The sequence below is a fragment of the Rhizobium sp. BK251 genome (assembly GCF_004345245.1).
Classification (GTDB): Bacteria; Pseudomonadota; Alphaproteobacteria; order Rhizobiales; family Rhizobiaceae; genus Rhizobium.
In genome coordinates this window covers 113,526-158,657 of record NZ_SLUQ01000013.1, presented here as the reverse complement: position 1 = coordinate 158,657, position 45,132 = coordinate 113,526, and the positions used below count along the sequence as shown (strand labels likewise).

Below are 45,132 nucleotides of genomic sequence, written 5' to 3'. Positions count from 1 at the left end.
CGAGCTTGCCGCGACCAGGGGCCGCTATTCCCTCTCCACCATGTGCATCGGCGTCGGTCAGGGCATCGCCATCGCGATGGAGAGGGTCTGAGCGGAGAAGCGGCCGGTTCGACCCGCAATCCCTTCAAACGCTTGCAAGGGTGTGGGTCGACATTGTAGCGAAAGTGGAGTTAGCCTTCGGCATCGCCGGCCTCCGGCATGTCCGGAATCCTCTTTCGAAAGGAGCGCGCCGTGCTTGGTAGTGATAAGCCAGCGCCACGAGATCGTATCCTGCAGTCGGCCGAGCGCCTCTTCGCCGAGAAGGGGCTGCATGGCACGGGCCTGCGCGAGATCGCGCGGGATGCCGGCGTCAATGTCAATCTCATCGCCCATCACTTCGGATCGAAGGAGGGGCTGTATGTCGCCGTGACGGGCGGCTTCAGCAACGCCTTCAGCGACCAGTTCGATGCCCTGCTTGCCGAGGTGGAGCGGCAATATTCGCCGTCACCGCCGCCCGTCGCCGAGATCGTCCGCTGTTTCTACGAACCCGCCTTCCAGGCGCTGGCGCGCGACAAGGAGGGGTGGCACCACCTGACACTTTCCTATTTCCGGGAGATCGGCTCCACAGTCTGGCAGGGGCTGAACACCGGCATGGCGAAGCATGTGCAGCGCTTTGCGACCGCCCTCCATCGGGCGGTGCCGACAGCCAGCCGCGACGATCTGATCGTCGTCCTGCAACTCGCCTGTCTCTCTCCGGTCTTGCTCGCGAGTGACGTCGACCGTTCGCTGCGCGGGGAAAAGGCCGGATGGGCGAAGGATGTCGCCGAGCTGGAGGGCCAGCTTATCCGGATTATCAGCGAGGCCGCGCTGGCCTGCGCCTCCGTGATATGACTGTTTTCCTGGACCCCGATTGCAATGTCCGGCTTTTCGAGTCTTGGATAGATGGACAATTGTATAGCGACATATCAATCGGACCATCTCATGAATGACAAGCCGGCGGCGCTCGATCTCAAGAACATATCCAGACGGTTCGGCCGGACAAAGGCGCTGCATGATCTCTCCCTCACTATCCGCAAGGGCGAGATCGTCTGCCTGGTCGGCCATTCGGGATGCGGGAAGTCGACCCTGCTCAGGATCGTCGCCGGCATCGAAGCGCCGGATACGGGAACCGTTCGGATGCATGGCGAGGAAGTCGCGGGGCCCTCGGGTTTCGTACAGCCCGAGCATCGCAGGATCGGCTTCGTCTTCCAGGATTATGCGCTCTTTCCGCACCTTACGGTCGAAGAGAACATAGGATTCGGCCTGACGCGGTATGAGTTGCGCAAGGCCGGCCAGCGCATAGGCGAATTGATCGACCGGCTCGGACTGAAGGAGATGGTCGACCGCTATCCGCATACGCTTTCGGGCGGCGAGCAACAGCGAGTGGCGTTGGCCCGCGCCCTGGCGCGCGATCCCCGTGTGATGCTGCTCGACGAACCGTTTTCCAACCTGGACAGGGCTCTTCGCGAGAGGGTGCGGCGGGACACGCTCTCGCTTCTGAGGGAATTGCAAACGACTGCGATCATCGTCACTCACGATCCGGAGGAGGCGCTCTCGTCGGGCGACCGGGTGGTCCTGATGCGAGGCGGCGAGATCGTCCAGTCGGGTTCTGGCTATGAACTCTACGACTTTCCGAATTCGGCCTATGCCGCCGAGTTCTTTGCCGCCTACAACAAAGTGCCGGGAAAGGTACGATCTGGCCGCATCGAGACCGTGCTCGGCGACTTTCCACTTCGCATGCCGCTGCCGGATGGAGCGAGCGCCGTCGCCTATATCCGGCCGCAGGATATCGAACTTGGCGAGTCAAGCGGCCATCGCAGCGGCAAGTTGCTTGACCGTTCGCTCATGGGCGAAATCGAACAGGTCGCGATCGGCGTCGAAGGGTTGGCAGCGCCCTTGCAGGTGCGATCGACAAAGCGACTGGAAGCCGCCAACGATGACGTCACCTTCCGCTTTTCCGGATCCTCGGTCGTCGCCTTCGGTCTCGACGAATAGCGGCATGGACGATTGTTCAATTTAATGTGAACAAACGCACATTATCCTAGATATAAGTTGACTAGAATAGTCATGTCTGTTGCACATGCGGCGGCATTTCCATGATAAGGAGGGACATCGCAATGCTCAGACAACCTATCCTCGCCGTGACTGCTCTCTTGACCTCGGTTTCGGCGCTTCCGCTCAGCGCGACTGCGGCGGAAGTCAATATCTACACCACGCGCGAGCCGGGCCTCATCCAGCCGCTTCTCGACTCCTTCACGAAATCCACTGGCATCACGGTCAACACCGTTTTCTTGAAGGATGGGCTTGCGGAACGCGTGGCAAGCGAAGGGGAAAGCTCGCCTGCTGATGTCCTGATGGCGGTCGATGCCGGTAATCTGGTTGACCTCGTCGACAAGGGCGTGACCCAGCCGATCCAGTCAGAGGTGCTGAATGCCGCTGTTCCGGCGCAGCTTCGCGATGCCGATGGCAACTGGTTTGCGCTTTCTTCGCGCGCTCGCGTTCTCTACACCGCCAAGGATGTCGAACTCGCGAGCTTCAACTACGAGGATCTGGCCGACCCGAAGTGGAAGGGCAAGGTCTGCATCCGCTCCGGCCAGCACCCCTATAACACTGCTCTTTTTGCCGATCACATCGCATATTACGGCGCCGAAGAGACGGAGAAGTGGCTGGCAGGCGTCAAGGACAATCTCGCGCGCAAGGCCGGCGGCGGTGACCGCGACGGAGCGAAGGATATCCTTGGCGGCATCTGCGACATCGCGATCGGCAATTCCTACTATGTCGGCCTGATGCGCTCCGGCAAGGGTGGCGAAGACCAGGTCAAGTGGGGCGAGGCGATCAACGTGGTCCTGCCGACGTTCAAGAATGGCGGAACGCAGGTGAATATCAGCGGCGCGGCGGTTGCCAAGAACGCAAAGAACAAGGAGCAGGCGGTTCAGCTCCTTGAATACCTGGTCTCCGACGAAGCGCAGAAGATCTATGCCGAGGCGAACTACGAGTATCCGGTGAAGGCGGGCGTTGCGGCCGATCCGATCATCGCCTCGCTCGGCGAACTGACCATCGACAAGACGCCGCTCAGCGACGTCGTCAGCCACCGCAAACAGGCGAGCGAGCTGGTCGACAAGGTTGGCTTCGACAACTAAGGCTTTGTGGAGGGCGCCCCCGGCGCTCTCCGCTTACCATGTCGATAGGTCCGTCGCGCAGTACCGAGCTGCTTCCCCGCGCTCGCAGCAATGTCTCAGGCTGGACGAAAACGTCCTGCCTGATTGCCATTCTCATGGCCTTGCCCGTGCTGGGAATTGCCTCGCAGACGATCCTGCCTTCGGCAGGGCTCTGGACCCATCTCGTCGCCAATGTGCTGCCGACCGCTTTCATCGAGACGGCGATTCTTCTCTTTGGAGTCGCGGCCGTCAGCGGCATTCTCGGCACGGTGCTCGCATGGCTGGTCACGGCCTATGATTTCCGGGGCAGGGCGCTGCTCGAATGGGCGCTTCTCCTTCCCCTTGCCGTCCCGACCTACATCATCGCCTATGCCTATCTCGACATCCTGCACCCGATAGGTGCGCTCCAGGGTGCTATGCGCTGGGCGCTCGGCTATGCCAGCCCGAGGGAATTCCGGCTGCCGGACATCCGCTCGATGACAGGCTGCATCCTGCTGCTGGGCTTCGTGCTCTATCCCTATGTCTATCTTCCGACACGGGCGATGTTTCTCACCCAATCGGCGAACCTGCTCGAGGCGGCGCGTACCCTGGGGGTGGCGCGGCGCGCGCTCTTCTGGCGCGTTGCGCTACCGCTGGCGCGCCCGGCAATCGCCATCGGTCTCAGCCTCGCCCTGATGGAAGCCCTCAACGACGTCGGCGCATCGGAATTCCTCGGCGTACGCACGCTGACCGTCTCGATCTATTCGACCTGGGTTACACGCTCCGACCTTCCCGGCGCATCGCAGATCGCGCTGCTCCTTCTCTTCCTGGTGGTTGCGCTCGTCTCGCTGGAGCGATGGGCGCGAAGGAAGCAGCGTTACAGCACGGGAACGCAGCGATCCCAGCCGCTTGCGCCAATGCGGGTCGAGGGCCTGCGCTCGCTTGGGCTCTTTTGCCTTGGTGCCTTGCCGGTGCTCGTCGGCTTTGTCGTTCCCGCACTTTATCTCGCCGTCGAAGCATATAAGCGATGGAAGTTCGCGGGCATTTCCGACAGGCTTGCGGGGGAGGCGGTCAATACGCTGACCTTCGCCGCGATTGCGACAGTGGCGACGGTGGTTCTCGGCATGGTACTCGCCTATGCCGCGAGGTTGAGGCCGGGCGCCGTCTCCGCCTTGAGCTACAGGCTCTCGACGATGGGATATGCCGCGCCCGGCACGGTGATTGCCATCGGCTCCCTCATCATCCTCGCCTCCTTCGACAGGATCATCGACCAGGCGGCACAGCAATGGTTCGGCGTTTCGACCGGCCTGCTGCTCATCGGATCGGGCGCCGCGCTCGTCTATGCCTATGTCGTGCGCTTTCTCGCAATTTCGGCGGGCAGCATCGACGCTGGTCTCTCGCGGATACCGCTTTCACTCGACCACGCCTCGCGCACGCTCGGGGAGACCGCGAGCCGGACGCTTTTCAAGGTGCACCTGCCGCTCTCCAGGGCGGCGGTCGCGACCGGGGCCCTGCTGGTTTTCGTCGATTGTGTGAAGGAGCTTCCGGTCACCTTGTTGCTGCGACCACTGAACTTCGAGACCTTCGCCACGCATCTCTATGGCGAGGCGGCGCGCGGCACCTATGAGGAGGCGTCGCTCGCCGCGCTTGCCATCGTCGCGATCGGCATTCTTCCCGTCATCGTGCTTTCCAGGATCGGCAGGCGCCTGCCACCTCAAGGCCCCATCTCGCGCTGAGCAGGCGGGGGCTGTCGCCAAATCACCGTTGCAGAAGCTGTTCCATTTGAACGGAACGCGGGACGAAGCCCATGCGGCGATAGAATGCCTGGCCGACCTCGTTTGATGCGGCCACGCTCAGGCTGACCAGATCGACAGCCTCTTCCGACAGCCATTGTCTCATATGGTCGAAAAGAGCAGAGCCGTGGCCTTTGCGGCGTTCCGCCTCCTCGATGCCGAGGGTCATGACGAAACCCATCTTTCGATAGTGCAATTGCGCATGTTCGGGCAGGCTGACGATCCTGACCGCGTTGATTCCGACGAGTCTTCCGTCAACCTCCAGCACGAGCGTTCGACAATTCTCGATGACCTTCAACAGCTGTTCGTCGCTGGATCCGGCCCCATAAGCCGGGTCATCCGAGGTTGCGGCGACCTGCCTGAGCAGCCGCAATATTGCGGCCGTGTCATCGATACTGGCATCACGGATCAACATCGATTCAGGCCTCCGTTGGTCCGAAGAGTTGATTGATGTATGTGGAATTCTCCGTAGCGGCAGGTCCGGGCGTGGCCGGCCGGCTGCCAGTGTTTCACCGTTCGTGCCGCCGCGGGGGCGGCACGATCGTAGAGTTGGTCCGGTTGGCAATCCTTGCGACGCGATTTGTCGCGCAGTCGCCCCTAGCCCTTGATGAAGGCGAGGAGATCCGGATTGAGCACGTCGGCATGGGTGGTGAGCATCCCGTGCGGAAAGCCCTCGTAGATCTTCAGCGTGGCATTCTTCAGCAGCTTTATCTGAAGCAGGCTCGCGTCCTTGTAAGGCACGATCTGGTCGTCGTCGCCCTGTGTGACCAGGGTCGGCACGGTGATCGACTTCAGGTCCTCGGTCTGGTCGGTCTCCGAAAACGCCTTGATGCCCTCGTAATGCGCCTTGGCGCTGCCGATCATGCCTTGGCGCCACCAATTGTTGATCACGCCCTGCGAGACTTTAGCGCCCGGACGGTTGAAGCCGTAGAACGGGCCGGAGGCAACATCCACATAGAACTGCGCGCGGTTGGCGGCGAGTGCGGCGCGGAAGCCGTCGAACACCGCGATCGGCGTGCCGCCGGGGTTGCTGTCGGTCTTGACCATGAGGGGCGGCACCGAGCTCACCAGGACGGCCTTGGCGACGCGACCCTGCGGCTGGCCATACCTGGCGACATAGCGGGCGACTTCGCCGCCGCCGGTCGAATGGCCGATATGGATGGCGTTCTTCAGGTCGAGATGTTCGGCGACTGCCGAGGCGTCGGCAGCATAGTGGTCCATGTCGTGGCCGTCGCTCACCTGGGTGGACCGGCCGTGGCCGCGACGGTCATGGCCAACGACGCGATACCCCTTCGACAGGAAGAACAGCATCTGCGCGTCCCAGTCGTCGGAGCTCAGCGGCCAGCCATGGTGGAAGTGGATGGGCTGTGCGTCCTTCGGACCCCAATCCTTGTAGTAAATGTCGACGCCGTCTTTGGTAGTGACGATACCCATTGCATGCGCTCCTTTGGCTGGTGATAGGTTGTGGCGTAGCCCAGTCTGCCGCAGTTCCCTGAAGAGCTCGTGGCATGGCCGCATTGGCTGCGTCCGGCCTATGAGATGGGCCGTCGTCCAATTTCGGCAACTGCGCCGACCACATCGCTTTTCGGTTTTCTGCGGTAGAGTGGATGGAATATGGCCCAAACGGCCGTTCTTGGCTTGTTATTAATAGCTAAAATACGCAAAGAGCCGTTGTGGGCGGGGCGCGACGGCAATCCCGGTAAACTCCCCCAATGCATCGGCTATCAAGGCTGCTCTGCCTCCTTTCTCCCTGGGAAACACAGCGTTTCTCCGCAGCAGCAAAAGGAGCGAATATCTTGGCGAAACGCAAGAGCCGCGCAGAGAAAGCTTGGCGGAAATTGCTCCATTCCGATCGAGCCTGTAATTTATCGCGCGCAAGCATATGGTATTCTGAAAGGGTTCCTTCTCCGCTGGCCAGTCTTGCGGGCAGTGGACGCAAGTGAGCGGAGCGCTATTCTTCAAGACCCATCCGTCGCGCTCGTGATCTAGTCCGAAGGAGCTCAAACGGCGTTGCGGCTTTCGTTAGGGCATGCAACGAGCTTAACACTGCAAAATTCCTGCGCGCGGCTGAAAAGACCGCGCCATCTTTCGCCAGACCAAGCTTAAGTCCAGGAGAAGAATGTTGCATGGCTGAACCGTCCAAATCGTCGACAAGAACTGCATTCGGATCGCTGATTTCAATCGCTGTCGTGCTCGCCGCGGCCGGCGGCGCTTTCGGCTATACAGCGGGTTGGTTCTCGCCGGATCGCCTGACGCCGACCAAGCTCGTGGATGCGCTTGCTCCGCCCGGCGGGCCGGCCCTCGGCCATCGCCGGAACCATGCCAAGGGCATCTGTTTCACCGGCGTCTTCCAGTCGAACGGGAACGGCGCCTCTCTCTCCAAGGCTCAGGTCTTCACCCAGGGCGAATATCCGGTTCTCGGTCGTTTCAATCTCGGCACGCCCAATCCGGATGCGCCCGATTCGACAGTCCGGGTGCGCGGGATGGGGCTCCAGATTTCGACACCGAACGGCGCGGTATGGCGCGCGGCCATGATCAATGCGCCGGTATTTCCGGCATCGACGCCGGGGTCGTTCTACGACCTGCTCAAGGCATCCTCCGACAAGGACCCGGAGGCGATGAAGACGTACATCGCCGCGCATCCAGAATTTGCGGCCTTCGGCGAGTGGGCCACGAAAGGAGCCTGGACCGGAAGTTATGCGGAGGAGCCGTTCCACGGCCTGAACGCTTTCATCTTTACCGACGGCTCGGGCGCGGAGAACGCCGTGCGGTGGGTGCTTTTGCCGCAGGCGCAGGTCACGCCTATCACCGTTGAAGATCTCGCCAAGCTCGGCCCGAACTATCTCGAGCAGGAGATTGTGCAGCGGGTCGGCCAAGCGCCGCAGAAATGGACCATGACGCTGACTGTCGCGGATCCGGGCGATCAGACCAACGATCCCAGCAAGGCCTGGCCTCCGGGGCGGCGCACGGTCGACGCCGGCACGCTGGTCGTCGACAAGATCGAGGCGGAAGACGATGGTCCATGCCGCGATATCAACTTCGATCCGACGATCCTGCCCGACGGGATACACGTCTCCGACGATCCGTTCCCGGCGGCACGGTCCGCCGCCTACGCAAAGTCCTACGACCTGCGCACCGCGGAAGCGAAGGACTACCCGTATCACCCGCAAACGACGAGTACGCAGCCATGACGAGCGGACGCACCCATTTCAACATCGTGCAGCGCCTGCTGCACTGGCTCATGGCCATAGCCATTCTGGCGATGCTTTTCATCGGCGTCGGCATGCTTTCCACCACGATGCCCAAGTACGTGGCCCTGCTTGCGACCCACAAGACGCTCGGCATCGCCATTCTGGTGCTGGCGGTTATCCGCCTGATCGTCCGGTTCGTCTCCGGTGCGCCGGCACTCCCGGCGGACCTGCCCGAGCCGATGAAGCTCGCGGCGCATCTGTCGCACTACGCCCTCTACGCGCTGATGATCGGCATGCCGCTGATCGGCTGGGCGATGATGTCGGCCGGCGCCTATCCTGTCGTTCTCTATGGGGACATCCGGCTCCCGGCGATCCTGCCGCAGAACGATTGGACGCATACGCTGCTTTGGAACGCCCATTCCTATCTCGCGTTCTTGTTCTTCGCCCTCGTCCTGATGCATATCGCGGCTGCGCTGTTCCATGCGCTCGTCCGGCGTGACGGCGTGTTCGAGGCGATGGCGCAAGGTGGCGGACACGAAGGGATAGCTCCAGGCGAGTGACCAGCAAGCGCGGTCACCAGCATTTGCCGTCGTCACTCAGCGCTCAATGCATACAGCACCGGCCGCCCCTCGGGTCAGAGAGGCGGCCGGTGCTTCGTCGTTCGACGGCGGGTTTAGCACCTCACCGTCTTTTTTTATGCATTGTCTCCTTCGGTTGATGTTTTCTGAGGTTTGGCTGGTTTTGCGCCCCATCTCCAACCGGTGATTTCGGGCATGTCGTCGCCGTATTTCTCGATGTAGCGCCTGTGCTCGATGAGCTTGTCGTGGATCGCCTGCTTGAAGTAGGCGGCCTTGGCGCCGAGCTGCGGTAGCCGGTCGATGACGTCCTCGACGAGATGGAAGCGGTCGAGTTGGTTGAGGACGACCATGTCGAACGGCGTCGTCGTCGTGCCTTCCTCCTTGTATCCGCGCACATGCAGGTTGTGGTGGTTGGTGCGCCGGTAGGTCAGGCGGTGGATCAGCCAGGGATAGCCGTGGAAGGCGAAGATGATCGGCTTGTCGGTGGTGAACAGCGCGTCGAAGTCGCGGTCGTTCAGGCCGTGCGGATGCTCCTCGGCTGGCTGCAGCTTCATCAGGTTGACGACGTTGATGACGCGGACCTTCAGGTCGGGCAGGTGCTCGCGGATCATCTGCACCGCCGCCAGCGTCTCCAGCGTCGGCACGTCGCCGCAGCAAGCCATGACGACGTCGGGCTCATGGCCCCTGTCGCTGCTAGCCCATTCCCAGATGCCGAGCCCGGCGCTGCAGTGGCGGATCGCCTCCTCCATGGTCAGCCATTGCGGTGCCGGCTGCTTGCCGGCGACGACGACGTTGACGTAATTGCGGCTCCTGAGGCAGTGGTCGGTCACCGACAGCAGTGTGTTGGCATCCGGCGGCAGGTAGACGCGCACGACCTCCGCCTTCTTGTTGACGACGTGATCGATGAAGCCCGGGTCCTGGTGGCTGAAGCCGTTGTGGTCCTGGCGCCAGACATGCGAGCTCAGGAAGTAGTTCAGCGAGGCGACGGGCCGCCGCCAGGGGATCTCGTTGCACACCTTCAGCCACTTGGCGTGCTGGTTGAACATCGAATCGATGATGTGGATGAAGGCTTCGTAACAGGAGAAGAAGCCGTGGCGCCCGGTCAGCAGGTAGCCCTCCAGCCATCCCTGGCACTGGTGCTCGCTGAGGACCTCCATGATGCGGCCGTCCGGCGACAGATGGTCGTCCTCCGGATAGATCTCGGCCATATAGCAGCGGTCGGTGACCTCGAGCACGTCCTGCCAGCGGTTGGAGTTGTTCTCGTCCGGGCTGAACAGGCGGAAGTTCTTGCTGTCCAGGTTGTCCTTCATGACGTCGCGCAGGAACTTGCCCATGACGCGGGCCGATTCCGCCGTCGTGGCGCCCGGGCTCGGAACGGAGACCGCATAGTCCTCGAAGTCCGGCATCCTCAGGTCGCGCAGCAGCAGGCCGCCATTGGCATGCGGGTTGTCGCTCATGCGGTGGCGGCCTGTCGGGGCGAGTGCGGCGAACTTGTGATGGAACCGGCCGGCCTCGTCGAAGAGCTCCTCGGGCCGGTAGCTCTTCATCCACTGCTCGAGGATGCGGATGTGCTCCGGCTTGTCCATCTCGCCCATCGGCACCTGGTGCGAGCGCCAGTAGCCCTCGCATTTCTTGCCGTCGATCTCCTCAGGGCAGGTCCAGCCCTTCGGCGTACGGAAGACGATCATCGGCCAGGCCGGGCGCTTCAGGTTGCCCTTCTGGCGCGCCTCGGCCCAGATCCTCTTGATCTCGGCAACGGCGGTGTCGAGCACGCCGGCCAGCTGCTGGTGCACCTTGGCCGGATCATGGCCCTCGACGAAATAGGGCGTGTAGCCCATGCCCTCGAAGAACTTGCGCAGCTCGTCGTTGGGAATGCGGGCCAGGAAGCAGGGATTGGCGATCTTGTAGCCGTTGAGATGCAGGATCGGCAGCACGCAGCCGTCGCGGGCCGGGTTGAGGAACTTGTTGCCGTGCCAGCCGGTGGCAAGCGGCCCGGTCTCGGCCTCGCCGTCGCCGACGATGCAGGGCACGATCAGGTTCGGGTTGTCGAAGGCGGCGCCATAGGCATGGCTGAGCGCATAGCCGAGCTCGCCGCCCTCGTGGATGCTGCCGGGCGTCTCGGGGGCGACATGGCTCGGGATGCCGCCGGGGAAGCTGAACTGCTTGAACAGCTTCTTCATCCCCTCCGCATCCTGGCCGATGTTCGGATAGACCTCGCTGTAGGTCCCTTCCAGGTAGGCATGCGCCACCAGCGACGGTCCGCCATGGCCCGGCCCGATGATGTAGACCATGTCGAGGTCGTCGCGCTTGATGACCCGGTTGAGGTGGACATAGAGCATGTTCAGCCCCGGCGACGTGCCCCAGTGGCCGAGCAGCCGCGGCTTGATATGCTCCCGCCGCAGCGGCTCCCGCAGCAGCGGATTGTCCATAAGATAGATCTGCCCAACCGACAGATAGTTCGACGCACGCCAGTACGCGTCCAGCAAGCGTAGCTCTTCTGCCGATAATGGGCCTTTCGTGTCCGGGCTGTTGGCAGCCTTGTTCCTTTCCAGCTTTGCCGTCTCACTCGCAACCATCGGGGGTCTCCTCATCGATATGGACAGTGCTTCACAATAGTGCTTGTCAAACTCCAGGTGGCATTCTCGTCTGCGCCCAGGCCACGGTCTACCCTGTTGAAGATATGGCCGGCGCGTCCTCATTCGCTATTCGCAGTCGTTCTCTCACCTGACCGGGGACAGATGGAGATACTCTAGGCGAGGGGGCATGGCTTCGCGCCCCAGATATCATTGGCGTAGTCCGTAATGGTGCGATCGCTCGAGAACCGTCCCGAACTGGCGATGTTCAAGATAGCCTTGCCCGTCCAGGCGACTTGATCGCCGTAGAGAGACTGAAGGCGCAGGTCCGCATCCATATAGGACGTCAGATCCGCCAGATGCCTGTAGGTGTCTCCACCCACCAGAAGGACGTTGCGCAGCGCATCCACGACTTCGGGCTCGTAGCGGCAGAACTGGCCTGACAGGATGAGATCGAGAACGGCACGGGTCTCCGGCTCGTTGTCATAGTGCCATCCGGGATTGTACCAGCCACGGCTTGCGGCGACTTGCTCCGCGGTAAGGCCGAAAAGGAAGAAGTTTTCCTCCCCCGCGGCCTCGGCCATCTCGATCGTTGCGCCATCGCGCGTGCCGATGGTCAGCGCTCCGTTCATCATGAACTTCATGTTGCTGGTGCCGCTGGCTTCGTAGCCCGCGGTGGAGATCTGGTTCGACACGTCGCTTGCGGGAATGAGGCGCTCGGCCAGGGACACGCAATATTCCGGAAGGAATACGACCCGCAAGCGGCCGCGCATCGCGGGATCGCCGTCGATCGTGGCGGCAAGGTTGTTCAGGAACTTGATGATGAGCTTCGCCACATGATAGGCGGGCGCGGCCTTTCCCGAGAAGAAGAACGTGCGCGGCGGCATGTCCATGTTCGGATTCTCTTTGAGCCGATGGTAGAGCGCCACTATCCGCAGCCCGTTCAGCAGCTGTCGCTTGTATTCGTGAATACGCTTCACCTGGCTGTCGAAGATCGTGCTCGTATCCACGACGATCCCGGAGCTCGACTTCAGCCAGTGGGCGAAACGCAGCTTGGCCTCGCGCTTGGCAAGGCGCACCGCCGCGACGAACCCGCGGTCGCCGGCAAGCGGTTTCAGCCTCTCGAGCTCCGCCATATCAGTGATCCAGCGGTCGCCGATCGCATCGGTGATGCAGCTCGCGAGGCCGGGATTGGCGAGGAGCAGCCAGCGGCGCGGCGTGATGCCGTTCGTCTTGTTGTTGAACCGTTCCGGAAAGAGATCGGCGAGGTCCTTGACGGTCGACTCGCGCAATAGCCGCGAATGGATCGCTGCGACGCCATTGGTGCTGTGGGAACCGACGATGGCGAGATGCGCCATCCGGACCAACGGCTGCTGCCCCTGCTCGACAATGCTTATGCGCCGAAGGCGGTCATTGTCTCCCGGCCATCGGGCGCGCACTTCATCGCCTAGCCTGCGGTCGATCTCGAGGATGATCTCCAGATGTCTCGGCATCATCAGCTCGAACCAGCGAAGCGGCCACCTCTCCAAAGCTTCGGGAAGCAGCGTGTGGTTGGTGTAGGCAAGGCTCCGTCTGGTGATGTCCCATGCCTCGTCCCAGCCAAGGCCAGCCTCGTCGAGAAGGATGCGCATCAGTTCGGCCACCGAGAGGCTCGGATGCGTATCGTTCAGCTGGATTGCGACCTTGTCGGGCAAGTCCTTCCAGTCCGAGTTGCCTTGGCGGAAGCGCCGCACCAGGTCTGCGAGAGAACACGCAACAAGGAAATATTCCTGAACGAAGCGCAGGCCCTGTCCCATGCTCGTCGAGTCATCCGGGTAGAGAACGCGCGTAACCGTCTCTGCCGTCAGTCGCTCGGCCAGGGCGCTGACGAACTCGCCGGCGCTGAATGCCTGGAAGTCGAACGTATCGGGGGCTGCGGAAGCCCAGAGCCGCAGGGTATTTATCGTCTTGCCTCCATAGCCGACGACCGGTCTGTCGCAGGGAATGCCGATCAGGTTCGACGGTACGCCCTCGACGATATGCAAGCTGCCGGCCCGCACCTCGAAGGAGCAGCCGAACCTGACCGTGACGGCCTCCTCCGGGCGCTCTATCTCCCAGGGGTCCGGCCTGCGCAGCCAGTTGTCGGGTTGCTCGCTCTGCCAGCCATTGACGATCGTCTGCCGGAAGATGCCGTATTCGTAACGCAGTCCGTATCCCATGCCTGGCAACTGCATCGTCGCCATCGAGTCGAGAAAGCACGCAGCCAGCCTGCCGAGGCCGCCATTTCCCAGCCCCGCATCGGGCTCCTCGGCGAGCATGGCGAGTTCATCCACCTTATGCTCGTGGAGGAACTTCTTGGCGAGCGGCTCGAGCAGGAGATTGACGATATTGTTGCTTAGCGAGCGGCCGATGAGGAACTCCATGGAAAGATAGTAGATCCGTTTCGGATTGACGCGACCGTAGGTCTCCTCGGTCTGCAGCCAGCGCTGGGAGAGGATGTCGCGAACGGCACGGGCGATCGCCTCATATTGCTCGCGGCATCCGATATCAGCGGGCGCGACCACGTTGTCGAACAGGAGATGGCGTTCATAGAGGGCATCGTCGCTGCCGGTGAACTTGATCGGGCCGCAACCGTACTCCCTCATCATGTCGTCTGGCGCCGGCTGGTGCGGATAATGCGCCTCGGTCGCTCGCTGCTCGTTTGACACGTCCGATCTCCCCTTCCGGATGCCGGCCGCGCCGGCGATCCTGCCCCCTTGCGCTGCCGATCATCGGCCTCGTCCCGTCTCTGCGCATGCGCTTCCTGCGGCTGGCCGCCTCTTGCTCAGGCGGCGTCGCCGTCACAAGCTAGGAAAGGTGCTCCACCACGCCTCTTACGCCGCGAACGCCTTCCGCAACGACGCGTGCCGCTCTTCTGCACTCCTCCGTCTCGATCTTCCCCCAGAGATGCACGATGCCGTCTGAAACAGTGACGGTCACGTCCTGCCCTTCGAGGCCTGTGTTTTCGCGCAACCGGATCGCGATGCTGCGCTGGATGGCGTCGTCTCCCGCGGCGGTCTCATCCTTTCTGGCGGTGATGATCGCCTGAAGAAGATCGGCGCGGCTGACGATGCCGACCAGCTGACCGTCCCTGAGGACGGGAATGCGCTTGACGCGACGCTTCTCCATGAGACTTGCCACCTGCGTCAACGGGGTGTCTTCCTCTGCTGCCACGAGATCGGCGGTCATGGCGTCGCCCACCCGCCAGGAGGTGCGCTTTATGTACGCATTGGCGCGCTCGGCCGCAGAAAGAGGCTGCTCATCGCTTCCGGACGGAACAACGGCTCCGAGTTCCGTCCTGCGTATCAGATCGCCCTCGCTGATCATCCCGACCAGCCGGCCGTCGCCATCAATGACCGGAACGCCGCTGATATGGTAGGCCAGCATGATCTCGGCAGCCTGCCTGACACTGCTGTCCGATGACACCGTGACGACCTTGGCCGTCATTACATCCTTGACGCGCATCGCCGCTCACTCCGGTTTGGTTCGGGGCGCCAATTCTCGCCCGTGGGAAGTTGACATATCCGTGCGCTTCCAAACTCCGCTTGGACGCGCGGCGGGCTTCGCGCCGCAACGATCGGCGGAAGGCGGTGAGGAGGAACGGCCCCGCGAATGCTGCTTGCATCGCTCATGGCTGCGCGCCTTCGCCCTGTGCGGCCATCGGCTGAGGCCCGGCTTCCCGCTGGAGTTGATCCGGTGGCGGCGCGTCCCAGACCCATGCCTGCAGGAGTTCGTAGAATACGCTGAGCACGATCGGACCCAGGAACAGACCGATCAGCCCGTAGGACAGTGTACCTCCGATCACCCCGATGAGTATAACAGGCATCGGCGTCGAAAGGCCGCGGGAGATGAGGATCGGCTTCAGGATATTGTCAATCAGCATCACCGGGATCAGCACGACCGTGAACACGAGTGCCATCAGGAAGGACCAGGAAAACCACGCCCAGATGATGACGGGGATAAGTATCAGGGCGGGACCGATCTGCATCAGGCAGAGCATGAAGACGAGAAAGGTCAGGGCGCCTCTGGCAGGCAGGTCGAAGACAACGAAGATGAGGCCGCAGAGAAGCGCTTGAAGAAGTGCTACGCCGATCACGCCCCTGGAGACATTGCGCACCGTCGCCCCGGCCAGCTTGGCAAAGCCGATGCCCTTTTCGCCGGCGAGGCGTCTTGCAATCATCATCACTCCCGAGCCGAGGCGCGGCCCCATCGCCATCAAGACGCCGCAAAAGACGATCGATGCCATGAAGCTCAGCACGCCGCCGCCGATCGAGGCCAGCCACACGATGAGTTTGCCGGCAACCTGCAGGAGGGGTTCCTTAAACTTTACAAGTGCCGCGGCCAGATTGTTCGCGGTCTGGTTCCATGCCGTGTAGAGATACTCTCCCACCACGGGCCAATCGCGCAGGCCTTCCGGGGCGGACGGCAATGTGAAGTTGCCGCTTTCCAACCTGGCAATCACGCCATGGGCCGCGTCCGCGAAATTCGTGGCGACAAGCGCCAGCGGAGCGATAATGAGAAGGAGGCAGGCGACCACGATCAGCGTCGCCGCCGGAATGCGGCGGCCCCCGAAAAGTTTCGAAAGCATCTCGAAGAGCGGAAAGAGCGCAATGGCCAGAATAGCCGCCCAGATCGCTATCACCGCGAACGGCGCAATCAGGCGAATGGACCAGTAGATGAAGAGGGCGATGATACCGAGCCGCACCAGATCGCTCGCCCGCGTCTCGATCGAAAGCGGGGCGGGTGAGGAAGGTGGTGCTGTATCGGCCGGCACGTGCTCCATAACCTCTTCTTTCTGCACCCGTGATCGAGTGCCGTTCATCCTCGCCGGGAGTGCTCCGTCGGCATACTCAGGTCGTCAGGTCCGGGACGACATGCCGGATGCTCTGGTCATCGACATAGTCGCCAGGGCGCTTCTGGCGCTTGCCAAGGTCGGGCGCCTGGAACTTCACGCGCTCGTAGGGTATCGAGCGCAGAAGATGCGAAATGCAGTTGATCCGGGCGCGCTCCTTGTCGTCTGACGGGACGATCCACCAGGGCGCATGATTGCTGTCGGTCATGCGGATCATCTCGTCATAGGCCCGCGTATAGTCCCACCAACGCTGGTAGGACTCGACGTCCATCGGGCTGAGCTTCCACTGACGCACGGGATCGTCGATCCTGCGCTTGAAGCGCCGCGCCTGTTCCTCCTCGCCGACCGTCAGGAAATACTTCAGCAGAATTACGCCACTCTCGACGATTGCGGCTTCGAAGCGGGGTGCCAGTTCGAGGAAGCGCTGGGCTTTCTTCTCGCTGCAGAAGCCCATGACGCGGTCGACACCCGCCCTGTTGTACCAACTGCGATCGAAGATGACGATTTCGCCCGCGGCGGGCAGGTGGGCAATGTAGCGCTGCATGTATATCTGCGACTTCTCCCGGTCGGTCGGGGCGGGCAGGGCCACGACGCGAAAGACGCGGGGGCTGACCTTCTCCGTTATGCGCTTGATCATGCCGCCCTTGCCGGCGGCGTCGCGTCCTTCGAAGACGACCACGACCCTGGCGCCTGATTTCTTGACCCATGCCTGGAGATGCGCCAGCTCGACCTGAAGGCGCTTCAGCTCTTTCTCGTAGTCCCAGGACTTGTTCTTTTTCTTCTTCTCTTTCTCTTCCGTTGCCGCACCCTCGTGTTCCGGATCGAACGTCTTGTTCATGGTTTCCTCCCTTTTTGGCGCCGCTTCCTATGCCGTAGGTGACGCCCGGCCTGCTTGTTGTTCCTGTCGTTGGGTCAGCATGCGCACTGCCTCCTCCTTGTCGTTGAAGAGGTTGTCGGCTCCGATCACTTTGACGACGCCGGCGCGGTCGAGGATGTCGCGGTTCTCCTCGTTGAGATCGGCGATCGCAAGCGTCAGGTGTTGCGCCGCAAGCGTCTCGACGAGATTGTCGAGCGCGCCCGCACCGGTACTGTCGATGTGATTGATGTAACCCGCATCCAGGACAAGAAAGTTAGTGCCCGCCGGAAGCTCGCTGCCGATCTCCTGCAGTCTCGTGCGCACATAGTCCGCACTGTAGAAAAGAATGCTGCCCTGGATCAGGCAGATTGCGATCCCTTCCACTGCGCGCGCTTCAGGCACCCGGCCTATCTCGAAGAAGCCGTCGCGGCCCTCGACGCGTCCGAGCAGCGCGTGGCGCGGGAACATGGTCTTGCGCAGCAGGTAGACCAGCGTTGCCGCGATCGCGACGATCACGCCATTGAGGACGCCGAGGCTGATGGCCCCCCACATGGCGATGAGGGCGAAGACGAATTCCATTCGGCTTATGCGCCACACCTTTCTCAGTTCCTGGACGTCGATGAGGCTGATTGCGGCGGCTGCCAGGATCGCGGCAAGGGCGGGAAGGGGCAAAATGCGAAGGGCGCCGTGCAGAAAGATGAGGACGGCAATCAGTGCGGCGGCGGACACGAGGCCTGCCGCCTGCGAAACGCCGCCGGTCGCGAGGTTTATGGCGGTTCTCGAATCCGACACGCTGATGGGAAAGGAGCCGAAAAGGCCAGGAGCGATGTTGGCGGCTCCGATGCCGATCAACTCCTGATTGGCGTCCACCTCCTGCCGGGTGCGCGCGCCAAAGCTGCGTGCTGTCACGATTCCAGCTCCGAAGCTGACGAGGAAGACCGCGGCCGAGCCCAGTACGATCTGGGCCAGCGGCATCTCCTGCAGAGCGGGCAAGGACAGGGCAGGCAGGCCGTGCGGTATGTCGCCCACGACCGCGATGCCATGGCCTTCGAAATTGAAGAGGGCTGAAAGAATGACCGCGACAACGACCACGAGAATGGGACCCGGCACCCTGAAATTGATCGCCTTGGCGAACCAGAGCAGTGCGAACATCGCGAGGCCGAAGGCGAGCGACGGCCAGTGGATCAGGGCGCTCTTGCGCAGTATCTCGACGATCGGTGCGACCAGCCCGTCGGTCTCCATCTTCACGCCGGTGAAGCGGCTGATCTGGCCGACGAGGATCGAGACCGAGACCCCGGCAAAGAAGCCGACAAGGATCGGGCGGGAAAGGAAGCTTGCCAGCACGCCGAGCCGCAGCAGCCTGGCGGCAATGCAGAACACCCCGACGCCGATTGCCAATGCGGAAGCTATGGCGACGCGGTCCACGCCGGCGGCTGCCGGTTCGGCGGCGATGATTGCTGCCATGGCGGCTGCAAGCACCGTCATCGTTGCGGCGTCGGGGCCAACGACGAGCAAGCGGGACGGTCCGAAGAACGCGTAGGCGATCGGGGCGACGATGCTGGCATAGATGCCCGTTTCCGGCGGCAAGCCGGCGATGACCGGATAGGCGATTGCACTGGGCAGGCCAACGGCCGCGATCGACAGTCCCGCGGGAATGTCGCTTCGCAGCCAGCTCTTCTGGAACCCGGCAAAGCCCCTGAACATCGGCACGCCGAAGCTTTCGGTCAACTGAGCTCTCCCTCTGGCATTCGGAGTTTGCCGCCATCTGGCCAGGCAGCTGAACCCCGCAATGCGCGCCGTTCGGCTTATTTCAGTGCTCCAGGAACACGAAGTTCATCCAGCTGCTCATCCGGAGCAGTACCTTCCTGAGCACGGCGACGTGATGCCAGTGATCAGTGTAGACTGCGACGCTTGCGACGACGCCGCCCGGAAGCTGATACTCATCCGTATTGTCGAGCACCTTGATGCTTGCGAGCGTCTGGCCGGGCGGAAGCCTCTCGGGCGATTGTGGATCAATCAGTGCCCCGCTCGGCTGGAGTTGTCCCTGTGCCATGACGTCGATGACTTGCTCCACGCGGGCCTTGAATATCCTCCCCGGCACCGCCTTGAATGCCACCTCGGCCTCGTCGCCGACGCGAACGCGCTGCAACGAATTCTGAATGAAGGCGGCGCCCAACATCCTGTCCTCGTTGTTGATGAAGACCATGACGGGACGCAGAGGCAACGGGTTGGCCATCATGCCGGGACGGAGGAATACCTGCGTGACGTAGCCGTCGCTCGGCGCGCGAACAGTAGTCTGGTCGAGTTCGTACTCGGCATTCCCAAGCTCGGCCTCAAGCCGCGCGACAGTTGGATTGGTGCCGTTGATCTCGGCCTCATAGGCGAGCTGTGCCTGCATTGCCTGGGCGCGAGCGGTATCGGCCGCGGCCTCGGCAGTCAGGTAGATGCCGCGCCGGTTATCGACCTCGAGCTCCGAATAGACTGCCGCCCTGCCGCTCGCCTTCGCATTTTCGTTCGACTGCTCGACGCGCTGGAAGCTCTGCAGGGCACGGTCTCGCGAAGCTTCCGCCCCCGCGACCGCAGAGTTTGCGCCATCGAGGGCAGCCTTCAGCTGGAGCACGGCCTGCTTGGCCTCTGCAAGCGCCGCTTGCTTCTGGTCAACGGTGAACTGATAGGGACGCGGATCGATCCGGAAGAGCACGTCGCCCTTCTTGAGCGGCGTATTTGGCTGGACCGGCACTTCCACGACCTGGCCGCCGACTGTCGGGATTACCGGCGCGGACGTGAAATAGATGCGCGCGTCACTCGAATAGGGATGGTTGTAGCTCATGATGAGCAGCAGCCCGGCGATGAGGAAGATACCGCCGAGGACAGCCGTGGCGAGCGTCCACTGGTTCACCGGTATCCTGAATACCTTGAAGATCGTCCAGCAGATGGCGGCGTAGGTGAGTATCAGGAGCAGGTCCATCAGGCTTTTTCCTTCTCCTCAGGGGACGCCTCGAGTTCGGCGATCCGCGCATGCAGGCGAGCGATCTCGGCATTGGCCTCGGCTTCTTTGGAAAGCTTGCCGTCAGTCCGGATGCCCCAGCCTCGGTCCTCGCGATAGAGGGTGGCCCAGATGAAGAGAAACGGCCATATGACGTGCAGCGTGAACAGGCTCACCCAGCCGGCGACGTGAATTGCATCCTGATGCGGGTGATTGCGCGACTTTGCGATCAGGTGAGGAATGTCGTGAATGGCGATCACAGCGTAAAACAGGGTTACCACCGTGAAGATGAGCACCCCCAGAGCAAAATAATCGAGAAACACGGCCCCTCCTTCTCGGCTTGCCCAGTCCGAGCGTTTCGGTCGCAGTCGATGAGGGATAGTAGCGCCGTTGAAACACGGGCGCGTGTAGCATCACGTAACATCTATCGGGACTTACGGAAACGGGCAGGGAGGCTGCCCTGGCTCAGGGTGGAGGGATCACAATACCTGCCGATCGGAGACCAGCGAAGAAGCGCTCCTGGTCCTCGCCACGCCGGAGCCGGGTAACGACTTCCTTACGTATGTTGGGCAGGAGGTCAGGCGCATTTGCCTTCAGCCATTCCTGTTCCTTGCGCGCCTCGTCGAGCCTCCCTTCGGCTCCGAGGATAGCGATGAGAACGAGATGATGCATGGGATTGTAGCGAAGGTCGGCCATCTGGATCCAGAGTTCCGCGGCCCGGTTATCGCCCCTCATATAGGCACAGACCGCCATGCCCACCTCGTAATATCCTCGCGGTCCCGGATTGCGGGCGATGGCGCTCGACAACAGTTCGCAACCGGTTTCCCATTTGCCCGAGAGAGCGAGCCGAAACCCGTACTCGCCAGCGACTTCAGTGTCGTTCGGATTGACGGCATAGGCGGTCGCCCCGAGGCGCAGCGCCGTGTCGATATCGCCGCCAAAGAAATTGGCGAGCATCAATGCCTCCAGCGCCCTTGTATTCTCAGGTTCGAGATCGACGGCACGCTGAGCCGCCTCCATGGCCAAGGCAAGCGGCTCGGCCGAAGGCGGCGTGTCGAGGCGATAGCTAAACCTTATCTCGTCGACATAGGTCAGGGAAAGGAGTGCCCAGAGCGTCGCGTGCTTCGGGAGCCGGGCTGTCGCATGCTTGAGGCAGTCGAGCACCGCGGCATGGCTCTTCGGGTCGAGGTCGGTGCGGTAGCCGTAATAGGAAAGCGTGCACGCATAAGCCTCCCAATCCTCGCCAGGCGCCTGAACCATGCGGGCGTGGTCTGCCTGGAAAATGATCCCGTAGGGTTGGGCAAGCGTCGTTGCGATGCGCTGTGCGACATCAGCCTCGATCTCCAACACATTCTGAATGCCGAGGTTTCGGTCATAGTCGTTGGCCCAGACTACCGATCCGTCGCTTCGGCTGACAAGGCGGGCGATAAGCCTTAGCCGGTCGCCCTCTACTCGCACGCCTCCCTGCAAGGCGAAGCGCGGCAAGTCGCGGTCGGCCGGCGCGGTTTCCTCAGGGAACCTTGCGGGGGATTGCGTGATAACGACGACCTCCTTGAACTTCGCCAATTGCGTGATGACCTCATCGGTCAGCCCGCGGGCGATGGTCGCCGATTGCTGGTTTCCGGAGACGTCTTCGAAGACGTCCACAACAATCTTGGGAAGGTCCGCCTCGACTGCCGTGGCTCCCGTGCTGGGTGGAGACGGTCTCGTGGTCACGAGTGAGAGGAACGGCTCCCAGAGGATGGAGATCAGGAGGGCGAGCGCCAAGGCGGCGGTGATCGCATACCAAAGCCTGGGGTTTTGCGCGGGCTTGGTTTCTGCGCCACCCGCGCTTGGTAACTGGTGCGGCGCCTCAACACTGTCGGAGCCCGGCATCGTCTGGATGCCATCGCTTCCTTCATGAAGAAAGGGGGAGGCAGGCGCGTGCTCGGCATATTTGAAGCAGGGGACATAGCCCCCCTTTGGAATCGTGATCACTACGGGGTCGTGCTGGCCGGCCACGAGGTAGTAACGCTCGAGCGCCCTGCGGATGCGACCGGCTTCGATCCTGACGACTGGATCGTTCTGCGCGTCGAACGACGAATCCCGCGCAAATACTTCCTGCGCGATCGTATAGGCCTTCAGGTAATCCCGGCGGCCGGCGAGCGTCTCCTCGACGATATATTCGAGAAACTTGCGGCCACGATCAGGCGCATGAAATTCATCGCTTGATTGAATTCTTTCGAGCTGTCGGCGGGCATCCTCCGTGCTGGGTGTAGGCAGGCTTTCGTCACCATTTAGGCGCGCGGTTTGCATCGAGGCCCCCCTCTTAACCACGTCGATCAGTCTGCTTGGATTGCGTATGTTCCCGTATATTACGCCACTATATTAGTTATCATCAATATAATTGTGACATCTGCTCGAGCTGAAGATGAAAGCGGAGCGCGACATGAAGCGATCAGCGAATGGTTCGACGCCGTTCTCAGGCCTCGCGATGACCGAAGCGCAGTTTCCCGAGGATGTCAGCAAGATCCGCCAGCTCTTCAACGCTGACGAGAGTTTCCGCAGCATGTGCGAAGACCTGGCGGTTGCTGTCGAAGCCCTCGATCGCGTCGACTCGCTGCCCGACCATATCCGTGAGGTGCGCCAGGACGAGTATCGCAGCCTTGTCGAGGCACTCGTTGAGGAGATCCGCGATGCGATCCGGTTGTCGAAGGTTGTGATCCTGAAACGATCGACCGATCACGACACCTAAGCGCCGGCGACGTAGCGACTGTCGTACGCAAGCATGATGCAAATGGCGCAGCAACTTTCGGCTCGCCGAACAGATGATCCTGATGGGAGGAACCCGTGAGTTACAAGAGGGGACTGCTGACGCTCCTGATGGGGAGCGTGCTCTCGCTCGCGGGATTGAACCTCTCGCTGGCCGAGGATCAGAGGGGTCTTACCCGCTTTGTAGCCGGGACGCCCCCGTCCTTTTCCAGTCCGTTCCTTGCCCTCGATAGCCTGAAGACGATGCTCGCCTCCAACGACGTCGATGGTGTCGCCAAGCTGCTGGGGCTCGACGCGGAAAAGCTCAAGGCAAGCGACGAGGCCATGGCGGTCTTTACGCTCGTCCGCATGGGCGTGGGAAGGCAGGTGACCCTCGAGGATCAGGGCGCCGGCAAGGTCGTCAGAATCGGTGACCGGCACTGGGCGCTGCCCTTCGCCCTGAAGCAGGACCCAAACGGGCAATGGGCATTCGATACCAAGGCGGGTATCCAGGAAATCGTCAGCCGCCGCGTCGGGAGCAACGAGATTGCGACCGTCCAGACGATGCAAGACTACGTCACGGCCCAGCACAAATATGCGGAGGAGGACCGTGATGGCGACGGGATATACGAATTCGCCCAGAAGCTGATCAGCAGCCAGGGTGCGATGGACGGACTCTACTGGCCGGCCGAGCCCCACAACGACAGTCCGGCGAGCAGCCTGATCGAGACGGCGGCTTTCGGCCGCGCGCAGGCAGGGGAGGGCTTTTTCGGATATCGCTACAGGATCCTAACCGGCCAGGGATCCAATGTCTTCGGCGGCGAGAAGAGCTACATCAGCAATGGAAACATGACGGGTGGCTTTGCGCTCATTGCCTGGCCGGTGAAGTATGGCGTCACCGGCGTCAAGACGTTCCTGATCAACGGCGGCGGAATGCTCTACGAGCGCGATTTCGGCGAAGAGACCGAGGCGCGCGCTGCCGAAATCGACGAGTTCAATCCAGACGGAAGCTGGACCTTGATTCACGAGTAGAATTAAGGCCCTTGCAGACAAATGCCGCCTGAGCACGGGTTGCGAGGATGCGATTGGAACAGCGCGCGTCGCCGGCGACCTCACATGCCGAGAGACCGTCGGTCAGGCGGACGCGCATGGAATGCTCTCTCCGCCGAAACTAGAACGCGGAGTGTCCTGCGGCGCGAGATATCGTTCCCATACAAGGAACTTCCTCTCAAGCTCGATACGCCTCATCACAGCCCCTGGGAGAGCATCTGGTCATTCGAGCGAAATCTCACTCGACCGGCGGTTCCCAGGTGAGAAAGAAGCCGACATCTCCCGGGATTCCACCGGGGAAATTGATGATCGCGGCCTTGAGACCGTAGCCCTGCGGCTTCGCTGCCTTCTCGAATAGGTCGAAGAGTTCCTTTGCCTTGCCCTGGAGCGAGTTCGGCCATCCCGGCAGGTTGTTGTTGATCGCCCGGCCGCTGTCCGAGCAGAGGCTCGACGGGAAGCTATAGATCATCGCCTCGAATTTGCCGTCGGCGGCCGCCTTCATGACGAGGCGCTTGATCACGGCGCGCTCGGCCTCGCTGATGTGCTTCTCGAAGAAATCCTCGATGAACTCCGAGTGCTTCTTCGCTTCGCGCTCCTTTCGCTTGTCGTCTCGCTCCATTTCGACAAGCTGTAGTTCCAGGGCACGCTTCCGCAGGTCCTCGGCGCTGGCTATTGGCGGTTGGGAACCAGGGTCCTCTTTTCCAGTCATCGTTGTACCCTCCAGGCTTCATGTGAAGAATAGGGTCGTTCCCGAAACGAGGGCAGTAAGATACGGTATTATACGCCAGGAGCGAGGATAATCGGATTGCCGGTCATCTCAGGCATCAATGTGAGTTCTGCGCGAGCCGGGCCGCTTGTGAGGCTGCGGCCGGTGCCGAAAGGGTCGGACACCGGCCATCCTTCGTCAGCGAAGAGCCGTCAGTCGAAAAGCTTGACCTTCAGGTCGGCGGCCTCGAACAGGTAGTCGCGCGATTCAAGGATCCTGGAGCGCAGGGCGTCGATGTCCTGACCGACGAGGGCGCCTTTCCACTTCCTGACCTGGCCGGCCACCAGGACGCTTTCGACGTTGGAGCGTTCCATCAGCGTCACGACTGCACCCGGCACATTGTTAAGCGGTGCCACGTTGAGGGCCTGGCCGTCGAGCAGGATGATGTCTGCTTCCTTGCCGGGCGTGAGGCTGCCGGTCTTGTGGTCGAGATGGAGGCCCTTCGCGCCGTTGATGGTGGCGAACTTCAGCACGTCGCGCGATGTCAGCAGATCCGGGATATTCTGCTGCCCTTCGATGGCGGCCTGGTTGACCAATGCGCGCTGAAGTGTCAGTGCGCTCCGCATCTGGGTGAAGAAGTCGGCGGTCATGGTGCATTCGACATCGACGCTCAACGACGGCTCCATGCCCATTTCAAGCGCCTTGAGGATCGGCGGCATGCCATGGCGCATGGACATTTCGATCGGGACGGCCAGCGAGATGTGCGAGCCTGCGTCGCGGGCCTTTTGCCAGGCCAGATCGCTCATCCCGGTCATGTGAATGAAGATGTGCTTCGAAGTGAAGCGATCCGAAAGCCGGTCCATGGCCACCTGCAGGCCAAGGCTGCCGACGACATGCAGTGCAATGGGAAGATCAAGCTCGCGACCGAGATTCCACAGCATGAGCGGATCGAGGTCGGGGAGATAGATTTCTCCACCCATCGCCATTGTCAGCAATTGGTCGTCGGAGGCGAAATGCTCGGCGCGGATGCGGCGCGCATCCTGCGGATATTTGAGGTCGGGACCATAACCTTCGAAATATCCGAGGACGCCGCGACGCCCGACAGCCTTCATGCCTTCGATCACCGCATCCGAATGAGCCGGGGAGTGATGGATCTGCGATACGTCCAGGACGGTCGTCACACCGGCATCGAGTTGGCTCAACCCGCCGAAGACCTCGGAAATGTAGACATCCTCGGGACGGTAAACCATGGCGAACTTGCCGAGGATGTATTCGAGGTAGTTGGGTTGGCCGTGCTTGCTGCCGTCATCGAACAGGAGGCCGTTCGGCAGGAAGGATCGCAGGGCCGTCTCGAACTGGTGGTGATGCGTGTCGATGAAGCCTGGCATAACGATTCGGCCCGTGGCCTCGATCACTTCGGCATCGTGGACCTCGATCGAACGTCCCACCTGCACGATCTTGCTGCCCTCGATCAGCACGTCGCCGATTTCGAGATCGCCGACGGCAGCGTCCATGCTCATGACATGGCCGCCCTTGATCAGGGTCTTGCGGCCTTTCTGGCCCGTGGTTGCAGGAAAGTCGTGCGGGCTCGCATGGCTGCGAAGCGTGGCGGATGCCGTTGCCGCCGCCGTCGCGCTTGCGGCCGAGCTTGCGATCGATCGATGAGACGTCTTCTCCGTGCAGAGTTCGCACATGCTCCTATCCCTCCTCCAGATTGTTTCTAGGGCCGCGATGAACTCGTCGTTCGGTGCCCGCGGCCGATGTGCCCGATCCGCACCTGCGCCCACAGGCGCAATGTGCGGATCACCTCCCAATTCACGATGCCGGTCGTTGCCAGAGAGCAATCGTCGGGTAGTTCTTGCCGGTCCAGTGCTCCAGGCGCCTTGCGAACTCACGCTGGAAGGAAAGCGGGCCGTGCTTTTCCATCCAGTCCTCGTCGTAAATCGCGATGAAGATCGTCAAAGACAGAAAGAAGTGTGCGCCCATTTCGAAGAGCGCGACATAGTCGTGATTGATCAGCGCCTCGCGCTCAGCGTCCGTCAGGTAGTTGACGGTCGAAAGCTCGGCGTCGTTCAGCCTCGGTCCGATCGACTGCTCCCAGCTTGCGACGAGCGAACCCGGATCCTCCTTGTAGCGACGCAGCAGTTCCGGGTCCCGGTCGACGGTGAAAAGGAACTTGTTCACATAGTACTTGCTCATGCTGCTGCTCCCTCCGGGTACCAGGTGAAATAAGCCTCCATCGTGTGGAACAGATCGAGGTTGTCGTGATAGGCGGTGGGGATCGGTCCGGCGATGCCCATCATCAGGATCAGGTCCATGAAGCCGTGCGTGGCGTTGCCGCTTCTTGCCATGCTGTCATGCGTCACGCTCTCAAGGATAGCATCGATATTGCCGGTCGAGAGCCATTCGATCGCCTTGCGGTCGAATTCCGGGTCCGGTCCCGTTTCCTTGAACTGGCGTGGCCCGCCGAGCTCGAGCGACAGGTGGCCGCTGCCGATGGCGGCGATGCGCTTGTCGGTCGGGAACTCGTCGATGACCTCGCGGATGGCACGGCCCAGATCCCAGAAACGCTTCGGCGAGGGCAGCGGCGGCGCGAAGATGTTGGTGTAGATCGGCACGACCGGCAGGTCGGCATCCGGGCGGGTCGTGATGATGGGGCAGATGATCGAGTGGTCGAGTTTCAGCTCGTGGCTGAAGGAGAAATCGAAGCCGCGGTCCATCAGGCCCTGATGCATGAATTCCGACAGTTCTTCATGGCCTTCCAGCACATATTTCGGAATGCCGAACTCGCGCTCCTCGTTGTAGAAGGTCGCGTCGTAGCGCGGCGCCTTGCCGATGAGGAAGGTCGGGTAGTTGTCGAGGAAGAACTGGTGGAAGTGGTCGGCGCCGATCATGACCAGAATGTCCGGCTTGGCGCGGGTCAGTGTCTCGCGATAGGCCTCGACCTTGCGCTTCCATTCCGGCGCTTGCGGCATCTGCTGTTCCGGCGGCATGGTTGTCGCCTTCAGGTAAAAAGGGTGGTGAGTGGTCGCGAGGACCGCTGCCAGTGTTGCCATGTCTTCTCCTCCGAATCTCTTTCGTTATTAAACCTGCCTATTGCGCTGCCGCCACCTGGCTCGCATCGCCGCCGAGGTCGGGCCAGGCGGCCGGATTGCGTTCGAGTGCCGAGCGGATCCCTTCTCCGTGCTGGTCGACGACGGGCGCGGCCCGGACGGTCTTGGCGCGCTCGCCGTCGAAGGAGAAGGCGGGCCGGACGGTCTGCTCCGCGCCTTCGATGCGATTGGCGACCGGCACGAACATTTCGAGATGTGTTGCCTGAGGGTCGCCGATGACATCGGGAATCGAGTTGATCGGCGCGAAGGGCACGTCGAATCTCGAAAAGCGCTCAACCCATTCCGAACGCGACCTGGTGGCGAAGATGGCATTCAGCTCGGCGTTCAGTGCCTCGTAATTGTCGATGCGCCTGAGCCGTTGCGAAAAGCGCTCGTCGCTGGCGAGCGCCTGCCCATCGATCGCTTCGACTAGCGCATCCCAGAACTTGTCGAGCGACGACAGATGAAAGGCAAAGAGCTTGCCGTCCTTGCAGCGGACGATGAAGGCCTGGGCGAGGCGAGGGCGGTCGACGCCGCTCGGTTCCTCGCCGAGCGCGAAATAGCCCATGAAGGGCTCGACCGCAAAATGCATCATTGCCTCGAGCATGGAGATGTCGATGCGCTTGCCCTTGCCGGTACGGCCGCGTTCGACGAGGGCCGCGGTAATGCCGAGCGAGGCATAGATGCCGGTAATCGCGTCGGCGAGGGCCGGGCCGATGAAGCGCGGCTGTTCGGGATCGATGGCGACGCTGAGGAAACCGCTGACTGCCTGGGCGACGGAATCGTAGACCGGCCGCTGCGCATAGGGGCCGTCAGGCCCGAAGCCGCTGATCGAGCAATAGATGAGTTTCGGGTTGATCTTGCTCAGCGTTTCGTAGTCGGCGCCGATCCGGCCCGCTGCGCCAGGGCGGAAATTCTGGATGTAGACGTCCGCCTGGGCGATGAGCCGGTAGAAGATTTCCCGGTCCTTCTCGCTTTTCAGGTCGAGACCGATCGCCCGCTTGTTGCGGTTATAGGCCTGGAAGTGCGCGCTGTAGAATCCCGTCTTGAAGCTGCGATAGGGGTCGCCATTGCCGGCGGACTCGATCTTGATCACGTCGGCGCCGAGATCGGCGAGCATCATGCCGGCGCATGGGCCGGTGATGAAGGTACCCTGTTCGACGACGCGGATTTGGTTCAAAGCTTTCAGCATCTGCGGATCCTAGTTCTCGTTTGCCACGAAGCCTTCCGGGGCGGGGCCGTCGTAGCCGATGGCGCCAGCGGCGGCGTGGGACATGATGAAGCCGATCGGGCGGGTCTGTTCTTCGAGAAGGTGGCCGATCAGACCTGCTGTGCGGGCGAGCAGCGGAACGCCCTTGAGCGCGAGCAGCGGATAGCCGGCATCGAGCAGGACGCAGGGGATGGCGCTCGAAACGTTCATGACCAGGGACTTTCCGATGATCTCAGGGATCAGCGTCTCGACGGTCTTGGCGATCTGGCAGTGGACGCCGGCGACGCCGAGTTCGCGGGCGATCTCAAGCAGCCGCTCGGCGCGGGGATCGTGGCCCTTGTGGAGCGGGTGGCCGTAACCGGGAATGACCTTCTTTTCCTGCCTGTAGCGGCGCAGCAGCTTTTCCGCCGCGGCCTCGATCGAACCGCCGCTCGCCTCCTTCTCTTCCCTGATGTCACGGAAGAAGGCGCCGGCTGATTCTGAGGCGCCGAGAATGACCGACCCGCAGCCGAGGAGGCCGGCTGCGACCGCGCCCTGCACTGCCTCGGGCGAGGCTGCCAGCGTCATGCGCGCCGCCTGCACGCTCGGGACGAGCCCGTGCTCGGCAATAGCGACCAGCGTGGCGTCGAGCATGCGGCGCTGCTTCTCGTCCGGCAGCGAGCCCGCGACGAGCAGCCAGGTGTATTCGGTGAAGGAGATGGAGCCGATAAGATCTTCCACGAGATCGTGGCCGCGGACGATGATCGTCTCCGGGTTGGAGGTGCAGATCGCCTGGTATGGCGATGATTGCTTGCCGATTTTCATGCTGAAGTCCTTGGTTGCTCCGGAAGGGTGGTTATTGGACGGCACTTGCCGCATGCAGGAAGCGCCGGGTCCAGCTTTCGAACCGGTCCATGTAGCGCTGCAGGAAAAGGCGGGTCTCCTCGTTTGTCACCTCGCCTTCGGGGGTGACGAGCCCGGGATAGAGGTGGATGAAGGCTTCCGGCTGGCCCATGACATAGACGTCGAGGCAGCCGAGAATTGCGCGAAGGTGCTGCTGTGCCGCCGCCGTGCCGATACGGCCATAGGAAGCGCCGGCGATCGCCGCGGGCTTGCCGGCCCAGGCACTGGCGCCGAGCGGGCGCGAGGCCCAGTCGATCGCATTCTTCAGCATGGCGGAAATCGACCGGTTGTGCTCCGGCGTCACGAAGAGCAGCGCGTCGGCGCGGCGGATGTGCGCCTTGAGGCGCTCGACCTCGGCCGGCGGCCCCCGATCCAGGATGTCCTGGTCGAAAAGCGGAAGGTCATTGATCCTCACCCAGTCGAACTCGATGTCCTGTTTTGCAAGTCTTGTCATGGTGAGCGCCAGCAGCCTGTTGAGCGAGGCTTCGCGCGCGCTGCCCACGATGACCGCCACTTTCAATCGCGACATGAATTCCTCCCCCCATGCCGATATCTATATATTCGCTGAGCGAATTTATATTCGTATAATGAATTTCGACAGGGCAGGGTGTCAAGCCCCGGCATGGCAGGAGGTGAAAAATCGGGAGGGAAGGAGACGCCTAGCGGGTAGCTGTGCCGGCCGGGGCGAGGGAGTGCAGCAGCGCCGGAAAACGGCCGAAGAGCTGTGAGAGCCGGCCTGCGGCAAGCCGCAGTTCTGGCAGGCGCTGCTCGATGAGTTCGTCAGGGGTCAGCCGGGGCGTATAGCCGGAGCTATTGATCGCGCAGACGACGCGGCCGCTGTTGTCCTTGACCGGAACGGCGAGGGCGGTGATGCCGTAGTCGAGCTGGTCGACCGTAATGGAATAGCCCTTGGCGCGGGTCTCGACGAGGATGTCACGAAGCTCCTTCTCCTCGGTCACGGTATAGTCGGTGAGCTTCACCGGCGTGTAGGCATGGAAGTAGCGATCGATTTCCTCCTCCGGCAAGGCGGCCATCAGCACGCGGCCCATCGACGTCGCATAGGCCGGATAGGTGACGCCGAGGCTTGCGTTGCGCCGCACGCCGCGGCTCTCGGAAAGATGTGCGATGTAGAGCACGTTGGTCCCGTCGAGGACCGCCATGTTCGCCGCGTCGCCGAACAGCGAAGTGATGCGGTGGAGTTCCGGGGTGACGGCCTCTTCGACATTGAATGCGTTGAGATAGGCCGAGCCGAGCGCAAGGATCCTCGGCGCGAGGAGAAAATGCTTGTTGTGCCGGCGAACGAATCCGAGCGCCTCGAGCGTCAGTATGTTGCGCCGGACGGTTGCGATCGACATGCCGACCTTGCGCGACAGCTCGGCAAGCGTCATCTCGGGATCCCTGGCGTCAAAGGCCTCCAGGACCGATAACCCCCGTGCCAGCGCATCGACGAACTCTGGCGAATTGCTGTCAATCATCGGAATTTCTCCTGCTGCGTGCCATTTCGTTCGCACACGGGATTGACAAGCGCAAGTCCTCCTGCCTATCGTTATGCGAATATTTATTCGTCTAGCGAATTTCTTGGGAGGGAAAAGCTATGAAGACAAGGCGTGAGTTTCACAGGCTCGTGGCAGCCACGGCCATGGGGCTTGCCGCCCCTGCGGTATTGGGAAGCAGGGTCTTCGCCCAGGACAAGCCGATCCGCGTTGGGGCGAGCGTTTCGCTCACCGGCCCGCTTGCCAGCACCAAGAACGGCCAGATCGGCTACGAGCTGTGGCGTGACGACGTCAATGCCGCCGGCGGCATTCTCGGGCGCCAGGTCGAGCTCGTTCTCTATGACGACCAGAGCAGCGCTGCGAACGTTCCGGCCATTTACTCCAAGCTCGTCGATGTCGATGCCTGCGACGTCCTTTTCTCGCCCTATGGCGCCAATCTCTCGGCGCCTGTCATGCCCTTCATCCGCCAGCGCGACCTCTTCATGATCGGCATGTTCGGCCTTGCTGGCAACGATGTCGCCCGCCACGACAAGTTCTTCCACAGCGGTCCGTGGGGGCCGAATTCGGGACGTGACTGGGCGCGCGGCTTCTTCGACCTCGCCAAGGGCGCCGGCGTCACCAAGATCGCCATCATCAATGCCGACCTGGAATTCTCCAAGAACGCCGCGAAGGGTGGCACGCAGGTTGCCGAGGAATACGGCATGGAGGTCGTGTTCAACCAGAGCTATCCGCCGAACACCAGCGATTTCTCCTCCATCATCCGCAACATCAACGCCGCCGACCCGGAAGCGATCTTCATCGCCTCTTATCCGGCTGACAGCACTGCCATCATCCGCGGCGTCAAGGAAATCGGCATCTCGGACAAGGTGAAGATCTTCGGTGGCGCGATGATCGGTCCGCAATACGGCTCGCTGCTGGGCTCGCTCGGGCCGGAGCTCAACGGCCTCGTCAACTCGCACACATTCGTGCCCGAACCAACGATGCAGACGCCGGCGATCAAGGGCTTCTTCGACCGCTATACGCCGATTGCCGTCCAGCAGGGCGTCGATCCGCTCGGCTTCTACATCCCGCCGTTCTACTATGTCGCCGGCCAGCTTGCCGAGGCGGCGATCAAGGGATCGAATTCGCTCGATCCGGCCAAGATGGCGGAATATCTGCACGGCAATACCGTCGAGACCATCGTCGGGCCGATCGCCTTCAACGAGATCGGCGACTGGAAGGAGCGACGGGTGCTGATGGTGCAGCTTCGCGACATCAAGGGCAATGACCTCGAGCAGTTCCGCAATCCGGGCCATCAGGTCATCCTCGATCCGCCGTCGCTCAAGACGGGCGAGCTTGCCGGACCGTATAATGCGGCACGCGCCAGCTGATCGTTCAACCGATCCAGAGAGCCGGCGAGAGGCCGGCTCAAGGACCTCATGATGCTCTCAATCGATATTCTGCTGAACGCCGTAGTCACGGGCATTCTGCTGGGCAGCGTCTACGCCTGCCTTGCCCTCGGGCTCGCGATCACATTCGGTATCCTCCACATACCGAACATCGCGCATCCGACGCTCGTCGTCGCCGGCGCCTTCTTCGTCTATAGCCTTGCACAGTTCGGGCTGGATCCGATTGCCGCTGCGATCATCGGGTTGATCCCCTTCTATCTCCTCGGTGTTGCGCTCTATGCCTTCTATGCGCGTGTCTTCGAGCGAAGGGGCGGCGCCAATGTCCTGCAGAGCCTTACATTGTTCTTCGGCCTTTCGCTGGTCATCGAAATCCTGCTTTCGCTCACTTTCGGTTCGGAACTGAAGTCGATCAACGTCCCCTATATCGGTTCGAGCCTGAGGCTCGGCTTGCTCACCATTCCCTACCGCCTGCTGATCCCCGCGCTGCTCGGGCCGGTGATGATCGCGGCCGTCTGGCTCTATCTGAGCCGCACGAATTCCGGCACCGCAATCCGGGCGGTCGCCCATGAGGAACGGGCGCTCTCGATCGCGGGCCTGAATCCGGCTTCGGTGAAGCGGCATGCCTTCGGGATTGCGACCGCGACTGCTGTCGTGGCGGGTGCCGCGCTCATCATGGTTGGTCCGGTCGAGCCTTTCGCTGGGCGCTATCAGATCGGCCGCGTCTTCGCGATCGTGGTGCTTGCCGGCATGGGCTCCATCCCCGGCAGCCTCGCGATCGCGATCATCATCGGCGTCGCGGAGGCGCTGGTATCAACCTACCTCAACCCCTCGTGGTCGCCGGGCGTTGCGTTCGCGATCCTCCTCCTCGGGCTCGCCGGTCGTCCCCAGGGCCTGTTCGGAGCTGCGCGATGAGGAAGAATTCCCTTCTGTTTCTGGTCGGGGCCGTGGCCGTCGTCGCGTTTGGCCTGCTCGCCCCATGGCTCATCCGGAACCCGTTCTATTTCTTTGCCGGCTATGTCATCCTGCAATATGTGACGATCGCCGCCGGCTGGAACATTCTCGGCGGCTATGCCGGCTATATTAATTTCGGCGCGGCCGGCTTCTTCGGGGCGGGGGTCTATCTCTCGGCCTTCCTCTTCACCGCCTTCGGGCTGCCGCTGCCGCTCTGCATCCTCGCGGCGGCCCTCCTCGGCGCGGTTCTCGGCGTGCTGATGGGATACCTGACGCTTCGCATCCAGGGTGTCTATTTCGCCATCGCCACGCTCGGCCTCGTCGTCGTACTCGAAACCATCGTCCACAACATCCCGGCTCTCGGCGGGGCAAGCGGCATGGTCGTCTATGGGCCGCCGCCGCCCGCCTGGAGCCCTGGGCCCTCGCAATATATCTTCACGGTCATGCTGCTGATCGCGGTTGCCAGCGTTTCACTGGCGCGCTGGGTGGAAATCTCCTGGGTTGGCCGCGGACTGCGGGCCGTTCGGGCGAGCGAGGATGCGGCGGAATGCTCAGGCGTTCCCACGCTCCGCCTGAAGCTGTTTGCCTGCGCGCTCAGCGGCGCCGTGCTCGCTGCAGCCGGTGCGCCATATCCGTACTACACCTCCTTCGTCGAACCCGTGACCGCCTTCAGCCTGATCATCGGGCTCAACGCGATCGCCATGCCGCTGATCGGCGGCACGCGCAGTTGGGCCGGTCCGGTGATCGGTGCGCTCCTGCTTGCCTCCGCGCAGCAGATCGCCACCGTCACCATCTCGTCGGAGCTCAACATCCTGTTCGTCGGGCTGGTCCTTATTGCCTTCGTGGCCTTTGCGCCGGGCGGCATCGCGGATCTCTTCACCCGCAGGCAGGGGAGGGTGACCCCATGAGGGAAACCGTCCTCTCCCTCAAGGGCGTCGAGAAGGTGTTCGGCTCATTCCGGGCACTGGGACCCGTCGATCTCGATATCGGCGACGGCGAACGCCTCGGCATCATCGGCCCCAACGGCGCCGGCAAGACGACGCTCATCAACTGCATCACGGGTGTCTACCGGCCGGACAAGGGCTCGGTGCATTTCCGCGGCCAGGACATCTCGCATCTTGAAGCCCACAAGCGCGCCAGGCTCGGCATCGCCCGCAGCTTCCAGATCCCGCGGCCCTTCACCGGCATGACCGTGCTCGAGAACCTGCTCGTGCCGCTGGACTATTGCGATGTCGAGGGCAGCAAGGAACAGCGAGCCAAATCGGTCCTGAAGAGCGTCGGACTGTCCGGACGTATCTCCCATCCATCGGAAAGCCTGTCCCAGCTCGAACTGCGCAAGCTGGAGCTGGCGCGCGCACTCGTCGGAAACCCGAAGCTCCTGATCGCCGACGAGGCGATGGCCGGCCTCTCGGAGGAGGAGATCGACGAGGTTCTGTCGATCCTCATGAAACTCAACGGCCAGGGCGTTGCCGTCATCATGATCGAGCACATCATGCATGCCGTGATGCGCTTTTCCGAGCGGATCGTCTGCTTCGAGACGGGCCAACTCGTGGCTGCAGGCACTTCGAAGGAGATCGCCGAAAATCCGCTCGTTCAGAAGGTGTATTTCGGTGAATAGGCTGATCATTGAAAATCTGTCTGCGGGCTACGGCGCGGTTTCTGTCCTCAGGAACGTGTCTCTGGAGCTCAACGAAAGCGAGATGGTTGCGCTGCTCGGCATGAACGGCAACGGCAAGAGCACGTTGCTCAACTGCGTTCTGGGCTTCGTGCGCGCCAGCGCCGGCAAAATCATTCTGCAATGGGATGGCAAAAGCACGGACCTGACCAGGCTCGCGCCGCACGAGATCGTCCGGCTCGGCCTTTCGATCGTGCCCGAGGGGCGGCGGCTGGTGCCGAACATCTCGGTCGAGGACAATCTGAAGCTCGCGGGCAGCAATCCGCTCGTCAGCGGCCGGATGCGCGAAAACCTCGCCTATTGCTTCGAGACCTTTCCGCTGCTGCAGGAACGCCGCCACCAGATCGCCTCGACCATGAGCGGCGGCCAGCAGCAGCTGCTGGCGATCGCCCGCTCGCTGATGACGTCTCCCAAGATCATGGTGATCGACGAGCCTTCGGTCGGCCTTGCGCCGATCGTCGTGCGCGACGTGCTGAACGCCATCACCCAGCTTCGCGAGAAGAGCAACATGACGATCCTGATGGCGGAGCAGAGCTTCTTCCAGGCGATCGATGTCGCGTCGCGCGCCTATGTGCTGGCGCATGGCAGCATCCACCGCGAATTCAGACGGTCGAAGGGCGCGATCGCCCATGACGAGATCCGCCAGGCAATGCTGGGAGTACACTGAGGAGGCACGCCCATGGAACTCGGACTGAAGGGCAGGGTGGCCCTCGTCACCGGCGCCAGCAAGGGCATCGGCAAGGCGACGGCGATCTCATTCGCCAGGGAAGGCGCCCATCTGGTGCTTCTGGCGCGCACCGCATCCGATCTCGAAGCCGTAGCGCGGAAGGTTGCCGCCGAACATGACGTGCGCGTCCTGCCGATCGCGACCGACATCACCGAGGCGGGTGCCGTCAGGCAGGCCGTCGATACTGTTCGAAACCACCCGGATTTCGGCAGGGTCCATGTTCTGGTGAACAATGCCGGCAGCGCCATTCGCCGGCAAGATCGCCAGCTTCTGTGGGAGGACGACGACTGGCGGGCCGACCTCGAGATCAAGATGATCGGCTATCTGCGCGTCATCCGGGACTTCCTGCCGCTCATGCCGCGTGACGGCAGCGGCCGGATCGTCAATGTCACCGGCGCGGCAGGCATCTCCACCTGGTCGCCGGCCTTGACCCATGGCCTCAACAACGCAGCACTCAATCACGGTACCGGCTATCTGGCCCAGGATCTCGCCGCCGAGAAGATCACCGTCAATGCGGTGATCCCCGGCCTGATTGCCACAGAGTGGCGGCAATATTGGGCGGACAACGCCGGCAGCAACGCCGGAATATCACGCGAGGCGTTTCTGGAGAAATTCTGCCGGGAGAAGGGCATCATTTCCGGCCGCTGGGCACAGGCGGAAGAGGTCGCCGACGTGATCGTCTTTCTTGCCTCCGACCGCGCATCCTATATCAATGGTGCAAAGATCATGGTCGACGGCGGCATTCATGTGAACGCGCGCTGAAGAGGCGCAAAATGCCTTGCCGAGCTGTCGGCGACTCGAGGTTCGGCGGCGGGCGGCTTGCACGTCGCCCAGCAAGGGCCGCTCAGCCATCCTGGCTGGTGAACTCGCTTGGGCCAGCCGGCGCTTGCACACCGCAGAATGGATTTTTCCCGCGCTGCCTGAAGGAGAGATCACCGTCTCTTTAATCTGCTTGATTTATGGACAAGATTTGGTGGAAAATTGAGTGAGAGGAAAGATACTGTCTTCGGCCCTGCAGATGTTGCCAAACGTCGAGATTGCCAGTTCAAGGTATGAACGCAGTAAAGAGCCTGCCCTAGCAAGCGAAGCCTTGCAGGTGGGCGAGTACTTTTCTTTTCGTTGAAGATTCACATCTCTTTCGCCGGCGTGCGGCGGGGCGCCGCAAGCCTTTTCGCTGATCATGTTACCTGGAGGGAACAACCATGAGCCTACGCATCAACGACATCGCTCCCGATTTCGCGGCCGACACGACGCGGGGAACGATACAATTTCACGAATGGATCGGTGACAATTGGGCCGTCCTTTTCTCTCATCCGAAGAACTTCACGCCGGTCTGCACAACGGAGCTCGGCACCATGGCGGGCCTCGAAAAGGAGTTTGCCAAGCGTGGGGTCAAGATCATCGGCATCTCGGTCGACCCGGTCGAAAGCCATGGCAAGTGGAAGAGCGACATAAAGGTCGCGACCGGCTTCGACGTGGAGTATCCGTTGATCGGCGACCGCGATCTCAAGGTGGCCAAACTCTATGACATGCTGCCGGCCGGCGCGGGGGAGTCCTCCGAGGGACGCACGCCCGCGGACAACGCGACGGTGCGCTCCGTCTTCGTCGTCGGTCCTGACAAGAAGATCAAGCTGATCCTCACTTATCCGATGACCACGGGTCGGAACTTCAACGAGATCCTGCGGGCGATCGACTCCATTCAGTTGACCGCGAAGCATCAGGTCGCAACGCCGGCGAACTGGAACCAGGGCGAGGACGTGATCATCACGGCCGCTGTTTCCAACGAGGACGCGATCGCCCGTTTCGGTTCGTTCGACACGGTCCTGCCGTATCTGCGGAAGACCAAGCAGCCACTGAACTGAGCGGCTGACCGGGTCACCGCCGCGGCGTGCTCGCGGCGGCTCCCTCGATTGCATGGCTAAGAACGGCGCGCCGGGCCCGACATCGTGGTCGGCGTGCTGTTATGCATCCATGCTGACTTCCATCGCCTGGGCGCGTCGCTTCAGCCTTTTCGCGAGGCGCTTGCGATGATCTCGTCGGTGCTTTCGAGCAGTCGCCGCACGGCGTTGCGCGCCGCCTTGGGTTGCTGCAGCCGAATGGACTTCTCGACGTCCTCGTGCAGCCTCCTGGTGTGATGGAGACTGGCGTCTCGCCCAGTGACATGCTGGAAGAGATGGCTGAGGGCGGATTCGATCAGCGTACCGAGCGGTACCAGAAGTTCGTTGCCGGAGGCCTGCAGGATAGCCAGGTGAAACCGCGTGTCGGCATCTATTCGCTCCGGCAACGAGGAGGCGCTGGCCATGTCGCCAAGCGCCAGGCTTATATCCTGCATCTGTTCCGGGGTGCGCCTCTCGGCGGCGAAGGCAGCGGCCTCCGGCTCGATGATGTGGCGGAATTCCTGGACGGTCTTCAGGAAGGACTCGCGGTCGGGCGAGTCGGCGTACCAGCGCAGCACGTCGCGGTCGAGCAGGTTCCAGCGCTCCCTGGGTTCAACCCGGCTTCCGACCCTCGGGCGCGACGCCAGCAGGCTCTTGGCCATCAGCATCTTGATCGCCTCCCGCACAGCGGACCGGCTCACCTCGAAGGCCTTCGACCATTGTGCCTCGTTCGGCAATATGGTGCCGGGCGGATATTCGCCGCGCACGATCCTGAGGCCGATCTCGCTTGCCAGCGAGATATGAACATTCGGCCCGCCCATACGGACGGCGCTTCGGCGGCGCTTTATCGTGGGGCCGTGATCAGCGGCTTTCGCAACGCCCGGTGAGGGTCCCTTGGACTTCCCGTTCGGCATCGTCTTCCTCGCCTCGGCAAATTCCGGCCGACCGCGAGCCGGCCAGCCAGGAAGCTATCGGATCGGCCGCGCCGGCGATGCCTGGGATCAGGGAGAGGGCAATCAATGGGGCATGTCGCATCAGATGGCAGCAAGCAACGTCCCGCAGGCCCGGCTTAGGCGGCCGCGCCGGCACGATTGTCCGATCTTCGCAATGTCCTGACGTCTGTCGGCGTCCGTCGGGGCGGGCAAGGTGACTTGCCCGCCCCGAGGCGTCTTACTTCTGGATGCAGGTGTCGACCGTATCCTTGGTGCATTCGTCAAGGCCGGTGAATACCGGGTCGTCGACCTTCTCGCCCTTGATCAGGCTGATCATGACCGTCGGTGCCTTGTAGCCCATTTCGAACGGCCGCTGGCCGACGAGAGCTGTGACGAGGCCTTCCTTGGCGATTGCGACTTCGTCGCCGATCGTGTCTGCTGCGCCGATGACAAAGTCGTTGCTGGCGATCTTGTCTGCCAGAGGCTTGAACAGGTCACGATAGGGCTGCGGGGCGCCGAACAGCGGCCAGCCGCCCATGATGCCGAAGGCGTCGAGATCCGGGTTTGCGGCGAGGATGTCGGTCATCGCCTGCACGCCCTTGGCGCCATCGTCGTTGGTGAAGACCGGGCAACCGGCAACCTCGGTCCAGCCGCCTTCGCCGGCAAGCGCCGTCAGGCCCTTCTGGCCGCTGAGGGCGTCACGCATCCCCTGAGCGCGACGCAGGATGTTGTCGGCGCCGGGATTGCCCTCGATCGTGCAGATCTTGCCGCCGTTCGGCTTGCCCTTCTTGATGTATTCACCAATCTTGAAGCCCATCAGGTAGTTGTCGGTGCCGAGATAGGTCTTTCTCAGCGCCGAGTCCTCGGCTGCAAGGTCGGCGTCCAGCGTCATTACCGGGATGCTCGGGTTGGCCGACTTGATCGTCTGGGCGATCAGCTTGGCATTCGAAGGCGAAATGGCAATGGCTGCCGTGCTCGCCTTGCCGAGCATATCCTGGACGATCTGCGCTTCTCCGGCCTCATCAGAGGTCGATGCCGGGCCGGTATAGAAGCATTCATACTCGGCGCTGGCATTTTCCTTGTTCCATTTCTGGCAACCCTGGTTGATCGCCTCGAAGAACGGATTGTCGAGCCCCTTCACCACGATGACGACCTGTTTCTTCTCCTGGGCCCCGGCCTGGCTGGCCATGACCGCCAGAGCCGCGACTGCAAGCATTAATGCCTTCTTCATTTCTTCCTCCCTCTAAAACCAGCGGACACCGCGTGCCCGCCCCTCCAATCAACCCGGATACCAGACAATGCGAGGGTCATCCGACGGACGCTCGTACTGCCAGGCCGAGTCGATAAGCCTTTTCAAATCGTATTGGGGGTGCCAGTCCAACAGATACCTGGCCTTGGCGTTGTCCATCCAGTTCGAGTGGAACTGGCTCGGTATGTCGATGCTGTCCAGCCCGCGCGTGCGGGCGAGATAGGCCGCGACCTCACCGTAATCCACCGGACGATCCAACGAGATATTGAAGAGTTGCTGGCGCGCGCGCGGATTATCGATTGCGGCCAGGATGGCAGCGACCAGATCATCCACATGCACGAAATTGCGCTTCAACGGGTTCCCGTCGGCATCGCGCAGCAGCGGGATGGTGCCGTCGCGGGCGTAGCGCTTTGCGTCGTCCTCCGGGACCAGCGTCTTCCAGTCGGGGCCGCCGAAGACGTCATCTCCAAAGGAAAGCGTGTACCTGAAGTCATCCTTTTCCATGATCCAGGGCGCGCGCAGGCAGGTCCAGTCGATGTCGTACTGGATGCCAAACTGTTGAACCATCACCTCTTCGAGGACCTTCGACAGCGCGTAGCAGCCGGGATAGGCCTGGTGCGGCGTGTTCTCCGTGATCGGCCCGTCGTGACGATAAAAGAAATGGCCGATCCCCGCATCGCCGCCGACCATGAGGAATTGTCGGGCCGACGCGCTCTGCCGGAAAGCCTCGAGCAGCCAGAACAGGCCCTTGACCGTCACGTCCATGACGTCGTCGGGCGTTTCCTTGCAGGTTGCGAGATGAACGACGTGGGTGGTGCCGTCTACAGCGGCTTCCGCGACTGCGCGATCGGCGATCGATCCGCGCATGACCTCGACACGCTCCGACGGGTCACACACGCGGTTATGGCAAAGCGCGCGAATACGCGCCTTGGCAAACCGCGGATCGTCAAGCAGCCCCGCAATAAAGCGCTGCCCGACCTTGCCCGTTGCACCGGTGACAAGGATCAGCATGCTACTCCTCCCACGGATAGCTAATATTCAGCCGACCCTGTCGTCAACGAATATTTGTCCTACAAAACGGATTTTTGATTGCATTTCCGGGGTGATTTGGCCGCGGGTGTCATTGACGCTTCGGCAGGCATTTGCATAAATGATGAATAACGCCTTTCCGGGAGGAGACCGAAGGGCGGGGCAGCAGTTGGGCCGTCGCCGCAAAACCGCGACCTCCTGTGCTTGCCTTCATATGGGAGGATACAGGGTTGGTGGCAGTTCTCGAACTCACCAATATTTCGAAGCATTTCGGCGCCATACAGGCGGTCAACGACGTGTCGTTTTCGCTCGAGCCCGGCCAGGTCGTGGGGCTGATGGGCGACAACGGAGCGGGCAAGTCGACGCTGGTGAAGATGATCGCCGGCAACTTTCGACCGAGCGAGGGCGCGATGCGCCTCGACGGAAAGGAGATCGTGCTGCACCGGCCCATCGAGGCGCGCCAGCACGGTATCGAGATCGTCCATCAGGACCTTGCCCTCTGCAACAATCTTTCAGCGGCAGCGAACGTGTTCCTGGGGCGTGAACTGCGCCGCGGCGTCGGTCCGGTCAAGCTGCTGGACTACAAGACCATGTACCGGCGGGCGGGCGAACTCTTCAAGGACCTGAAGTCGGAGACGCGGGCGCGCGATCTCGTGAAGCAGATGTCGGGCGGCCAGCGGCAGGCCGTGGCGATCGCGCGCACCATGCTTTCCGAGGCGAAGCTCGTGCTGATGGACGAGCCGACAGCGGCCATCTCCGTGCGGCAGGTGGCGGAGGTGCTGAATCATATCCGGCACTTGCGCGACCGGGGCATTGCCGTCGTCCTGATCAGCCACCGCATGCCCGACGTCTTTTCCGTCGCCGACCGGGTGATCGTCATGCGGCGCGGCAGGAAGGTGGCCGACAAGCAGATCGCGGCGAGTTCGCCGGAGGAAGTGACGGGTCTCATTACCGGCGCGATCGAACAGGTCTGATCGAGGCGTTCGGCCGACATTAAGGAAACGAAGGTCGAAAATGGCAATTACTCTTGACCGCACGATCGAACACAAGCAGCACAGCGTAGTCTCGGTGGTGCTCGGCAGCCAGACTTTCTGGGTGCTTGTAGCCGTGATCCTCGCCTGTATCTTCCTTTCCTTCGCGACGGACTCCTTCGCGACGGCAAAGAACCTCTACAACATCACCCGCAACGTCACCTTCGTCGCGATCATCGCGCTCGGCATGACGCTGGTCATCATCACCGGAGGCATCGACCTGTCGGTGGGCTCGGTGCTTTGCCTCTGCAGCATGATACTGGCGGTCGTGATGCACGCGGGCTACAGCATCGAGGTCGGGATCGCTGCCTCGATCGGAACTGCCCTCATCGTCGGGGCGTTCAACGGCATCTTGATCGCCTATCTGAATTTCCCGCCCTTTGTCGTCACGCTCGGCATGCTGTCCATCGCGCGAAGCCTTGCCATGGTCGCGTCCAACAATACCGTCGTCTTCCAGTTCGGCCCCGACCACGACAAGTTGCTTGCACTTGGCGGCGGCGCCTGGCTCTTCGGGATTGCCAATCCCGTGATCTACATGATCGTGCTGGCGCTGCTGACCGGCTTCGTGCTGCGCTGGACGCGGTTCGGCCGCTACGTCTTTGCCATCGGCGGCAACGAACATGCCGCTACCCTGACGGGCGTGCCCGTACGGACGATCAAGGTTGCCGTGTACATGATCTCTGCGCTCTCGGCCGGTGTCGCCGGCATCATCCAGACCGGCTGGCTCGGCGCTGTCACGACCAATATCGGGGCGGGGATGGAGCTCCAGGTCATCGCGGCGGCGGTTATCGGGGGAGCAAACCTCGCCGGCGGTGTCGGTACCGCCTTTGGCGCGCTTATCGGTGCAGCCCTGATCGAGGTGATCCGAAACAGCCTCGGCCTGCTCGGCATCAATGCCTTCTGGCAGGGAACCTTCATCGGCGGGGCGATCGTATTCGCAGTCCTCTTCGACCGGATCCGCAATCTCCGGCAGAGCGAATGACCGCGCCGGAATAGGCCCGGACCGAAGCTCCGCGATCACGCGCCACATAGCGCTAAATCGCGGCGTTTGGCTCGTCGCCGCGGCGGCAGAGCTGCGGCTTCTGGCCTGTCGGGCGGCAGCCGCGCGCGCAATCCTCCAGCAAAATGATCGAAAATTCGGCTGCCGCGCCTTGACGTGCTGCGGTCGACTGCTCACTTCAAGGCAAAGCAAGTGAGCCTTTGATTTTTGTGCTAGAGACCGAAACGGTCATTTTTGGGTGCTGCAATGCAATCCTTGTCGAATTCAGTTTCCAGCCGGCCTGACGAAGACGACGGCGTCTGGCCGTTGCGAAGGAGGAAGATCCTCGACTGGCTGGTCAATGATACCCGCGACGAACGCTTCATCGACGTCATCTTCGTGGAGATGTGCGCTCGCCTGAGGGAGGCGGGCGTGCCGCTCGCCCGCGGGACGCTGCATTTCAGGGTGCACCATCCGCAGTGGATGGGCGCCCGCATATTGTGGCGTGTCGGCATGACGGAGGCGAAGATCAGTACCTTCGCCTATGGCGTCGAATCTACGCCGCAGTTTCTCAACAGTCCCGCGAACGAGATCTATAATGGGGCGATCGAGGTCCGGAAGAATCTCGCCACCGTTGTCGAGGGCGCCGAGCCATATTCGCTTTATGAGGAGCTGCGCAACGATGGCCTTACCGATTACGTCGCCTGGCCGATGTACCACACGCTCGGCAAGCGGCACATCGTCACCTTCGCCAGCGACCGACGCGGCGGCTTCAGCGACGAGGATATCAATTTCCTCAAGGACCTGCTGCCGGCCCTGACGATGGTCACGGAGATCAGGCTGAAAAACATCATGGCCCGAACGCTGCTGCAGACCTATGTCGGGCCGCATGCAAGCGAGCAGATTCTTGCCGGCGCCACCACACGTGGCAGCGGCGCGACCGTCGGCGCGGCAATCCTGATCTGCGACATGCGCAATTTCACCGCGATCTCCGATCTCTGGCCGCGCGACGACGTCATTGACCTCCTCAACGCCTATTTCGACGCCCTGTCCGACCCCATCGAGCGGCACGGCGGCGAAATCCTCAAGTTCATGGGCGACGGGCTTCTCGCAATCTTTCCGCTCAGCGATCCGATGGCCTGCGACAACCTCCTGAAGGCAATCCGGGGCGCGCAGTCGGCGCTGGCCGCGCTCAACGAGGAAAGCATCCGCAAGGGGCGGGAGGAGCTGCGCTACGGCATAGGCGTCCACGTTGGAGACGTGATGTACGGCAATATCGGTTCGCGCAAGCGGCTCGACTTCACCGTCATCGGCCCGGCCGTCAATCTCGCCTCGCGCCTCGAAACCCTGACCAAGGAGATCAAGCGTCCGGTGCTTCTGTCGCGCGCGTTCGTCGAGATGGCGCGCTGCGAAACCGAGCTCGAGAGCCTCGGCTCATTTCCGATCCGCGGGATCGGCGAACCCGTCGAAGTCTTCGCGCTGCTCGACTAGGCATTTCGCCTCGGACATGGCTTCGAGGCGAGAAGGGATGGTCCGGAAATGCTTCAAAGGGAGGCGGTTATGCCGCCGTCGACATAGAGCGTGTGGCCGTTGACGAAGGATGAGGCTTCGCTCGAAAGGAAGACGACGGCGCCGATGAGTTCGCCGACGTTGCCCCAGCGACCGGCGGGCGTGCGTTTTTCGAGCCAGGCGGAGAATTCCGGATTGTCGACGAGGGCCTGGTTGAGTGGCGTCTTGAAATAGCCCGGCGCCACCGCGTTGATCTGCAGGCCGTGTCCCGCCCAATCGGTGCACATGCCGCGGGTGAGGTTCCGGACGGCGCCCTTGGTCGCCGTGTAGGGGGCGATGCCGGGGCGGGCGAGTTCGCTCTGCACAGAGGCGATGTTGACGATCTTGCCGCGACCGCGGGCGATCATGTGGCGGGCAACCGCCTGTCCCACATAGAAAACGCTGGAGACGTTGGTCGACAGCAACTGCTGCCACTTTTCCGGAGGGAAATCCTCGAGCGGCGTCCTGAACTGCATGCCTGCATTGTTGATGAGGATGTCGATCGGGCCATCTCTCCGCTCGATGAGATCTACCCCCTCTCGAACCTTTTCGACCTCGGTGACATCGAAGGCTGCGGTCGA

Annotated in this window: 41 protein-coding genes (1 of these 41 cut by a window edge); 18 read left to right on the top strand and 23 right to left on the bottom strand. The window is 62.1% G+C overall.

The features are described from left to right. Window positions 1–231 precede the first annotated feature (231 nt). From EV286_RS28400 to EV286_RS28385, 4 genes are all read left to right on the top strand, one after another. Window positions 232–870: a TetR/AcrR family transcriptional regulator gene (locus EV286_RS28400; RefSeq protein WP_165932969.1), complete on the top strand. Its 639-nt coding sequence runs from the start codon at window positions 232–234 to the stop codon at window positions 868–870. Between the two features lie 90 nt (window positions 871–960). Further along, a complete protein-coding gene (locus tag EV286_RS28395) occupies window positions 961–2,013 on the top strand; it encodes an ABC transporter ATP-binding protein (protein ID WP_132960603.1) in 1,053 nt (350 codons plus the stop codon). Window positions 2,014–2,135: 122 nt separating this feature from the next. Continuing rightward, window positions 2,136–3,158, top strand: a complete 1,023-nt coding sequence (locus tag EV286_RS28390; RefSeq protein WP_132960602.1) for a Fe(3+) ABC transporter substrate-binding protein — start codon at window positions 2,136–2,138, stop codon at window positions 3,156–3,158. 38 nt (window positions 3,159–3,196) lie between these two features. Continuing rightward, on the top strand, window positions 3,197–4,891 hold the full coding sequence (locus EV286_RS28385; RefSeq protein ID WP_132960601.1) for an iron ABC transporter permease: 1,695 nt from the start codon (window positions 3,197–3,199) through the stop codon (window positions 4,889–4,891). Window positions 4,892–4,913: 22 nt separating this feature from the next. Here the strand turns inward: EV286_RS28385 and EV286_RS28380 are convergent, their stop codons facing one another. Continuing rightward, window positions 4,914–5,363 carry a GNAT family N-acetyltransferase gene (locus tag EV286_RS28380; RefSeq protein ID WP_132960600.1) on the bottom strand — a complete coding sequence of 150 codons (450 nt, stop codon included), beginning with the start codon at window positions 5,361–5,363 and terminating at the stop codon, window positions 4,914–4,916. Window positions 5,364–5,545: 182 nt separating this feature from the next. Then, complete coding sequence (locus EV286_RS28375; RefSeq protein ID WP_132960599.1) at window positions 5,546–6,382, bottom strand: alpha/beta hydrolase; 837 nt, start codon at window positions 6,380–6,382, stop codon at window positions 5,546–5,548. Window positions 6,383–7,074: 692 nt separating this feature from the next. On the opposite strand from EV286_RS28375, the gene EV286_RS28370 reads away from it, so the two are divergent. Both EV286_RS28370 and EV286_RS28365 read left to right on the top strand, forming a co-directional pair. Beyond that, window positions 7,075–8,139 (top strand): catalase family peroxidase, encoded by a 1,065-nt coding sequence (locus EV286_RS28370; RefSeq protein ID WP_132960598.1) that lies wholly within the window; start codon window positions 7,075–7,077, stop codon window positions 8,137–8,139. Further along, complete coding sequence (locus tag EV286_RS28365) at window positions 8,136–8,699, top strand: cytochrome b (protein WP_132960597.1); 564 nt, start codon at window positions 8,136–8,138, stop codon at window positions 8,697–8,699. Before EV286_RS28370 ends, EV286_RS28365 begins: the two co-directional genes overlap by 4 nt. Window positions 8,700–8,833: 134 nt before the next feature. On the opposite strand, the gene EV286_RS28360 is transcribed toward EV286_RS28365, so the two are convergent. The 9 genes from EV286_RS28360 to EV286_RS28320 form a co-directional block, all read right to left on the bottom strand. Then, a complete protein-coding gene (locus EV286_RS28360; RefSeq protein ID WP_132960596.1) occupies window positions 8,834–11,293 on the bottom strand; it encodes a phosphoketolase family protein in 2,460 nt (819 codons plus the stop codon). 173 nt (window positions 11,294–11,466) lie between these two features. Continuing rightward, complete coding sequence (locus tag EV286_RS28355; protein WP_245500859.1) at window positions 11,467–13,977, bottom strand: glycogen/starch/alpha-glucan phosphorylase; 2,511 nt, start codon at window positions 13,975–13,977, stop codon at window positions 11,467–11,469. 139 nt (window positions 13,978–14,116) lie between these two features. Further along, the gene (locus EV286_RS28350; protein ID WP_132960595.1) at window positions 14,117–14,773 is read right to left on the bottom strand and encodes a CBS domain-containing protein; all 657 of its coding nucleotides are present in this window, start codon (window positions 14,771–14,773) and stop codon (window positions 14,117–14,119) included. Window positions 14,774–14,936: 163 nt separating this feature from the next. Continuing rightward, window positions 14,937–16,091: an AI-2E family transporter gene (locus EV286_RS28345; protein ID WP_132960594.1), complete on the bottom strand. Its 1,155-nt coding sequence runs from the start codon at window positions 16,089–16,091 to the stop codon at window positions 14,937–14,939. A 67-nt stretch (window positions 16,092–16,158) separates the two neighbouring features. Further along, window positions 16,159–16,998, bottom strand: coding sequence for a polyphosphate kinase 2 (ppk2, locus tag EV286_RS28340; protein ID WP_132960593.1), 840 nt, complete (start codon window positions 16,996–16,998; stop codon window positions 16,159–16,161). Window positions 16,999–17,025: 27 nt separating this feature from the next. Further along, on the bottom strand, window positions 17,026–18,720 hold the full coding sequence (locus EV286_RS28335) for a SulP family inorganic anion transporter (protein WP_132960612.1): 1,695 nt from the start codon (window positions 18,718–18,720) through the stop codon (window positions 17,026–17,028). 106 nt (window positions 18,721–18,826) lie between these two features. Beyond that, window positions 18,827–19,984 carry an HlyD family secretion protein gene (locus tag EV286_RS28330; protein WP_132960592.1) on the bottom strand — a complete coding sequence of 386 codons (1,158 nt, stop codon included), beginning with the start codon at window positions 19,982–19,984 and terminating at the stop codon, window positions 18,827–18,829. Continuing rightward, the gene (locus tag EV286_RS28325) at window positions 19,984–20,325 is read right to left on the bottom strand and encodes a DUF3302 domain-containing protein (protein WP_132960591.1); all 342 of its coding nucleotides are present in this window, start codon (window positions 20,323–20,325) and stop codon (window positions 19,984–19,986) included. Before EV286_RS28325 ends, EV286_RS28330 begins: the two co-directional genes overlap by 1 nt. A gap of 142 nt (window positions 20,326–20,467) precedes the next feature. Continuing rightward, a complete protein-coding gene (locus EV286_RS28320) occupies window positions 20,468–22,297 on the bottom strand; it encodes a hypothetical protein (protein ID WP_132960590.1) in 1,830 nt (609 codons plus the stop codon). Between the two features lie 133 nt (window positions 22,298–22,430). Between EV286_RS28320 and EV286_RS28315 the strand changes: the two genes are divergently transcribed. Both EV286_RS28315 and EV286_RS28310 read left to right on the top strand, forming a co-directional pair. Beyond that, window positions 22,431–22,736, top strand: a complete 306-nt coding sequence (locus EV286_RS28315) for a hypothetical protein (RefSeq protein WP_132960589.1) — start codon at window positions 22,431–22,433, stop codon at window positions 22,734–22,736. 95 nt (window positions 22,737–22,831) lie between these two features. Then, on the top strand, window positions 22,832–23,764 hold the full coding sequence (locus tag EV286_RS28310) for a DUF2950 family protein (RefSeq protein ID WP_348633589.1): 933 nt from the start codon (window positions 22,832–22,834) through the stop codon (window positions 23,762–23,764). Between the two features lie 256 nt (window positions 23,765–24,020). Here the strand turns inward: EV286_RS28310 and EV286_RS28305 are convergent, their stop codons facing one another. The 8 genes from EV286_RS28305 to EV286_RS28270 form a co-directional block, all read right to left on the bottom strand. After that, window positions 24,021–24,491 carry a hypothetical protein gene (locus EV286_RS28305; RefSeq protein ID WP_132960588.1) on the bottom strand — a complete coding sequence of 157 codons (471 nt, stop codon included), beginning with the start codon at window positions 24,489–24,491 and terminating at the stop codon, window positions 24,021–24,023. 209 nt (window positions 24,492–24,700) lie between these two features. After that, on the bottom strand, window positions 24,701–26,182 hold the full coding sequence (locus EV286_RS28300) for an amidohydrolase family protein (RefSeq protein ID WP_132960587.1): 1,482 nt from the start codon (window positions 26,180–26,182) through the stop codon (window positions 24,701–24,703). A gap of 121 nt (window positions 26,183–26,303) precedes the next feature. Beyond that, window positions 26,304–26,687 (bottom strand): hypothetical protein, encoded by a 384-nt coding sequence (locus tag EV286_RS28295; RefSeq protein WP_132960586.1) that lies wholly within the window; start codon window positions 26,685–26,687, stop codon window positions 26,304–26,306. Then, entirely contained in the window at window positions 26,684–27,544 is an 861-nt protein-coding gene (locus EV286_RS28290) for an extradiol ring-cleavage dioxygenase (protein ID WP_132960585.1), read from the bottom strand. The genes EV286_RS28295 and EV286_RS28290 overlap by 4 nt, the downstream gene beginning before the upstream one ends. Window positions 27,545–27,581: 37 nt before the next feature. Continuing rightward, window positions 27,582–28,772 carry a CoA transferase gene (locus EV286_RS28285; protein ID WP_132960584.1) on the bottom strand — a complete coding sequence of 397 codons (1,191 nt, stop codon included), beginning with the start codon at window positions 28,770–28,772 and terminating at the stop codon, window positions 27,582–27,584. 9 nt (window positions 28,773–28,781) lie between these two features. Then, window positions 28,782–29,594 carry a citryl-CoA lyase gene (locus EV286_RS28280; protein ID WP_132960583.1) on the bottom strand — a complete coding sequence of 271 codons (813 nt, stop codon included), beginning with the start codon at window positions 29,592–29,594 and terminating at the stop codon, window positions 28,782–28,784. 31 nt (window positions 29,595–29,625) lie between these two features. Then, window positions 29,626–30,201, bottom strand: a complete 576-nt coding sequence (locus EV286_RS28275) for an NAD(P)H-dependent oxidoreductase (RefSeq protein WP_132960582.1) — start codon at window positions 30,199–30,201, stop codon at window positions 29,626–29,628. A 130-nt stretch (window positions 30,202–30,331) separates the two neighbouring features. Next, entirely contained in the window at window positions 30,332–31,147 is an 816-nt protein-coding gene (locus EV286_RS28270) for an IclR family transcriptional regulator C-terminal domain-containing protein (protein WP_132960581.1), read from the bottom strand. A 119-nt stretch (window positions 31,148–31,266) separates the two neighbouring features. On the opposite strand from EV286_RS28270, the gene EV286_RS28265 reads away from it, so the two are divergent. From EV286_RS28265 to EV286_RS28235, 7 genes are all read left to right on the top strand, one after another. Continuing rightward, window positions 31,267–32,535, top strand: a complete 1,269-nt coding sequence (locus tag EV286_RS28265) for an amino acid ABC transporter substrate-binding protein (protein WP_132960580.1) — start codon at window positions 31,267–31,269, stop codon at window positions 32,533–32,535. Between the two features lie 51 nt (window positions 32,536–32,586). Continuing rightward, the gene (locus EV286_RS28260) at window positions 32,587–33,465 is read left to right on the top strand and encodes a branched-chain amino acid ABC transporter permease (protein WP_165932968.1); all 879 of its coding nucleotides are present in this window, start codon (window positions 32,587–32,589) and stop codon (window positions 33,463–33,465) included. Further along, complete coding sequence (locus tag EV286_RS28255; protein ID WP_132960578.1) at window positions 33,462–34,412, top strand: branched-chain amino acid ABC transporter permease; 951 nt, start codon at window positions 33,462–33,464, stop codon at window positions 34,410–34,412. Before EV286_RS28260 ends, EV286_RS28255 begins: the two co-directional genes overlap by 4 nt. Then, complete coding sequence (locus tag EV286_RS28250) at window positions 34,409–35,122, top strand: ABC transporter ATP-binding protein (RefSeq protein WP_132960577.1); 714 nt, start codon at window positions 34,409–34,411, stop codon at window positions 35,120–35,122. Before EV286_RS28255 ends, EV286_RS28250 begins: the two co-directional genes overlap by 4 nt. Further along, window positions 35,115–35,846 carry an ABC transporter ATP-binding protein gene (locus EV286_RS28245; RefSeq protein ID WP_132960576.1) on the top strand — a complete coding sequence of 244 codons (732 nt, stop codon included), beginning with the start codon at window positions 35,115–35,117 and terminating at the stop codon, window positions 35,844–35,846. The genes EV286_RS28250 and EV286_RS28245 overlap by 8 nt, the downstream gene beginning before the upstream one ends. Window positions 35,847–35,858: 12 nt before the next feature. After that, a complete protein-coding gene (locus EV286_RS28240; RefSeq protein ID WP_132960575.1) occupies window positions 35,859–36,668 on the top strand; it encodes an SDR family oxidoreductase in 810 nt (269 codons plus the stop codon). Between the two features lie 440 nt (window positions 36,669–37,108). Beyond that, window positions 37,109–37,768, top strand: a complete 660-nt coding sequence (locus EV286_RS28235) for a peroxiredoxin (protein ID WP_132960574.1) — start codon at window positions 37,109–37,111, stop codon at window positions 37,766–37,768. 140 nt (window positions 37,769–37,908) lie between these two features. On the opposite strand, the gene EV286_RS28230 is transcribed toward EV286_RS28235, so the two are convergent. The 3 genes from EV286_RS28230 to EV286_RS28220 form a co-directional block, all read right to left on the bottom strand. Continuing rightward, on the bottom strand, window positions 37,909–38,604 hold the full coding sequence (locus EV286_RS28230) for a FadR/GntR family transcriptional regulator (RefSeq protein WP_245500863.1): 696 nt from the start codon (window positions 38,602–38,604) through the stop codon (window positions 37,909–37,911). Between the two features lie 349 nt (window positions 38,605–38,953). Beyond that, window positions 38,954–39,946, bottom strand: a complete 993-nt coding sequence (locus EV286_RS28225) for a sugar-binding protein (RefSeq protein ID WP_132960572.1) — start codon at window positions 39,944–39,946, stop codon at window positions 38,954–38,956. 48 nt (window positions 39,947–39,994) lie between these two features. Then, complete coding sequence (locus EV286_RS28220) at window positions 39,995–40,975, bottom strand: NAD(P)-dependent oxidoreductase (RefSeq protein WP_132960571.1); 981 nt, start codon at window positions 40,973–40,975, stop codon at window positions 39,995–39,997. A gap of 248 nt (window positions 40,976–41,223) precedes the next feature. On the opposite strand from EV286_RS28220, the gene EV286_RS28215 reads away from it, so the two are divergent. The 3 genes from EV286_RS28215 to EV286_RS28205 all read left to right on the top strand — a co-directional run bounded on the left by EV286_RS28215 (window position 41,224) and on the right by EV286_RS28205 (window position 44,494). Then, entirely contained in the window at window positions 41,224–41,967 is a 744-nt protein-coding gene (locus EV286_RS28215; protein WP_132960570.1) for an ATP-binding cassette domain-containing protein, read from the top strand. Between the two features lie 40 nt (window positions 41,968–42,007). After that, window positions 42,008–43,006 (top strand): ABC transporter permease, encoded by a 999-nt coding sequence (locus EV286_RS28210; protein ID WP_132960569.1) that lies wholly within the window; start codon window positions 42,008–42,010, stop codon window positions 43,004–43,006. A 264-nt stretch (window positions 43,007–43,270) separates the two neighbouring features. Beyond that, entirely contained in the window at window positions 43,271–44,494 is a 1,224-nt protein-coding gene (locus EV286_RS28205) for an adenylate/guanylate cyclase domain-containing protein (RefSeq protein WP_132960568.1), read from the top strand. A 53-nt stretch (window positions 44,495–44,547) separates the two neighbouring features. On the opposite strand, the gene EV286_RS28200 is transcribed toward EV286_RS28205, so the two are convergent. Next, a protein-coding gene (locus EV286_RS28200) for an SDR family oxidoreductase (protein ID WP_132960567.1) crosses the window boundary here: on the bottom strand, window positions 44,548–45,132 show its 3' portion. The gene runs 183 nt beyond the window's last position; only the last 585 of its 768 coding nucleotides appear in the window; its start codon lies beyond the right edge, outside the window; the stop codon is at window positions 44,548–44,550.

Coding starts and splice junctions, on each gene's coding strand:
- EV286_RS28395 (WP_132960603.1), top strand. CDS start 961: ATGAATGACAAGCCGGCGGCGCTCGATCTCAAGAACATATCCAGACGG.
- EV286_RS28390 (WP_132960602.1), top strand. CDS start 2,136: ATGCTCAGACAACCTATCCTCGCCGTGACTGCTCTCTTGACCTCGGTT.
- EV286_RS28385 (WP_132960601.1), top strand. CDS start 3,197: ATGTCGATAGGTCCGTCGCGCAGTACCGAGCTGCTTCCCCGCGCTCGC.
- EV286_RS28380 (WP_132960600.1), bottom strand. CDS start 5,363: ATGTTGATCCGTGATGCCAGTATCGATGACACGGCCGCAATATTGCGG.
- EV286_RS28375 (WP_132960599.1), bottom strand. CDS start 6,382: ATGGGTATCGTCACTACCAAAGACGGCGTCGACATTTACTACAAGGAT.
- EV286_RS28370 (WP_132960598.1), top strand. CDS start 7,075: ATGGCTGAACCGTCCAAATCGTCGACAAGAACTGCATTCGGATCGCTG.
- EV286_RS28365 (WP_132960597.1), top strand. CDS start 8,136: ATGACGAGCGGACGCACCCATTTCAACATCGTGCAGCGCCTGCTGCAC.
- EV286_RS28360 (WP_132960596.1), bottom strand. CDS start 11,293: ATGGTTGCGAGTGAGACGGCAAAGCTGGAAAGGAACAAGGCTGCCAAC.
- EV286_RS28350 (WP_132960595.1), bottom strand. CDS start 14,773: ATGCGCGTCAAGGATGTAATGACGGCCAAGGTCGTCACGGTGTCATCG.
- EV286_RS28345 (WP_132960594.1), bottom strand. CDS start 16,091: ATGGAGCACGTGCCGGCCGATACAGCACCACCTTCCTCACCCGCCCCG.
- ppk2 (WP_132960593.1), bottom strand. CDS start 16,998: ATGAACAAGACGTTCGATCCGGAACACGAGGGTGCGGCAACGGAAGAG.
- EV286_RS28335 (WP_132960612.1), bottom strand. CDS start 18,720: ATGTTCAGGGGCTTTGCCGGGTTCCAGAAGAGCTGGCTGCGAAGCGAC.
- EV286_RS28330 (WP_132960592.1), bottom strand. CDS start 19,984: ATGGACCTGCTCCTGATACTCACCTACGCCGCCATCTGCTGGACGATC.
- EV286_RS28320 (WP_132960590.1), bottom strand. CDS start 22,297: ATGCAAACCGCGCGCCTAAATGGTGACGAAAGCCTGCCTACACCCAGC.
- EV286_RS28315 (WP_132960589.1), top strand. CDS start 22,431: ATGAAGCGATCAGCGAATGGTTCGACGCCGTTCTCAGGCCTCGCGATG.
- EV286_RS28305 (WP_132960588.1), bottom strand. CDS start 24,491: ATGACTGGAAAAGAGGACCCTGGTTCCCAACCGCCAATAGCCAGCGCC.
- EV286_RS28300 (WP_132960587.1), bottom strand. CDS start 26,182: ATGTGCGAACTCTGCACGGAGAAGACGTCTCATCGATCGATCGCAAGC.
- EV286_RS28295 (WP_132960586.1), bottom strand. CDS start 26,687: ATGAGCAAGTACTATGTGAACAAGTTCCTTTTCACCGTCGACCGGGAC.
- EV286_RS28290 (WP_132960585.1), bottom strand. CDS start 27,544: ATGGCAACACTGGCAGCGGTCCTCGCGACCACTCACCACCCTTTTTAC.
- EV286_RS28285 (WP_132960584.1), bottom strand. CDS start 28,772: ATGCTGAAAGCTTTGAACCAAATCCGCGTCGTCGAACAGGGTACCTTC.
- EV286_RS28280 (WP_132960583.1), bottom strand. CDS start 29,594: ATGAAAATCGGCAAGCAATCATCGCCATACCAGGCGATCTGCACCTCC.
- EV286_RS28275 (WP_132960582.1), bottom strand. CDS start 30,201: ATGTCGCGATTGAAAGTGGCGGTCATCGTGGGCAGCGCGCGCGAAGCC.
- EV286_RS28270 (WP_132960581.1), bottom strand. CDS start 31,147: ATGATTGACAGCAATTCGCCAGAGTTCGTCGATGCGCTGGCACGGGGG.
- EV286_RS28265 (WP_132960580.1), top strand. CDS start 31,267: ATGAAGACAAGGCGTGAGTTTCACAGGCTCGTGGCAGCCACGGCCATG.
- EV286_RS28260 (WP_165932968.1), top strand. CDS start 32,587: ATGCTCTCAATCGATATTCTGCTGAACGCCGTAGTCACGGGCATTCTG.
- EV286_RS28255 (WP_132960578.1), top strand. CDS start 33,462: ATGAGGAAGAATTCCCTTCTGTTTCTGGTCGGGGCCGTGGCCGTCGTC.
- EV286_RS28250 (WP_132960577.1), top strand. CDS start 34,409: ATGAGGGAAACCGTCCTCTCCCTCAAGGGCGTCGAGAAGGTGTTCGGC.
- EV286_RS28240 (WP_132960575.1), top strand. CDS start 35,859: ATGGAACTCGGACTGAAGGGCAGGGTGGCCCTCGTCACCGGCGCCAGC.
- EV286_RS28235 (WP_132960574.1), top strand. CDS start 37,109: ATGAGCCTACGCATCAACGACATCGCTCCCGATTTCGCGGCCGACACG.
- EV286_RS28230 (WP_245500863.1), bottom strand. CDS start 38,604: ATGGGCGGGCCGAATGTTCATATCTCGCTGGCAAGCGAGATCGGCCTC.
- EV286_RS28225 (WP_132960572.1), bottom strand. CDS start 39,946: ATGAAGAAGGCATTAATGCTTGCAGTCGCGGCTCTGGCGGTCATGGCC.
- EV286_RS28220 (WP_132960571.1), bottom strand. CDS start 40,975: ATGCTGATCCTTGTCACCGGTGCAACGGGCAAGGTCGGGCAGCGCTTT.
- EV286_RS28210 (WP_132960569.1), top strand. CDS start 42,008: ATGGCAATTACTCTTGACCGCACGATCGAACACAAGCAGCACAGCGTA.
- EV286_RS28205 (WP_132960568.1), top strand. CDS start 43,271: ATGCAATCCTTGTCGAATTCAGTTTCCAGCCGGCCTGACGAAGACGAC.